Here is a 56,847-nt window from a genome sequence, read left to right as displayed (position 1 = left end):
CCGCCTCGGTAGTGCACCAGTACCAGGCGGGTGCTGGTGCGTTGCACCGCCGGCTGGCCAAAGCTCAAGGCGGCAAGGTCGATGACCGGAACCAACTGGCCACGATGGGCGAGGATGCCCGCGACCCAGGCAGGTGCCTGGGCGATCGGCTTGAGCGGCTGACGCGGCAACACTTCGATCACCTCGTGCACGCTCAGGGCAAAACGCTGCGCTCTGATGCGAAACTGCAGGTACAACGCCCCCCCGGTGTTCGCCGCCCGCGCGGTGCGCAGTTGCAAGTCGTTCATCGCGGTCAGACTTTGAAGCGCGACACGCCGCCACGCAGGCCCGCGGCCACCTGGCTCAGCTCATCGATGGCATAGCTGGCCTGACGCAGCGACTCGACAGTCTGGGTGCTGGCATCGCTGAGCTGGGCCAGTGCCTGGTTGATCTGCTCGGCACCGGTGGCCTGGGCCTGCATGCCTTCGTTGACCATCAATACGCGCGGCGCCAACGCCTGCACCTGGTGAATGATCTGGCTGAGTTGCTCGCCCACCTGTTGCACCTCGAACATGCCGCGGCGCACTTCTTCGGAGAACTTGTCCATCCCCATGACACCGGCCGACACTGCTGACTGGATCTCGCGCACCATTTGCTCGATGTCGTAGGTGGCCACGGCGGTCTGGTCGGCCAGGCGGCGCACTTCGGTCGCGACCACGGCAAAGCCGCGGCCATATTCACCGGCCTTTTCCGCTTCGATGGCGGCGTTGAGCGACAGCAGATTGGTCTGGTCGGCAACCTTGACGATGGTTACCACCATCTGGGTGATGTTGCTGGCTTTCTCGTTGAGGATACCAAGCTTGGCATTGACCAGGTCGGCAGCGCCCATCACCTGGTGCATGGTCTCTTCCATGCGTGCCAGGCCCTGTTGCCCGGAGCCCGCCAGACTGGATGCCTGATCAGCCGCCGTCGTCACTTCGGTCATGGTGCGCACCAGGTCCCGCGAAGTCGCGGCGATTTCCCGCGAGGTGGCGCCAATTTCGGTGGTGGTGGCGGCCGTCTCGGTGGCGGTGGCCTGCTGTTGCTTGGACGTGGCGGCAATTTCGGTGACCGAAGTGGTCACCTGCACCGACGAGCGTTGGGCCTGGGCCACCAGGTTGGCCAGTGCCTCGGCCATTTCGTTGAAGCCGCTTTCGATGGCACCGAATTCGTCCTTGCGATCCAGGCTCAGGCGCATGCTCAGGTCACCGGAACGCAGCTTGTCGAGGGCATGCACAATACGCTGCATGGGCGCCGAGATAGCGCGCATCAGCAGCAGGCCGCAGATGCCGGCAGCGATGATTGCCAGCAACAGGGAAACCACCATGCTGCCTTTGGCCGTGTTGACCGCGTTGACGATCTCGTTGGTGGCGGCGCCGGCAGAAACCCGATTGTTCTCAATGACTTCATTGAGGTGCTTGCGCCCCTCCACCCAGGCTGGGGTGAGGACATCAGTGATCAACTGCTGGGCTTCGCCGTAGTTGTGTTCGCGGTACGCATCGAGCACCTGACCGACGATCTTGAGGTAGTTCTCTTCCAGTTCCACAAATCTGTCGAAGCGGACCTGGTCATCTTTGTCGTGGATGGTGGCCTGGTAGCTGGTCATGTATTGCTTCAGCCGGTTATCGAAGCTTCTGAACAGTTCCAGGTCGGCCGAAGTGATTTCACGATGGTTGGACAGGCCCACCAGTTGCTGGCTGGTGACGTAGCTGTCGACCCAAGCGCTGCGGATCATCGAGCTGTAGTAGACGCCGGGAATGCTGTCGGTCCCCACCGCCTCTTCGGCGGTTTCGATAGTCACCAACCGCGAGTAGGCGGCCACGATCATCAGCAGCATGATGGCGATGATCACGGCGAAACTTGCCAGGATCCGTTGGCGCAAGGTCCAGTTCTTCACATTCAGCCCTCAGGAATTCACAACGAGCGGGAAAAATCGCCGAAGTATAGCCCAGAGGTCTTACGGTTTATTGGGCGAAATGCGCGGATTGGGTAAAAGCTGGCCAGGGCTTGCCGTGACATTTTCCGCGCTCGGTTCGACAAGCGCAGAAAATGTCATGACAAGCGCTGCTACTGCGCAACCGCATCCCTCACCTGAGCCTCCAGCGCCTGGCGCAAGCCCGGGTCCAGCCGCAGCTGGCGTGCCAGCTCGTCCAGGTAGGCACGCTCCATGAAGTTTTCCTGATCGACCATCATCACGCTGGCCAGGTACATCTCGGCAGCCATCTCCGGTGTTTGCGCAGCACGGGCCACTTCGGCCGGGTCCAGCGGCTTGTTCAGCTCGGCATGCAGCCAGTGCTGCAATTCGCGGTCGCTGTCCAGGCGCGTGAACTCGCCCTCGATCAACGCCCGCTCGCGCTCGTCGATATGCCCATCGGACTTGGCCGCCGCCACCAGGGCGCGCAGTACCGCCTGGCTGTGCTGCTCGGCCTGGGCCGGCGGCAGGCGGTCGAGGGTTTGAGGCTCGGCTGCGGCCCCCCGCTGGTTTGCCTGCCAATTGCCGTAAGCTTTATAGGCCAGCACCCCCAGCGCGGCGAGGCCGCCGTATGTCAGGGCTTTGCCACCGTACTTGCGGGCCTTCTTGCTACCCAGCAACAGGCCCAGAGCGCCCCCACCCAGCAGGCCGCCCCCTGCTCCGGACAACAACCCGCCCAACCCGCCTGAAGGGTTGCCAGGCTTGGTGGCGCCCCCCTGCTTCTCGAGCAGTTGCTGGCCGGATTTGAGGAGTTGATCAAGCAAGCCCCGGGTATTCATTCGCGTGTCTCCACGTAAGAAGATTCAAACGCCAGAGTAAGGCTTGGCCGAGCACACGCCATGCAGGGATTTGCTTCAGGATGTTGCGTTAGCTGGCAAAAAGCCAACTAGACTCGATATCGCCAATACCTCGCACTCACGCACTACGCTTATAACAATTGCTTCACTGCTTGCCTCATGACTGCCCGAACAAGATCGCCAAGAAGAGGGAACACCATGTCAGTGCACAAGACCGCATTGCTCGGCGCCACCACCTGCGCCATGCTGGCCAGCGCCAGCCTGCAGGCCGCCGAAGCGCCCAAGGCCCTGGGGGCCGGCGAGGGGCGCCTGGACATCGTCGCCTGGCCCGGCTACATCGAACGCGGTGAAAGCGACAAGGCCTACGACTGGGTGACCGGTTTCGAAAAGGAAACCGGCTGCAAGGTCAGCGTGAAAACGGCCGCCACCTCGGACGAGATGGTCAGCCTGATGACCAAGGGCGGCTATGACCTGGTCACCGCCTCGGGCGATGCATCGCTGCGGCTGATTGCAGGCAAGCGCGTACAGCCGATCAACACCGCCTTGATCCCCAACTGGAAAACCATCGACCCGCGCCTGCAGAACGGTGGCTGGTATGTGGTCGACAAGCAGGTGTACGGCACGCCGTACCAGTGGGGGCCAAACGTGCTGCTGTACAACACCAACACCTTCAAGCAGGCACCCACCAGCTGGAGCGTGGTGTTCGAGCCGCAGAACCTGCCCGACGGCAAGCCAAACAAGGGCCGCGTGCAAGCCTATGACGGGCCGATCTACATCGCCGATGCAGCGCTGTACCTGAAGTCGGCCAGGCCCGAACTGGGCATCAAGGACCCGTACGAACTGAACGAGGCACAATACAAGGCCGTGCTGGAATTGCTGCGCCAGCAACAACCGCTGATCCACCGCTATTGGCATGACGCCACGGTCCAGATGAGCGATGTGAAAAACGAAGGCGTGGTTGCCTCCAGCTCCTGGGGCTACATGGTCAATGGCCTCAAGGCCGAGAACCAGCCAGTGGCCTCGACCATTCCCAAGGAGGGCGCGACCGGCTGGGCCGACACCACCATGCTGCACGCCGAGGCCAAGCACCCCAATTGCGCCTACAAATGGATGGACTGGTCGTTGCAACCTAAGGTGCAAGGCGATGTGGCGGCCTGGTTCGGCTCGTTGCCGGCTGTGCCGGCGGCGTGCACCGGCAGCGAGCTGCTGGGGGCCGAGGGCTGCAAGACCAACGGCTTTGACAACTTCGACAAGATTGCCTTCTGGAAAACACCGCAGGCCCAAGGCGGCAAGTTCGTGCCTTACAGCCGCTGGACCCAGGACTACATTGCGATCATGGGTGGTCGCTGAGGTTGTCTGAATGCCTGTACCGGCCTTTTCGCGGGCAAGCCCGCGCCCACAGGTTCTTCACCGCCTGCAAGGGTGGCGCTCCACCTGTAGGAGCGGGCTTGCCCGCGAAGAGGCCGGCACAGGAGACATATTCATACCTGGAGTCCACGCATGCCCCTAGCCGTCCAGTTCACCCAGGTTTCCCGCACCTTCGGCGAGGTCAAGGCCGTCGACCAGGTCAGCATCGACATCATCGATGGCGAGTTCTTTTCCATGCTCGGCCCTTCCGGCTCGGGCAAGACCACCTGCCTGCGCCTGATCGCAGGCTTCGAGCAACCCTCCAGCGGTTCGATCCGCATCCAAGGGGTCGAGGCCGCTGGCCTGCCGCCCTACCAACGTGACGTCAACACAGTGTTCCAGGACTATGCGCTGTTCCCGCACATGAACGTGCTGGACAACATCGCCTATGGCCTGAAGGTAAAAGGCGTGGGCAAGGCCGAACGCTACAGCCGCGCCGAAGAAGCCCTGGCCATGGTGGCCTTGGCCGGCTATGGCGCGCGTAAGCCGGCACAGCTGTCTGGCGGCCAGCGTCAGCGCGTGGCCCTGGCCCGGGCGTTGGTCAACCGCCCGCGGGTGCTGCTGCTCGATGAGCCACTGGGCGCGCTGGACCTGAAATTGCGCGAGCAGATGCAAGGTGAGCTGAAAAAGCTGCAACGCCAACTGGGCATCACCTTCATCTTCGTCACCCACGACCAAACCGAAGCACTGTCGATGTCCGACCGGGTCGCGGTGTTCAACCGCGGCCGTATCGAACAGGTCGACACCCCGCGCAACCTGTACATGAAGCCCAGCACAACCTTCGTCGCTGAATTCGTCGGCACGTCCAACGTGGTGCGTGGCGAGCTGGCCATGCAGCTCAACGGCAGCCCTGCGCCCTTCTCCATCCGTCCCGAACACATTCGCCTGGGCGACCCGGTAGTGACCAGCCATGAGGTACAGGTCAGCGGCGTGCTGCGTGATGTCCAGTACCAAGGCAGCGCCACACGCTACGAACTGCAGCTGGAAAACGGTCAACTGCTGGCAGTAAGCCAGGCCAATGACCGCTGGCAAAAGCAGGTGCAGGCCTGGCAGCCCGGGCAACGCCTGCAGGCGCACTGGCCCCGCGAAGCCATGACGGTACTGCAGGAAACCGAGGGCCGCTGAGATGAGCACACTGCGCGCCCTGTCCAACCTGCTGTACCGGCGCCCCAACCTGTACCTGGCACTGCTGTTGATCCCGCCGCTGACCTGGTTCGGCGCGATTTACCTGGGTTCGCTGCTGAACCTGCTGTGGCAGGGCTTCTATACCTTCGACGACTTCACCATGGCGGTGACCCCGGACCTGACCCTGGGCAACTTCGCCGCACTGTTCAACCCGTCGAACTTCGACATCATCCTGCGCACCCTGGGGATGGCGGTGGCGGTGTCGCTGGCCAGCGCGGTACTGGCCTTCCCCATCGCCTATTACATGGCGCGTTACACCAGCGGCAAGACCAAGGCGTTTTTCTACATCGCGGTGATGATGCCGATGTGGGCCAGCTACATCGTCAAGACCTATGCCTGGACCTTGCTATTGGCCAAGGGCGGTGTGGCCCAATGGTTCGTCCAGCAGTTGCACCTGGACGGCCTGCTGCAGGCGGTGCTGGCCGTGCCGGGCGTGGGCGGCAGCACGCTGTCGACTTCGCACCTGGGGCGCTTCCTGGTGTTCGTGTACATCTGGCTGCCATTCATGATCCTGCCGATCCAGGCCTCGCTGGAGCGCTTGCCACCGTCGCTGCTGCAGGCTTCGGCCGACCTGGGCGCACGGCCGGGGCAAACCTTCGTGCAGGTGATCCTGCCGCTGTCGATCCCCGGCATCGCCGCCGGCTCGATCTTCACCTTCTCGCTCACCCTGGGCGACTTCATCGTGCCGCAGCTGGTCGGGCCGCCCGGCTACTTCATCGGCAGCATGGTCTATGCCCAGCAAGGGGCGATCGGCAACATGCCGATGGCCGCCGCGTTCACCTTGGTGCCCATTGTGCTGATCGCGGTATACCTGGCCATCGTCAAGCGTCTGGGGGCCTTCGATGCACTCTGAAAAAGCGTCGGCAGGGCTGCGCCTGGCGGCCTGGGGCGGGTTGTTGTTCCTGCACTTCCCGATCCTGATCATCTTCCTGTACGCCTTCAACACCGAAGACGCGGCATTCAGCTTTCCGCCCAAGGGCTTTACCCTGAAGTGGATCGACGTGGCCTTTGCCCGGCCCGATGTGCTCGAGGCAATCAAGCTGTCGCTGCAGGTGGCTTGCCTGGCCACTTTGATCGCACTGGTGCTCGGTACGCTGGCCTCGGCGGCGCTCTATCGGCGCAGCTTCTTCGGCAAGGAGAGCATTTCGCTGGTGCTGATCCTGCCCATTGCCCTGCCAGGCATCATCACCGGCATCGCCCTGCTCTCGGCGTTCAAGACGCTGGGGATAGAGCCCGGGGTGTTCACCATCGTAGTCGGCCACGCCACGTTCTGCGTGGTGATCGTCTACAACAACGTGATCGCCCGCCTGCGGCGTACCTCGCAAAGCCTGATCGAAGCCTCGATGGACCTTGGTGCCGACGGTTGGCAGACCTTCCGTTACATCGTCCTGCCCAACCTCGGCTCGGCGCTGCTGGCGGGCGGCATGCTGGCCTTTGCCTTGTCGTTCGATGAAATCATCGTCACCACGTTCACCGCCGGCCATGAGCGCACCCTGCCAATCTGGCTGCTCAACCAGCTCAGCCGCCCACGCGACGTGCCCGTGACCAACGTTGTCGCCATGCTGGTGATGCTGGTGACCATGCTGCCGATTCTTGGCGCCTATTACCTGACCCGTGGCGGAGACAGCGTCGCGGGCGGTGGAAAATGACCCTGGAGGAGTCCCCGATGCAAACGCAGATGCTGATCAATGGCCAGCTGATCGCTGGCCAAGGCCCGGCCTGGACCGTGCTCAACCCGGCGCTGGGCACTGCCCTGGCGCAGATCAACGAAGCCACCGAGGCACAGGTGGACAGCGCCGTGCGCGCTGCCGACCAAGCCTTCGACAGCTGGTCGCAAACCAGCCCTAAAGAACGTTCGCAGGCCTTGCTGGCGCTGGCCGACGCCATCGAAGCCCATGGCGATGAACTGGCCCGGCTGGAATCGCAGAACTGCGGCAAGCCCCTGAGCGCTGCACTGAATGACGAGATCCCGGCGATTGCCGACGTGTTCCGTTACTTTGCCGGTGCTGCGCGCTGCCTGGGCGGCTCGGCGGCAGGCGAGTACCTGCCGGGCCACACCTCGATGATCCGCCGCGACCCGTTGGGCGTGGTGGCGTCCATCGCGCCGTGGAACTACCCGCTGATGATGCTGGCCTGGAAGATCGCCCCGGCCCTGGCTGCCGGCAACACCGTGGTGATAAAGCCATCCGAACTGACGCCACTGACGGCCCTGCGCCTGGGCGAGCTGGCCCAGGACTTGCTACCGCCGGGGGTGCTGAACATTCTCTTCGGCCGCGGCCAGACGGTCGGCAACCCGTTGATAACCCATCCCAAGGTGCGCATGGTGTCGCTGACCGGCTCGATCCCCACCGGCGCGCACATCATCAGTGCCACCGCCGACAGCGTGAAACGCATGCACATGGAATTGGGCGGCAAAGCGCCGGTGCTGGTGTTCGATGACGCAGACATCGATGCCGCCATCGACGGCATCCGCACCTTCGGCTTCTACAACGCTGGCCAGGACTGCACCGCAGCCTGCCGCCTGTACGTCCAGGACGGGATTTACGAGCGCTTCGTCGAACGCCTGGGTAAAGCCGTAGCCAGCCTCAAGCCGGGCTTGCAGGAGTCTGAAGAAACCGAACTGGGGCCGCTGATCAGTGCCCAGCACCGCGACAAGGTCGCCGGGTTGGTGCAGCGGGCCATCGCCCAGCCGCACATTCGTCTGGTAACCGGTGGCAAGCCGATAGCGGGCGATGGCTTTTTCTTCGAGCCTACCGTGCTGGCCGACGCCCTGCAGGACGACGAGATCGTGCGCAACGAAGTGTTCGGCCCGGTGGTTTCGGTCACCCGCTTCACCGATGAAGCGCAGGCACTGGAATGGGCCAACGACTCCAACTACGGCCTGGCTTCGTCGGTATGGACCCGCGACACCGGCCGCGCCCACCGCCTGGCGGCGCGCTTGCAGTATGGCTGCACCTGGGTGAACACCCACTTCATGCTGGTCAGCGAAATGCCCCATGGCGGGCAGAAGCATTCGGGGTATGGCAAGGACATGTCGATGTATGGGCTGGAGGACTACACCTGTGTGCGGCATGTGATGATCAAGCACTAAGTGCTCGCGTTGACCGAGGGGCTTGAATGCCCCTCGGTCAACGTCTCAGAATTTTCCTTCACCCGTGATCTACTCCCTCCTACTGCACATTCATTGAGCTCTCATGGTTGGTATCATAATCTGATACCACGAATAATCATCAGCAAGCCACACTTGAAGCATTACTTAAAAGGCCGGTTCCCAGAACACTGGAGTGGGCGCGGGTGGAGTCTCTGCTGGTATCGCTGGGTGCCAGGTCGTAGAAGGAAGAGGATCACGGGTTCGCTTTGAACTCAATGGAGCAGTGGCAACCTTCCACCGCCCTCATCCGGACAGGCACGCCAAGCCCTATCAACTAAGAGACGCCCGCCAGTTCATTGAGCAGGCAGGAGTATTACCATGAATGTAATGACTTACCGCGGATACGCCGCTCGTATCGAATACAGCGATGAAGACCAGTTGCTGATCGGCCATGTCGCCGGTATTCGCGACGTGATAGGTTTTCATGGCGAATCGATCAGTGAATTGCGCCAGGCATTTGAAGAAGCCGTTGACGATTATCTTGAGACTTGCGAACGCCTTGGGCGGGAACCGCAGAAAACGTATTCCGGCAAACTCAGCCTACGCCTTGAGCCTACCCTTCACGCCAGTGTGGCGGCCAAGGCCGAGCTGGCTGAAAAAAGCATCAACCAATGGGTAAGCGATATTCTCAGCAAGGCTGCCTATAGCTGAACCCAGGGCCGCTTTGCGGCCCTTTCGCGAAACACGGCCGCTCCTGCAAGGGCCGCGCAAGGCATGGGTCAGTCGCGCAAATCCGACTCGTGAATCGGGTTGGCGCGGCTGGTCGCACGCTGGTATTGCGCAGGCCAGGTGGCCTTGTTGCCGCCCAGGTCGTCGTCGGCATGCAGAGGCCAGTACGGGTCGCGCAACAGTTCGCGGGCGAGGAAGATGATATCGGCCTGGCCGGTTCGCAGAATGTGCTCGGCCTGGGCCGGTTCGGTGATCATGCCCACGGTGCCGGTGGCGATTTCCGATTCCTTGCGCACGCGCTCGGCAAAGCGGGTCTGGTAGCCGGGGCCGGTGGGGATCTCGGCGTTGACCGAGGTGCCACCAGAAGAAACATCGATCAGATCCACGCCCAAACTCCGCAGGCGGCGTGCCAGTTCGACGGTTTCATCCGGGTTCCAACCATCTTCCACCCAGTCGGTTGCCGAAACCCGCACGAACAGTGGCAACTCCGGGGGCCAAACCTTGCGCACTGCCTCGACCACCTGCAAGGTCAGGCGGATGCGGTTTTCAAAGCTGCTACCGTACTCATCGCGGCGCTGGTTGCTCAGGGGTGATAGGAACTGGTGCAGCAGATAGCCGTGCGCGGCGTGGATCTCAACCACCTTGAAACCGGCCTTCAAGGCGCGCTCGGTCGAGGCGACGAAGGCGCCAATCACATCCTCAATCTCGTCCTGGCTCAACTCGCGCGGCGCGGTGTGTCGCGGGTCGAAGGCGATTTTCGAGGGCCCCACCGGCTGCCAGCCGCCCTCTTCCAGTTTGACGCTACCTGGTTTGCCCAGCCATGGGCGATAGGTGCTGGCCTTGCGCCCGGCGTGGGCCAGCTGGATGCCAGCCACGGCGCCCTGGGCGGTGATGAAGCGGGTGATGCGTTGTAACGGGGCGATCTGCGCGTCGTCCCACAGGCCAAGGTCTTCGGCGGTGATGCGGCCATCGGCGGTCACCGCCACGGCTTCAGTGATTACCAGGCCGGCGCCACCGACGGCGCGGCTGCCTAAATGGACGAGATGCCAGTCGTTGGCCAGGCCATCGACGGCTGAATACTGGCACATTGGTGACACGGCGATGCGGTTGGGCAAGGTCAGCTGACGCAGGGTGTAAGGCTCGAGCAGCAGGCTCATGAGGGCACCTCCCAAGGACTCCAATGGTGATCCGGCCCGGACACTCAAGTGCACATCCCTGGCCCGGTGCCGGTCATTAATGAGACTAGACCAGATTGGTGGGGGGGAAGGTTCTGTGGGATGGCGAGGGGTTCGCCGAAAGGTTTGCAGCGCCTGTGAGATCGAGCGCCGCCCGCGCGGCGCATCGCGGATAAATCCGCTCCTACATCTGTTTCGGGCCAATCACTCCTGTGCCGCCAACAGGGACCGCCTTGATGCATGGCTGAAGACCGATGAAAAGCAGTGGTGCCCACCTCGATATCGAAGGGAACAAACAAGGCGAACAGCGGTGGCCTCACAGGAGTGACTGGCCCGAAACAGATGTAGGAGCGGATTTATCCGCGATGCGCCGCGCGGGCGGCGCTCGACTTCCGCAACCCTGCAAGAATCAAGGCAGGCACTTAATGGCCTTAGTACGGCCCCGGGATTTCTGAATGGTCCGACGCATGTATCAGACGTTTCCTACACATATAAGCTGGCGATGCCTAGCTGAGGAAAATATCCTACAGACCCTGTCGACTCGCGTCTGATTGTTCCTGGAAACACCGCCCTTTAGGCTTTTCGTGTCGCTGAAAGCATCAGCGATGCGGGTGTGGAAACCCGGTCAATCTTCAAGTGCCTGTCGTAATGGCAGCTGTACACGGGAGGCCGTATGGCCTACCGGGGTTCCTTGAAGACCGGTTTTCCACCCCGTGTACAGTTGCCGCCCTTCGTGTGGAAACGGCGGTGGCAACTCCTTAAATCTTCAAGGAATTGCTATGAAAAAGATCCTCCCCGACCCACCCCATCATTTCGACCTTCCCTCCGACAAGACCCTCACCAACGCCGTCAGCGATGGCATCGTGCCCATCGATCATGTGGTGAAGATCACCCATTACCTGATGCTCGCCTATAACCATTGCCACCGAACCCTCGATGCCATCGAAGATGACCGCACCCGGGAATCGCTGGTGAATGGGCTGCGTGCCATGCAGATTGCCTGGGGTCAGGCGGATGCGCTGTCACTCGCCTTGGAGCGGAGTACCAGCCTTCATTGAGGTTAGATTTGCTGGCCTCTTCGCGGGCGAACCCGCTCCCACAGGGTCATCACAGGCTCCAAGGCTTACGCCTGACCTGTGGGAGCGGGTTCATCGAGGCGTCGAACCGCCGCGAAGAGGCCAGAACAGGCAATCAGGAAATTTCAGGAGAGGAATCGATGACCACAGACAACACCCAATTCACTGTCGGCAAAACCACCTTCTTCCAAGGCGAACACCAGACCCATCCCCTGTTCCGCATCGAGCCAGGCATTCCCTGCCGGGATGCCCGCGAGCAGGCATCGGAGTTGATGGGCTATGTAAGAGAGCTGACCATCATCGGTCTGATGGATGAAAAACCGATGATGATCTGGGCATCCCATTACCTGAGTGCCATGGCCAAGGCACTGATGGATGATGCCGAGCTGGGCATGACGCATAAACCGTTGGGTGACTGAAACTTCCTTCATTCCGCGGTCTGACTGTAATCAGCAAAAGTCGACCGCCCTTTAAGCGCTAGGGTAGTACCACCCACGACAACCCTTTCCACCCGGCCTACCGGGCATCTTAGAAAAATCATACAGCCTATTACTTAAAGTTCTACGTTCTCTTGGGAAATTCTTCTCAAGCAACATCTCCCTCCTCCTATCGCTGGTCTGCCTCTCAAATACTATTGTCCATCACGTCACGGCGACCAATGAAGCCAATCACGCAGTTCGCACAAACCCGACCTCCACGCGCGCGAGTTGAGTCAATGACGGATATCCCCTTTACAGAAAAACCGAAAGTATTAGATAAGTTCATTACCGAACACGAGCAAAATTTACTCACAAATTCATTTTCGGGTGCAATATGGAGATATGGCTGGCCCATTAATACAATTCCCCTCGCGCGTCCTTGCTGGCACATCTTCATAGCCGGTAGCAAACGTACCTCACTGGAGTGCTGCGAGCATGAACTGGCCAGCGACAGCCATTGGGGCTTTCTACTTGATATTTGGAGGCGCACGCAGCTTGCTCACATGCGTGACTGTTTGCTGCTGGGTGTTTACGCAAACGGCCAGACTTTCGGCCAAGACAGTCCTATTCATAGAGATAACAAATCAATTGAACCTGGAAAAACCGCAGTCCTCTTCTGCAATGCCCAGTGGGAAACCACATGGGGCGGCGAACTGATTCTATTCGATCAGCAGAAGAATGACACCATCGCTGCCATACAACCAAAGCCGGGACGCATAGCGATTTTCGACGGACACATACCGCACAGAGCCAGAGCGCCCACCGTTGACTGCGACAAATTGCGAATCACTATCGCTTTCAAGACCATGAATAAGGATATTAAACAATGAGCACACGCGCCGAACTGATAGTAGCAGTAATAGATAAAACGGCAAAACCCATCAATCAAACTGGGGGAGCAGCAGCAATCCACGACCAATTCAACACAGATAAAACCGGATTTTCACTAGTCATCCAAACAGCACAGACAACTACGGCGATAGCCTCAGTAGTCTCCGTCACTCACCTCCCGATAGGTGCTGTACCCTTCATTAACATTGTTACCAATACCCTTTCTGGCACCGTGACCTTCCTGAAAGTCGCGGCAGACCTCAAAGAGGGCGCGGAAATTAAGAGCGGAGATGTCATAAGTTTGGCATGCAACGTCGCAGGCATCGTGGCCTCGTTCGCCATTCTGGCCGGAGCACCTTTAATTGCTGGAGGGGCCACAGTCGTGGGCGTAACCGCCACACTCTATAGCATCTTCAATTCTGACCTGGCTAAAGCAGCTTACGACAAGATGGCTCCACTCTTTACCAGCCTGCTGAGTCAAGGTGACCTTACTGGTTTTACCGCGCCACGGATTGCGCCTGACTTCACACTCGCTTCACCTGACCAGATACTTTCCACCCACCAGGGAATGATCACAACCGTTAACTGGAACCCTGACTCTTCAGAAATATCCCTAGGCACCGAACCACTAAGTTTTCCAGATAGCAGCCAGGCTCACACCGCCCCAACAGGGAGCGAGACTTTCAATTCAACGCAACCGCCTCCCCTTAGCGGAAACTCCAGCAGCAACTCAGTAGCGGTGACATCTACCCCTGACACACCTGCCCCTGACGCAACACTGACTATAAGCATAGAAAGTATAGATGGTATAAAGTCACCCGACCAAGCACCATCAATTACCGTACCTATTGACGACAACCAGGACAATCAAGATAACTACATATGCTGTAGCAGTGCGCAGCAGGATCAGTACTTCTAGCCAACCTGTAAAACCCTCCACGCCGTAACGAGCCGATATGAATATCTGGCAGCAATCGCTAAAACTCATACGTGAACTCCCGCCTCACAAACAAGCCAAAGCGCTATTAATAGGCGGACTTATAAATCTCACCCTAGGCACCAGCTTCACATTCATGTGGCGCGAACACAAAAACACCAATGAAGAGTTATGGTCGCGAGTTCCAGCCTTTCTCACCTCCAAGCCTGAAACCTGGGATAGCGACAAATCTCTTTATACGTTCAGCATCAAGTTTAAAACTTCAAATGGAAAGCACCACAACGCTCATCTTTATGCAGAAAAAATATACTATGATGCAGCGAGCCTGGACCTAAATACGCCACTCTTTGTTGACATAGCAACCTCTAAAAGCGCTGCAACGGCTCAGCGCTTAATCGCTCCTAATGGAATGTTTCTTTATGATTCTGCAATGGCGGCACATGTCACCAATGTAAGAAACCGGGAGACCACACTAGCAGTTATCATTTTCTCATTTAGCGGCATCAGCATCTTGATTGCGGCAGCGGCGATCTACTACCGCCCCAGAAAGGAGTGCAACTGAACCTGAGCAGCACCTGGGAGATCGAGCGCCGCGCGGGCGGCGCTCGATTTGTGCCCCAGCGCAAGATCCAAGGCAGGCACCTGACGCTAAACTCAGCGCGGCTCCATATGCGCAATCATCAACTGCACACTCTCATTACCGCGAAACTCGTTCACATCCAGCTTGTACGCCAACTCCACCCAGCGCACCGTCGGGTTTGGCCACACTTCGCGGTCAATGCCGAAGGCAATGCCATCCAGCCGCACCGAGCCACATTCGCTCTTGAGCACCACTTTCAGGTGCCGTTCGCCAACCACACGCTGCTCCACCAACTGGAACACGCCATGGAACAGCGGCTCAGGGAAGTGCTGGCCCCATGGGCCGGCATGGCGCAGGGCCTTGGCCAGGTCGAGGTGGAACTCCTCTACCGCCAGGCTGCCGTCGGACAACAGCCGGCCGGTCAGGTCTTCTTCGCGCAGTTGACGCCGCACTTCTTCGTCGAAGGCCTCGGCGAATGCCGGGAAGTTGCCTTCTGGCAACGACAACCCGGCAGCCATGGCGTGGCCGCCGAACTTGCTGATCAGCTGCGGGTGGCGCGCGGCCACGGCATCCAGCGCATCGCGAATATGGAAGCCCGGCACCGAGCGCGCCGAACCTTTGAGCATGCCGTCGCCAGCATCAGCGAACGCAATGGTCGGCCGGTGGTAACGTTCCTTCAGACGCGAAGCCAGAATACCGATCACCCCTTGGTGCCAATCGGCATCGAACAGGCACAAGCCGTAGGGCATGGACTCGACCGGCAGGTCCTTGAGCTGGGCCAGGGCCTCGCGCTGCATGCCCTGCTCGATGGACTTGCGGTCCTGGTTCAGGTCGTCCAGCTGCTGGGCCATGTCCTGGGCCAGCGCCGCGTCTTCGCACAGCAGGCATTCGATACCCAGGCTCATGTCGTCCAGCCGCCCTGCGGCGTTTAACCGCGGGCCGAGGATGAAACCGAGGTCGGTCGAGGTGATGCGCCGGTGATCACGGCGGGCCACTTCGAGAATGGCCTTCAGCCCCGGTCGGGCTCGGCCGGCACGGATGCGCTCGAGGCCTTGGTGCACCAGGATGCGGTTATTGGCATCCAGCGGTACCACGTCAGCAACACTGCCCAGCGCCACCAGATCGAGCAGTTCGCCAATGTTCGGCTGTGGCTGCGCCTCGTACCGCCCAAGGCTGCGCAAGCGAGCGCGCAGGGCCATCAACACATAGAAGATCACCCCTACCCCGGCCAGGGACTTGCTCGGAAAGCTGCAGCCCGGCTGGTTGGGGTTGATGATGGCATCGGCGTCGGGCAGCTGCTCGCCCGGCAGGTGGTGGTCGGTGACCAGCACCTTGAGCCCGGCGGCCTTGGCGGCTGCCACCCCGTCAACACTGGAAATGCCGTTGTCCACGGTAATCAGTAACTGCGGCTGGCGCTGCAGCGCCACCTCGACGATTTCCGGGGTCAGGCCGTAGCCGTACTCGAAGCGGTTGGGCACCAGGTAATCGACATGGGCCGCACCCAGCAGGCGCAGGCCCAGCACCCCGACGGTGCTGGCGGTGGCACCGTCGGCATCGAAGTCGCCGACGATGAGGATGCGCTGGCGCTGGTCGATGGCTTCGACCAGCAGGTCCACACCGGCCTCGATGCCCTTGAGCTGCTGGTACGGCAGCAGGCGTGCCAGGCTTTTGTCCAGCTCGGCCTCGCTCTGCACGCCGCGCGCGGCGTAAAGGCGGGTCAGCAAGGGTGGCAAGTTACCCAGAAATGGCAGGGTCGGCGGCAGCGGACGAGGTTCGATACGCATGGGTTGCTTCAACCACGCTCACCGAGCAGCCACTGCAGTTGTACTTCATGCTGGCCACGGTCGTCAGTCACGAATACCGTACCTTCACTGATCATCACGTCCCACTTGATGCTACGCGGCATGTCGGTCGCCAGGGTTTCCAGCACCTCTTGCGGCACAGCGGCAATGCTCAGGTTTTTCAGGTTCTTGACCGCGCTCACCACTTTGCCTTCCCACACTCGCAGGCTGCCGTACGCCAGCAAGCTGGTGCGTTCGGTACGACGCGAGCACCAGGTCAGACGATCGGCATCAGGCTGGCCAACTTCAATCCAGTGCAGCACGCGATCGTCCAGGCTCTTTTCCCACAGCGCTGGCTCATCGACATCCGACAGGCCGCGGCCAAACGACAAGTTCTCGTTGTACCAGAGCGCGTACGCCAACAAACGAACTGCCATGCGCTCTTCGGTTTCCGAAGGGTGCCGAGCGATCGTCTGTTTGACGCTTTCGTAGACGTTGCGATCAAGGTCAGTGAGATTCAATTCGAACTTGTAGGTGGTGGACGGCTGGGCCATGGTCGACGGGCTTCGTGCAAAAGAAAGTGGCACAGTCTACCCCATCCGCACCTTCCATGCCCCGCAGCAGTACCCGGCGTAACCGACGTGTGATAAAACCACGGCTCTGCCCAACTGCCACGGACACCCCATGTCGACGCCCAGCAAACCCCTCGCCGGCCTTAAAGTTGTCGAACTCGGTACCTTGATCGCCGGGCCGTTCGCCTCGCGTATCTGTGCCGAATTCGGCGCCGAAGTGGTCAAGGTCGAATCGCCCGATGGCGGCGACCCGCTGCGCAAGTGGCGCAAGCTGTACGAGGGCACCTCGCTGTGGTGGTTCGTGCAGGCCCGCAACAAGCAGTCGCTCACCCTCAACCTCAAGCACCCCGAGGGCCGCGATATCCTCAAGCGCCTGCTGGCCGAGGCCGACATCCTGATCGAAAACTTTCGCCCGGGCGTGCTGGAAAAACTTGGTTTGGGGTGGGATGTGCTGCATGCGCTGAACCCGCGCCTGGTGATGGTGCGCCTGTCGGGCTTTGGCCAGACCGGGCCGATGAAAGACCAGCCAGGCTTCGGTGCCGTAGGCGAGTCAATGGGCGGCCTGCGCTACATCACGGGTTTCGATGACCGCCCGCCGGTGCGAACCGGGATTTCCATCGGGGACTCGATTGCCGCCCTGTGGGGGGTGATCGGCGCGCTGATGGCGCTGCGCCACCGGGAAGTCAATGGCGGCCAGGGCCAGGTGGTGGACGTGGCCCTGTACGAGGCGATCTTTGCCATGATGGAGAGCATGGTCCCGGAATTCGATGTGTTCGGTTTCATCCGCGAACGCACCGGCAACATCATGCCAGGCATCACGCCCTCCTCCATCCACACAAGCGCCGACGGCAAACATGTGCAGATCGGCGCCAACGGTGATGCGATCTTCAAGCGCTTCATGCAGGCCATCGGTCGCGATGACCTCGCCGACGACCCGACCCTGGCCAGCAACGACGGCCGCGACCTGCGTCGTGACGAGCTGTATGGGGTAATCGACCGCTGGGCCAACAGCCTCCCACTGGAGCAACTGATGCAGGTGCTGACCACTGCCGAAGTGCCGGCCAGCCGTATCTATTCGGCCGAAGACATGTTCAACGACCCCCAGTACCTGGCACGCGAGATGTTCCTGCAGGCCAAGCTGCCGGATGGCAAGCCATTCCACATGCCCGGCATCGTGCCCAAGCTGTCGGAGACTCCCGGCTCTAGCGAATGGGTCGGCCCGGCCTTGGGCGAACATACCGAGGCGCTGCTCGGCAGCCTGGGCTACGACGCAGCGGCCATCGCCAGCCTGCGCGCAGCGGGCACGGTCTGATCCTGGCGCTGACCGGTTCCATGTGCGCGCCCCGCTGCCTACGCCACCTGGTCCTGCTCTGCGGGCTGCTACCTGCATTGCTGTTGCAGCCCGCACATGCCAAGGAGCACCTCTTCTGGCTGGTACGCGACCTGCCACCGTTCACCATTTTTGATGGCCCGGAAGAAGGCCGGGGGGTCATCGACCAGTTGTTACCGCTGCTGATAAGGCAGATGCCCGAGTACGAACACAGCATCGTGCGGGTCAACCGCGCCCGCAGCCTGCAGATGCTGCAAGACCGTGGCACCTTCACCTGCGACCCAACCCTGCTGTGGACACCGGAACGGGCCAAATATGTGCATTTTTCTGTTCCATCACTGGGCGTGCTCAGCGGCGGCCTGGTGTTGCGCAAGGAAAACCAGGCGCTGGTGGCACCCTACCTCGACGGCCAGCAGGTGGACCTGCATGGCCTGCTGAGCAAGGCCCCGCTGAAGCTGGGGATTGTCGCGGAACGCAGCTACGGCACGCAGATTGACAGCATCTTGCGCCAGTTACCCGACAGCGCGCTCAGCCGCCACTACGGCAACGAGGCCACCGCCAACCTGCTGCAGATGCAGCAGTTGGGGCGCCTGCGCCTGGTGCTCGGCTACTGGCCTGAAGTTCGCTACCTGATCCAACAACAAGGCGGGTCACTGGCTGACTACCAGTTTCATACTGTGCAGGGCGTGGATCGCTACCAGTTTCTGCATGTGGGCTGTTCAGACAGCGAATTGGGGCGTGCGGCAGTTGCCCACATCGACCAGTTGCTGCCCACCCTGCGCCGGGATGTGTTGCCAGGGTTGTATGCCCGCTGGCTGGACCTGGCATTGCGGGAGGACTATCTGGAGGAAAGCCGGCGTTTCTTTGAGGACAAATAAGCCCAACCGGTCTGCACCGTCGTTGCAGGAGCAGCCGAGGGATACGTGCCTGCCCAGAAAAAGAAACCCCAGGCGCTGGGGAAGACGCCCGGGGCCAAGCGAAAGCCCTTGAGGACTTCCCGTGGCAGCCTTGCCAGCGCCGGAGCAAAGCACTGGCTGGCTGCCCCTACACTGTCTGATGGACGACTCAGGCAAAGGTTCCCTGCGGTTGTTGGCGATGCTGCAATGCCGCGATCACACAAGGCTGCAACCGCCCCTCAGCTATCTGCAAGTCTCGGTGCAAGCCGTCCACGAGGTCGATCAGCAGGCGTTGCTCCTGCAATTGGCGCTCGCTGACCGTGCGCCGCAAGGTAATACCTGAGAGAGGGTCGTGAACGGTCAGTTGGCGATTACCACTGGGATCGGCGATGCCGAGGTGGGTCTGATAGGGCGTCAGGGCTTCGTTGAGCAGGCTGCAGATTCTTTCCATCCGGATCACTCGCTGCGTGGTGGGACCTAAAGTAACTGACCAGCAGGCGCCGCAGAAAGTTCGTCAAACCGCGCCCGCTTCAGTGAGCATGCGGGGCTGGCATGACAGTTTGAATACGCGACCCTGGGCGCACCTGCAGTGTTTGCAAGGCGTGCTGCAGGCGTGGCATCGACAGCGGCCAGGGCAACTCGTCGAGCACCCACATGCCACATTTTCTGGCCTCCTGTGCAAGGTTTTGACGCGTTGGGGCAGGCTGGCCGACGAACAGCAATGCGCGCACTCGTCGCTGCTGGGCGAGCAAAGCAAGGCCGGCCCGGGCTGGCATGGCGTGGTCAAGGATCAGCAAGTCAGGGCGACGCTCAGCGCAGAGGCAGGCGTCGAGGTCAGCGACGCTTTCGCTGATGCGCACGTTGAAGACGCCTTGGCCATTGAGGGCCTGGTGCAAGAGGATCTGGTGGGATGGGCGAGCCTGGTGAATCAACACATAGGGCTGGTGCATGAGCCGCTCCTGATGGGAGGACCGGCTAATTTATGCTTGGCGCCCGGCAGGCTGAATAGGATGTTTCTGATAGATCGGAGGGAAAGGGCTGAGACGTTGGGGCTGCGCTGCAGCCCCAAACGCCATGCAATTACAGCGGCTTGCCGCGGTTGCCGTGCTGGCTGACAAAGCCCTGTACAGCCTTCAGGTCATTGGCCAGGACCGTGCAACGCTCTTCACGGCTGAACAGGTCGCTGAGGTGCGCGGGTAGCTCCAGCGCCTTGCCCACACCGGCCTTCTCCACCGCGTCCGGGAACTTGACCGGGTGCGCGGTACCCAGCACCACCATTGGCGTGTCCAGGCTGCGGCGGCACTCGCGGGCAGCCTTCACGCCGATTGCGGTATGCGGGTCGAGCACTTCACCGGTGGCGGCGAACACTTCTGCGATGGTCTCGCAGGTTTGCTCGTCGCTGACAGCCAGCGAGTCGAACAGTTTGCGGGCTTCGGTCCAGCGGTCTTGCTCGACGCTGAAGCCGCCACCTTGCTTGAAGTTGGCCATCAGCTCGGCAATCGCACCACCGTTGCGGCCATGCAGGTCGAACAGCAGGCGCTCGAAGTTGGACGAGACCATGATGTCCATCGACGGCGACAGGGTCGCGTGCAGGGTTTCCTTGACGTACTGGTTGCCGCTCATGAAGCGGTGCAGGATGTCGTTACGGTTGGTGGCGACGATCAATTGGCTGACCGGCAGGCCCATGTTGCGCGCCAGATAGCCGGCGAAGATGTCGCCGAAGTTGCCGGTCGGTACCGAGAACGCCACCGAGCGCGCCGGGCCACCCAGCTGCAAGGCTGCATGGAAGTAGTAGACGATCTGGGCCATGATCCGCGCCCAGTTGATCGAGTTGACGGCGACCAGGCGGGTGCCCTTGAGGAACGACTGGTCGGCGAAACTGGCCTTGACCATTTCCTGGCAGTCATCGAAGTTGCCTTCGATGGCGATGTTGTGGATGTTGTCGCCAAAGATGGTAGTCATCTGACGGCGCTGCACTTCCGACACACGCTGGTGCGGGTGCAGGATGAAGATGTCGACGTTGTCGCAACGGCGGCAGCCTTCGATCGCGGCAGAACCGGTATCACCGCTGGTGGCACCGATGATGACCACGCGCTCGTTGCGCTTGGCCAGCACATGGTCAAGCAGGCGGCCGAGCAACTGCAGGGCAAAGTCCTTGAACGCCAGGGTCGGGCCGTGGAACAGCTCCAGCACCCACTCGTTGCTGTTCAGCTGACGCAACGGGGCGACCGCAGCGTGGGCGAACTCGCCGTAGGTTTCTTCGAGGATCTTCTTGAAGTCGGCGTCGGCGATACTGCCTTCGACGAACGGGCGCATCACGCGGAAGGCCAGCTCGTGGTAGGGCAAGCCGGCCCACGAGGCGATTTCTTCCTGGGTGAAGCGTGGCAGGTTTTCCGGCACGTAGAGGCCGCCGTCGCTGGCCAGGCCAGCCAGCAGCACGTCTTCGAAATTCAGGGCCGGTGCCTGGCCGCGGGTACTGATATAGCGCATGGGTGCAAACCTTCGATGCTGGGGCCGGGGCCGCGCGGGCGGCCCATCGGCAATATTTGTTAGTTGAGCTGCTCGACGCGAATGCGCACAACCTTGCCGACCACGTCCTGCAGGGCTTCCAGGGCGACGATGGCATCATTGATACGCTGCTCGACCACGCCATGGGTCACCAGGATCATTGGCACCAGGCCGTCCTGCTCCTCGGCTTCCTTCTGCATGATCGACTCGATGTTGATACCGCGCTCCGAGAGGATGCTGGCGACCTGGGCCAGAACGCCCGGGTGATCCTTGGCCTGGATACGCAGGTAGTAGGCGCTTTCGCAGGCTTCGATCGGCAGGATCGGGTGGGCCGACAGCGAGTCTGGCTGGAAGGCCAGGTGCGGCACACGGTTTTCCGGGTCGGAGGTCATGGCACGGACCACGTCGACCAGGTCGCCGACCACTGACGAAGCGGTAGGCTCCATACCCGCGCCGGCACCGTAGTACAGGGTGGAGCCGGCAGCATCACCGTTGACCATGACAGCGTTCATCACGCCGTTGACGTTGGCGATCAGACGGTCGGCCGGGATCAGCGTCGGGTGCACGCGCAGCTCGATACCTTCGGCGGTGCGGCGCGCCACGCCCAGGTGCTTGATGCGGTAGCCCAACGCCTCGGCGTAGTTCACGTCTGCCGTTGTCAGCTGGGTGATACCTTCGGTGTAGGCCTTGTCGAACTGCAGCGGGATACCGAACGCGATGGACGCCAGGATCGTCAGCTTGTGTGCAGCGTCGATGCCTTCTACGTCAAAGGTCGGGTCGGCTTCGGCGTAGCCCAGCGCCTGAGCTTCGGCCAGCACGTCCGGGAAGGCACGGCCCTTCTCACGCATTTCGGTGAGGATGAAGTTACCGGTGCCGTTGATGATGCCAGCCAGCCAGTTGATGCGGTTGGCCGACAGGCCTTCGCGGATGGCCTTGATCACCGGGATGCCACCGGCTACGGCCGCCTCGAAAGCGACAATCACGCCCTTCTCGCGAGCTTTGGCGAAGATTTCGTTGCCGTGCACGGCAATCAGCGCCTTGTTGGCAGTGACCACGTGCTTGCCGTTTTCGATGGCCTTCAGCACCAGGTCGCGGGCGATGGTATAGCCACCGATCAGCTCGATGACAATGTCGATCTCCGGGTTGCTTGCAACTTCGAACACGTCAGCGGTAATGGGGGTACCGGTAATCTGGCAGTTCGGGTTCTGCGAGCGCATGGCGATCTGTGCCACTTCAATACCGCGCCCGGCACGGCGGGCAATCTCCTCGGCGTTGCGCTGAAGTACATTGAAGGTTCCGCCACCGACGGTCCCCAACCCACAGATGCCTACTTTGACCGGTTTCACTGTGAACTCCCCATTGAACGGCCGACACGTTTGCCGACCGTGAAACTTGCCGTCACCCCATGACGACGGCGTACTGAACTGGATTACTTGGCAAGTGCCAGCTTGGCGACCTGCGGTGCCGGCTGGTAGCCCGGAATGACCTGGCCGCTTTCAAGAACAATGGCCGGCGTGCCGTTGACACCGATCGACTGACCCAGCTGGAACTGCTTGCTGACCGGGTTGGTGCACTTGGCGGCCTTGATTTCTTCACCTTCGACCATTTTGTCCATCGCCCCACGGCGGTCGCTGGAGCACCACACCGCCTGCAACTGCTGGTCACCCGCCGAACCGAGGCCCTGACGCGGGAAGGCGACATAGCGCACTTCGATACCGCGACGGTTCAACTCAGGCACTTCGGCGTGCAGTTTGTGGCAGTACGGGCAGGTAGTGTCGGTGAACACGGTGATGTGCGACTTGGTCTCGCCTTTGGCAGGATAAACCACCATCTCGGCGGCTGGAATGCCGTTGATGAGCTTGGCGATACCTTGGCGTTCGGTTTTTTCGGTGAGGTTGACCGGCTTGCCGTCCTGGATCTGGAACAGGTAGCCCTGCATCACGAACTGGCCGTCAGCGCTGGCGTACAGCACGCGGCCGCCCTGCAGCTTGACTTCATACAGGCCGTTGAGCGGGCTGCTGGCCACGCTTTCCACAGGCACTTCCAACTCGAGGTTCTGCAACGATTTACGGATGGCCTGCTCGGCACCGGCGTTGCTATCGGTTGCCGCGGCAACGGCAAAGGTACTGGCCAGCGCCAACGCGGCGGCGGCGAAAAACTGGGTCACGCGCATGGGAACTCCTGAAGGCGGACAGGGGCCGGAGGGCGCCACCTGCGGAAAATACGCGGTGACCGTGCGGCCCTTGGTGCAAACCGCTCAAGCCTACCACATCACGCTGCCCGTGAAGGGGGTCGCAAGGACCGGTCGGCGGAACATGAAAAACATTCATCCACGCGGGTGGTGCTGGGCGTGCAACTGCTGCAGGCGGGCCTTGGCGACGTGGGTATAGATCTGCGTGGTCGACAGGTCACTGTGGCCCAGCAGCATCTGCACCACCCGCAAGTCGGCACCGTGGTTGAGCAGGTGGGTGGCAAAGGCATGCCGCAGGGTGTGCGGCGACAGCGGCTTGTCGATGCCGGCAACCCGTGCGTGGTGTTTGATACGGTGCCAGAAGGTCTGGCGCGTCATCTGCTCGCCGCGCTGACTGGGGAACAGCACGTCGCTGGGACGGCCATTGAGCAGTTCGGCGCGACCATCGCGCTGGTAGCGCTCCAACCACACCACCGCCTCTTCACCCATGGGCACCAGGCGTTCCTTGCTGCCCTTGCCCATCACCCGCAGCACACCCTGGCGCAGGTTGACCTGGTCGAGGGTCAGGCTGACCAGTTCGGTAACCCGAAGGCCGCACGCGTAGAGCACTTCGAGCATGGCACGGTCGCGTTGGCCAATGGCTTCGCCCAGGTCCGGAGCCTGCAACAGGGCTTCGACGTCGGCTTCGGACAGCGACTTGGGTAGCGGCTTGCCCAATTGCGGCATGTCGACCTGCAGGGTCGGGTCGATGGCCACCAGCTTTTCCCGCAGCAGGTAACGGAAAAAGCCGCGCAGACCGGAGAGGAAACGCGCCGTGGAACGTGGCTTGTAGCCCTGATCCAGGCGCCAGGCCAGGTGATCGAGGATCAGGTCGCGGCCGGCGTCTGGCAGCGATACCGAATGCTCCTGCAGCCAGCCATTGAACAGGGCCAGGTCGCTGCGGTAGGACACGCGGGTGTTGTCGGACAGGCCTTTTTCCAGCCATAGGGCGTCAAGGAACTGGTCGATCAGGGGGTGGTCGAGGGCGGGCATGAAATCTCGGTGGCAAACGACGAAATGGCGCTTAGTCTTTCATAACAACGTCGGCATAGGGAGCCCGCATGAGCGAACAGCAGATCCTTCTGAGTGTGGGCGGCATCGGCGCTGCAGCGCTCGCCTGCCAGTGGCTGGCCTGGCGCCTGAAGCTGCCGGCGATTCTGTTTCTGTTGTTGGCCGGGATCCTTGCCGGCCCAGCGCTGGGATGGCTCGACCCCGAGGCGCTGTTCGGCCCATTGCTGATGCCGCTGGTGTCGCTGGCGGTGGCGCTGATCCTGTTCGAAGGCAGCCTGACCCTGCACCTGTCGCAGTGGCGCGAGATCGGCAGCGTGGTGCATCGCCTGGTCACGGTGGGTGCGCTGGTCACCTGGCTGGTGATTGCACTGGCAACCCACTGGCTGCTCGGGTTCGACTGGCCGCTGGCGATTCTTTTCGGCACCCTGACGCTGGTGACCGGCCCCACGGTGATCGTGCCGATGCTGCGCGTGGTGCGGCCAAAGTCTGCGATCGCGAACATCCTGCGCTGGGAAGGGATCATGATCGACCCCATCGGCGCGCTGCTCGCCGTGGTGGTATACAGCTTCATCATCGCCAGCGCCGAGGGTAACGGCCTGAGCCAGAGCCTTATCACTTTTGCCGGTGTGATCTTCTGCGGTACCGCCCTGGGCGCGGCAGGGGGCTGGGTACTGGGGCAAATCATGCGCGAACAGTGGCTACCAGAATATCTGCACAACCTCGCGTCACTGGCGGCGGTACTGGGCATTTTCATCGCCGCCAACCAGATCGTGCACGAGTCCGGGCTGCTGGCGGTGACCGTGATGGGCATGTGGCTGGCCAACATGCGCGGGGTTGATGTGCGGCAAATCCTGCACTTCAAGGAAAACCTCAGTGTGCTGCTGATTTCCGGCCTGTTCATTCTGCTGGCTGCACGCCTTGACCTGCATGCCCTGCTGGGCCTTGGCCCTGCTGTGCTGGCATTGTTGCTGGTGATCCAGCTGCTGGCACGTCCGCTCAACGTTTGGCTGGCCACACTGGGCTCGACACTCAACTGGCGGGAGCGCGCGCTGCTGGCCTGGATTGCGCCGCGCGGCATCGTTGCCGCGGCCGTTTCCGCTATTTTTGCCATCCGCCTGCACCAGGCCGGCCACCAGGATGCCTTGCTGCTGGTACCGTTGACCTTCGCGGTAATCATTGGCACGGTGGTACTGCAAAGCGCCACGGCCAGGCCGCTGGCACGCTTGCTCAAGGTCGCCGAACCGGCACCCAGCGGGTTTCTCATCGTCGGTGCCAACGAACCGGCCCGGGCCATCGCCAAAGCCCTTCAACAATTGGGCTGCCGGGTTTTGCTGACGGACTCCAGCTGGGAAAACATCCGCGCCGCACGCATGGACGGGCTCACGACCTACTTTGGTAACCCGGCCTCGCAGCATGCCGACGCCCATCTGGACCTGGTCGGCCTCGGGCACTTGCTGGGCCTCTCTCCCGCCGGCGAAATCAATGCCCTGGCCTGCGCCAGGTTCCGTCATGATTTCGGCCACAGCCGGCTGTTCGTGCTAGCCAGTGGCCTGGAGAAACAACGTAGCGACAAGCACCGGGCGGCCGAAGAGCACCGCGGGCATCTATTGGGGGCCAAGCCGATGACCTATCTGCAACTGGCCAACCGTCTGCATCAAGGCGCCGAGCTGTATAGCACCAACCTGACCGAAGGCTTTGGCTGGGATGCCTACCAGGCACTGCATGGCGAACGGGCAAACTTGCTGTTCGCGCGCGATGGCCATGGCTGGGTCCATGTAACCAGCCCTGATAACCCGCTGCAGCCACAACCGGGCTGGACCTTGGTGGCATTGATCGAGCCAGCAGCGCAACCGTAATGCTCAGGTGCCTGGCAGCACGGGCACCGGGCGCTTGTCCTCGTCGATGGCGACGAAGCTGAACACCCCATGGATCGCCCGTTCACGGCCATCCAGGTACATGTTCTCGACAAACACATCCACCTGCACCTGCAAGCTGGTATTGCCGACCTTGATCACCGTCCCCACCAGCTCGACGATCGAGCCCGCAGGAATCGGGTGCTTGAAATCGATGCGGTCTGTAGACACGGTAACCAATGGCAGGCGGCAGAAACGCGTGGCAGCGATGAACGACACTTCGTCCATCCAGGCCAGGGCGGTGCCGCCGAACAGGGTGTTGTGGTGGTTGGTGGTATTGGGGAACACCGCCTTGGTCACGCGGGTCACCGACAGTTCGGTGCGGCGCTGGATTTCCTGGTCTCGGGTCGTCATGGCAATCACATTTTCGGGGTTTCAAAACGCAAAAAAGCAGCCCGAAGGCTGCTTTTTTCTCGCTAGGCGGCCTCGGCCACCGGGCAAACTGCACTCAGGACAGTTTTTCCTTGATGCGAGCGGCTTTGCCGGACAGGTCGCGCAGGTAGTACAGCTTGGCTTTACGCACGTCACCACGACGTTTCACGGCCAGGCTGTCGATTTGCGGGCTGTAGGTCTGGAAGGTACGCTCTACGCCAACGCCGCTGGAGATCTTGCGCACGGTGAAGGCGCTGTTCAGACCGCGGTTACGCTTGGCGATAACGACGCCTTCGAACGCCTGCAGACGGGAACGCTCACCTTCCTTCACTTTAACCTGAACGACAACGGTGTCGCCTGGTGCGAAGGTTGGGATTTCCTTGCTCATCTGCTCGGCTTCGAGCTGCTGGATGATCTTGTTGGTCATGCTGTGCTCCTAAGATGGATACGCGATCCACCATCGATACGTTTAACTATCGTCCCGCTCGCGGAGATATTCCTCGAGCAGCTTCTTCTCTTCTCCAGAAAGCGAGCGACTTTCCAGAAGATCGGCGCGTCGTTCGAAGGTCCTACCAAGGGACTGCTTCATCCTCCAACGCCGGATATGTGCATGGTTGCCACTTAGCAACACGTCGGGAACACGCTGATCCGCATACACCTCAGGCCGGGTGTAGTGCGGGCAATCGAGCAGACCGTCGGTGAAGGAATCTTCTTCCGCCGAGTCCACATGCCCTAAAGCTCCGGGCAGCAGTCGCGTAACCGCATCGATCAGTACCATGGCCGGCAGCTCGCCACCGGAAAGCACATAGTCGCCAATCGACCACTCCTCATCGACATGAGCCTCGATAAAGCGCTCGTCGATGCCTTCATAACGACCGGCGATCAGGATCAACGATTCCTGTTCGGCCAGGCCTTTGACCGCCTGCTGAGTCAGCTTGCGGCCTTGTGGCGAAAGGTAGATCACCTTCGCCGCTGCTCCGGTCGCCTGCCTGGCGCTAACCAAGGCGTCTTCCAGAGGCTTGATTTTCATCACCATGCCCGGACCACCGCCAAACGGCCGATCATCTACCGTGTGGTGACGATCTGTGGTGTAGTCCCGCGGGTTCCAGCAAGTCACCTGAAGCAACCCTTGTTTCACCGCGCGGCTGGTAATGCCGTACTCCGTGATGGCCGAGAACATCTCGGGGAACAACGTGATGACGTCTACGCGAAGGTTACCCATCGTTTAGAAGTCCGCGTCCCATTCGACCCGCATCACGCCTGCTTCGAGGTCGATTGCCAGCACACATTGCTCCGTATAGGGCAACAGACGCTCGCGATCATCCAGGCTGCCTGCGCAGGGCTTGACCACCATTACATCGTTCGCACCGGTCTCCAACAGGTGATCGACCTTGCCGAACAGTTGTTCGTCCTGGTTGATGACCTTCAGACCTACCAACTGGTACCAGTAGTACTCGTCGGCAGCCAGGTTGGGCAAAAGGCTCCGCGGGATGCAGATTTCGTAACCGCTCAGAAGACGGGCTTCATCGCGATCGTCGAGACCTTTCAGCTTCACGACCAGGCCCTTTTGGGAGCCACGACCGCTGACCAGCTCGACCTGCTTTACCTTGCCTTCGTGCCGAAGCGTCCAGCGTGGATAATCCAACAGGTTTTCAATCGGATCGGTAAAGGAATACACCTTCACCTCGCCGCGAACGCCGTGAACCGAAAAAATCTTGCCAACGACGATGAGGTCGTCAGCCTTTTCTGGCGTCGCGTTCATACTATTCAGGCAGCGGCCTTGGCAGCTTCCTTCAGCAGCTGAGCAACACGCTCAGACGGCTGTGCACCCTGGCTCAGCCAGTAGGTGACGCGCTCTTGGTTGACCGACAGCTTAACTTCGGCGCCAGCAGCGATTGGGTTGAAGAAACCTACGCGCTCAACGAAACGGCCGTCACGGGCGTTACGCGAGTTGGTCACGGTCAGGTGGTAGAATGGGCGCTTTTTCGAGCCGCCACGGGCCAGACGAATGGTTACCATGTGAACATCGTTCCTATAGTCGGTGCTGCAGTTGATACAGCAGCTGGTACTGCAAATCTGAATGCCAAATAGGCACACGGGTGCCCAAAAGGCCGCATATTCTCGGGGAATACACGGACATTTGCAAATGACTTTTTCGGCAAGGCCTCGCCCTGCCGTCCAGATTTGCCGGTTGCGCCGCGAAATTCGCGGCTGTTGCCCCGCTACAGCGGGGGTTCTGGGCGCCTGCCCGACAAAAGGCAGGCACCCGAATCAGGGGTTACAGCTTTGGCATGCCGCCACCTGGCAGCATCCCACCGAGGCCGCGCATCATCTTGGCCATGCCGCCTTTGGCAGAAAACTTCTTCATCATCTTCTGCATCTGCTTGTGCTGCTTGATCAGCCGGCCGATGTCCTGCACCTGGGTACCGGACCCCAACGCAATACGGCGCTTGCGCGAACCGCTGATCAGGTCAGGGTCGCGGCGCTCGGCCGGGGTCATGGAGTTGATGATCGCTTCCATTTGCTTGAACTGCTTTTCGGCCGCGCCCTGGGCGTTGCCCATCTGTGACAGGTTGACCCCGCCGATGCTTGGCAGCTTGTCCATCAGGCCGCCGAGGCCGCCCATGTTCTTCATTTGCTGCAGCTGGTCACGGAAGTCTTCGAGGTCGAAGCCCTTGCCCTTCTTCAGCTTCTTGGCCAGCTTGTCGGCCTTGGCCTTGTCGATGGTCTGCTCAGCCTGCTCGATCAGGCTGAGCACGTCGCCCATGCCGAGGATGCGCGAAGCGACGCGGTCGGGGTGGAACGGCTCGAGCGCCTCGGTCTTCTCACCCATACCGATGAACTTGATCGGTTTGCCGGTGATTGCGCGTACCGACAGCGCAGCACCGCCACGGGCGTCACCGTCAACCTTGGTCAGCACCACACCGGTCAGCGGCAGCGCCTCGCCAAAGGCCTTGGCGGTGTTGGCAGCGTCCTGGCCGGTCATGGCGTCGACCACGAACAGCGTCTCGATCGGTTTGACGGCAGCGTGCAGCGCCTTGATCTCGTCCATCATGTCGGCGTCGATGTGCAGACGGCCGGCGGTGTCGACGATGACCACGTCGATGAACTTCAGCTTGGCTTCACGGATGGCGGCTTCGGCGATGGCCACCGGCTTCTGGCTGATATCGGACGGGAAGAAGGTGACGCCGATATCGTTGGCCAGTGTTTCCAACTGCTTGATCGCCGCCGGACGATAGACGTCGGCAGACACCACCATCACGCTCTTTTTCTTGCGCTCTTTAAGAAAGCGCGCCAGCTTGCCGGCGGTGGTGGTCTTACCCGCGCCCTGCAGGCCCGCCATCAGCACGACAGCAGGCGGGGCGGCGTTCAGTGCGAGGTCTTCGTTGGCCGCGCCCATCAGGCTTTCCAGCTCGGCCTGGACGATCTTCACGAAGGCCTGGCCCGGGGTCAGGCTGCGCGACACCTCGGTACCGACCGCACGATCCTTGACGCTGTTGACGAAATCCTTGACGACCGGCAGGGCAACGTCGGCCTCGAGCAGCGCCATGCGCACTTCGCGCAGCGTGTCCTTGATGTTGTCTTCGGTCAGCTTGGCCTTGCCGGTGACATGGCGCAGCGTCTGTGACAGGCGGTCGGTCAGGTTTTCGAACATGGTGATCCTTTCAGGCCCAGTAAAGCCGAGGTTTGTCAGGTGCCAGGGGGGAAATACACACCCGCCGGGCACAGCAAGGCGGCGATTATAGCGAAGTGCAGCGGCGACGCACACCTTGGTAGATATTCGGTGGCTGTGCTGGCCTCTTCGCGGGCGCGCTCGCTCCCGCAGGATCTTCACGGCTTGCAGGCCTGGGCCGTACCTGTGGGAGCGGGCGTGCCCGCGAATGCCCTGACACAACCCTTCAGTCTTCCTAGAGCGGCAGAATCTATGCCAAACTCCGTCTCTTTAAAGGCTCGCCAACCAGGACTTATGGTCTCCTCTCCCAGCCTCATTCCCAACCTGATCGCCGCCGGCCTATATATAGCAGCGGCCATCTACCAGGGCTCTCACCTGGCCCAGGGCCGCAAGGCCGACAAGCGCCTGCTTGGCCTGCTGGGTGCCTTCGCGGTGCTGGCCCAGGCCGGCGCACTGTTCTTCCAGCTGATCACCCCGCTGGGGCTGAGCCTGGACTTCTTCAGCGCCGCCAGCCTAATCGCCGTGGCAGTCATTACCCTGACATTGCTGGCCTGCCTGCGCATACCGGTAGAAAACCTGCTGGTGCTGCTGTTCCCGCTGGGCGCGGTAACGGCACTGCTGGCGCAGTTCGCGCCCCCCGGTACGGTGCCGCTGATCAATGAAGAACCGGGCATCCTTGCGCATATCCTGTTGTCGATCCTGGCCTACGGGCTGTTCACCATCGCGGTGTTCCAGTCGCTGCTGTTGCTGCTGCAGGACCGCCAGCTGAAGAACAAGCACCCGTCCGGGCTGATTCGCAACTTCCCGCCACTGCAAACCATGGAAAGCCTACTGTTCGGCTTCCTCTGGGCCGGTTGGTGCCTGTTGTCGCTGTCGCTGATCTCCGGCTGGCTGTTCCTCGACAACCTGTTTGCCCAGCACCTGGCGCACAAGACCTTGCTGGCCTGTGTCGCCTGGGTGGTGTTCAGCGTGCTGCTGTGGGGCCGCACCCGCCTGGGTTGGCGGGGCCACATGGCCATCCGCTGGACGCTGGCCGGTTTCTGCCTGCTGATGCTGGCCTATTTCGGCAGCAAGCTGGTTCGCGAATTCATCTTGCATATCTGACGGCCGCCCATGGACACCCTGCCGTACGCACCGCTATTCGGCACTCTGGCACTGGCCCTTTTGTGGTCAGCACTGTTCACCGCCGTGGATGCAGCCCGCCTGCAGCTCAATGGCGCACTGCGCGCCGGCGAAGACGGCCATCCCGTGCTGCCGGCCCAGGCCTTGGTGCTGTGCGCCAGCCTGGGCAAGCTACTGGTGCTGGGGCTGGCCTGCCTGATGGGCCAGCGCCAGAGCGGCGAGCACGGCTTCTGGCTGGCGGGCCTGGCCGCGACCCTCGCCTTGCTGGTGTTTGCCGAATACCTGCCGCGGCGCCTGGCCCGACGTAACCCGCAGGCGTTCGTGAGCCTTGGCGCCAGCCTGCTGAAAGTGCCTCTCGCACTGCTGCAGCCACTGGCCTGCCTGCTGGACGGCGCCGCCAAGCTCATGCTGCGCCCGTTCCGTGCACAGCCCACCGCTGTGGCCCTGCATACGCAGGATGCCGACGACTTTGATGAGGATGAACAGCACGAAGCACCTCGCCATGGCCTGCTCGACGGCCTGCAGTCGTTGGACAAGATCACCGTCAACGACATCCTGGTGCCGCGCAACGAAGTGGATGGCATCAACCTCGACGAGCCGATCGAACGCATCATCGAGCAGTTGATCGTCAGCCGCCACACCCGCCTGCCGGTCTACCACAACGACATCAACCAGGTTGAAGCGATCCTCAACACCAAGCTGATCAGCCACCTGCTGCCCAAGGCCGAGCTGACCCTGGAAGCGCTGCACAGCGCCTGCTACGAACCCTATTTCGTACCGGAAAGCACGCCCCTGCAAATGCAGTTGTTGAACTTCCACAAGCAGCAACGCCGCTTGGGCGTGGTGGTGGACGAGTACGGCGAAGTACTGGGTATCGTCACCCTGGAAGACATTCTCGAAGAGATCGTCGGCGAGTTCGAGGACGAGCAAAGCCTGGAAAACCCGCATGTGCACCCGCAACCCGATGGCACCTTCGTCATCGATGGCACCGCTTCGTTACGCGAAATCAACCGCACCCTGAGCTGGCACCTGCCCTGCGACGGCGGGCCGAAAACCCTCAACGGGCTGGTCACCGAAGCGCTGGAAAGCATCCCGGAAAGCGCTGTTTGCCTGAAGATAGGCCGCTATCGCCTGGAAATCCTTGAAACAGAGGACAATTGCGCCAGCAAGGTACTGGTGTGGACCGTGACCCGATAGCTATACTCGGGTCACGCTTACCCAGCCCCGCCGTCACGCCTGCTACCCGCACCCGGCGCTCCACGGCCAGTCCGCTCCACTGATACGCCCTGCGGTCCTGCGTCAACACCCCGAACAGTACCCGCCCCCGCCCCTACCCCCCTTGGGCCATCGTCAGTCGGGCGCACACAACAAAACGCTCCGGCGTCCGCGTCACCGTGCCTTTTACAGGGCACGCCACTGCGGGCCAAGCCCATGGAGCCGGACCAGACTGTCAGGGACCTATTCAATGACAAGCAGCACTTACGCCCAAGCGCCTGCCACACCCGTCAACTCGCCTGCGCGGGTCGCCACTGCCAGCTTCATCGGCACCGCCATCGAGTTCTATGATTTCTACGTCTACGCCACCGCCGCAGCCTTGGTGATCGGCCCGGTGTTCTTCCCGTCCGGGTCGGGCACCGCGCAAATGCTGGCCGCCTTCCTCACCTTCGGTATCGCCTTCCTCGCCCGGCCACTGGGCTCGGCGTTGTTCGGCCACTTCGGCGACCGCATTGGCCGCAAGTCGACGCTGGTCGCCTCGCTGCTGCTGATGGGCGTATCCACCACCGCCATTGGCGTGCTGCCGGGCTATGACAGCATTGGCGTGTGGGCGCCGATCATTCTCTGCCTGCTGCGTTTTGGCCAAGGCCTGGGCCTGGGCGGCGAATGGGGTGGCGCGGCCCTGCTGGCTACCGAAAACGCGCCGGAAGGCAAACGGGCCTGGTTCGGCATGTTCCCGCAGTTGGGGCCGTCAATCGGCTTCCTGGCGGCCAACGGCCTGTTCCTGACCCTGGCCCTGGTGCTCAGCGACGAGCAGTTCCGTGAGTGGGGCTGGCGCATTCCGTTCCTGCTCAGCGCCGCACTGGTACTGGTAGGCCTGTACGTGCGCCTGAAGCTCGAGGAGAGCCCGGTGTTCGCCAAGGCCGTTGCCCGCCACGAGCGGGTGAAAATGCCGGTGGTCGACCTGTTCTCGAAATACTGGCTGCCAACCCTGCTGGGCGCTGCGGCCATGGTGGTGTGCTATGCACTGTTCTACATTTCCACGGTGTTCTCGCTGAGCTACGGCGTGACCACACTGGGCTACAGCCGCGAAACGTTCCTTGGCCTGCTGTGCTTCGCGGTGGTGTTCATGGCACTGGCCACACCGTTGTCGGCCTGGCTCAGTGACCGTTACGGGCGCAAGCCGGTACTGATCGTCGGCGGTCTGCTGGCGATAGCTTCGGGCTTTACCATGGAACCGCTGCTGACCTCGGGATCGACTGCGGGGGTGGCGCTGTTCCTGGCCATCGAGCTGTTCCTGATGGGCGTCACCTTTGCGCCGATGGGGGCACTGTTGCCAGAGCTGTTCCCGACCCACGTGCGTTATACCGGTGCCTCGGCGGCGTATAACCTGGGCGGCATCGTTGGCGCCTCGGCGGCACCGTTCTTTGCCCAGAAGCTGGTGAGCATGGGGGGGTTGAGCTGGGTGGGCGGTTATGTGTCGGCGGCAGCGGTGATCAGCCTGATTGCCGTGCTGTGCCTGAAAGAGACGCGGGATACCGCGCTGTAAGCCAGTGGGGCCGCTTTGCGGCCCTATCGCGACACAAGGCCGCTCCCACAGGGATCGCGTAAGCCTGGAAGCTGCGCGATCCCTGTGGGAGCGGCCTTGTGTCGCGACAGGGCTGCAAAGCAGCCCCAGCACTCTCGGATCAGAACTCGACCTTGACCGCCTGCGAAGCACGGGTCGCCTTGGCCCGCGCCAGTTCGACCGACTCGTCACGCGCCAGGCACACGCCCATGCGGCGGGTACCGTTGATTTCCGGCTTGCCGAACAGGCGAATGGCGGTATCCGGCTCGCTCAGCGCTGCGCCCAGGTTGGCGAAGCTGGTCTGTTGGGACTGGCCTTCGGGCAAGATCACTGCCGAGGCCGACGGGCCGAACTGACGCACCACCGGAATCGGCAGGCCGAGAATGGCGCGGGCATGCAGGGCGAATTGCGACAGGTCCTGGGAAATCAGGGTGACCAGACCGGTGTCATGCGGGCGCGGCGACACTTCGCTGAACCACACCTGGTCGCCCTTCACGAACAGCTCCACACCAAACAGGCCGCGACCGCCGAGGGCATCGGTGACCGCCTTGGCCACGCGCTGCGATTCGGCCAGCGCCTTCGGGCTCATGGCCTGTGGCTGCCAGGACTCTTGGTAATCGCCCTTCTCCTGACGGTGCCCGACAGGTTCAAGGAAGGTGGTACCGCCCACGTGGCGCACGGTCAGCAGGGTGATTTCATATTCGAAGTCGATGAAACCTTCGACAATCACCCGGCCCTTGCCAGCGCGGCCGCCTTCCTGGGCATAGTCCCACGACGCCTGCAGGTCAGCATCGCTGCGCAGCAAGCTCTGGCCCTTGCCCGACGAGCTCATCACCGGTTTGACCACGCACGGGTAACCCAGGTCGGCTACGGCCTTGGCGTAGTCTTCATAGGTGTCGGCGAAGTGGTACGGCGAGGTTGGCAGGTCCAGCTCTTCGGCAGCCAGGCGGCGGATGCCTTCGCGGTTCATGGTCAACTGGGTGGCGCGGGCGGTGGGCACCACGGTGAAGCCTTCGTTTTCCAGCTCGACCAGGGTGGCGGTGGCGATGGCTTCGATTTCCGGAACGATGTAGTGCGGCTTCTCGGCTTCGATCACCGCGCGCAGGGCAACGCCATCGAGCATGTTGACCACATGGCTGCGGTGCGCCACCTGCATAGCCGGAGCATTGGCGTAACGGTCGACGGCGATTACTTCGACGCCCAGGCGCTGCAGCTCGATTACCACTTCCTTGCCCAGCTCGCCACAGCCGCAGAGCAGTACACGGGTCGCGGTGGGCGACAATGGGGTTCCGATACGGGTCATTTCAGGTCCTCGAAGGCATCCGGGGCCGCGCCAGGCTAGGCGCCACCCGCTGAAAAAGGACCGCTATTCTACACCATCAACCGGCCACGGCGGCCCGCCGGGCGCGAAATGCCATGGCCAGCCACACCGCCGTTACACCGGCGAACTTCGAGGCCATCGCGGTGCCGATGACTGCCGGGGTCAAAGCGCCGATCATGCCGAAGAAAATGAAGGTATCCACCGGGATGCTCAGCGCCGAACTGAGCCACAGGCGGTCGCGCAGCGGCCGACGGGTGATGCTGAACACCAGCCAGTCGATCAGCTCGGAAATGAAGAACGCAGTGGCGCTGGCCAAGGCGATGGCCGGCTCCGAGGTGACATAGGACAACACCAGCGCCGCCAGCATGGCCACCAGCGCGCCGTGACCGAAGCGGGTTTGCACCATGTCGCGCAGGATGAACACCAGGCCGCCCCAGGCGGACCAGATGATGTCCAGATGCGGGGCACTGGAGAAGGCGTAGTTGATCAGCACTACGCTGCTGATATAGGCAATCAGATAGAACATGGCGGGCTGTCTGTGGGCAAGCCGTACAGATTACCGCTGGGCCGTTCGCGGGTAAACCCGCTCCGACAGGGTTCGCGTCAGGCCTGCAAGATGAGGCCGGCTTCTACTGCCCGTTCATGGCAACGCTTGAGCACCGCCCGGCGCTCGTGGTTGTCCATCCGCCCCCAGCGGCCAATCTCGGCCACGGTACGCTGGCAGCCGGTGCAGATATCCTGCTCGTCCAGCGCGCAAATGCTCACGCACGGCGATGCCACCGGCCGCTCTGCTACATCACTCATCATCAACCACCAACGCTTGCGCATAACGCTGGGCATTATGCACGTAATGTGCGGCACTCGCTTCCAGCATGCGTTTCTGCTGCTCGGTCAGCTCGCGTACCACCTTGCCCGGCGAGCCCATCACCAGCGAACCGTCCGGGATTTCCTTGCCCTCGGCAATCAGTGCGTTGGCGCCGATGATGCAGTGCTTGCCGATGCGTGCGCCATTGAGGATCACTGCGTTGATACCGACCAGGCTGAAGTCGCCCACCGTGCAGCCATGCAACATGGCATTGTGGCCCACGGTCACGCCCTTGCCCAACGTCAGTGGCGAGCCCATGTCCGTGTGCATCACCGTGCCATCCTGCACGTTGCTGCCTTCGCCGATGTCGATCAGCTCGTTATCACCGCGCAACACCGCGCCAAACCACACACTGGCATTGGCTTGCAGGCGCACGTTGCCAATGAGCGTGGCGTTGGGGGCGGCCCAACTGGTGGGGTGGCTCTCGACCCGCAGGTCGCCCAGGCGATATTTCATGCTTGTTCCTCAGGCTGCGACGCAGACGGCGGGGTAGGCCCCGCTCAATTTTCGATGTAACGCTCCGGGGGTTGATGCAGGCTGATACCGGCATCGAACAGCAGGTTGACCAGCTCGACGATCATGATCGCCGACAACCCCCAGATCTTGTATTCACCATAGCGGTAACTTGGCACATACCAGCTACGCCCCTGGTAATCGATACGGTGGGTATGGTCACGCGGGTCCTGGCGGAAGAATTCCAGCGGCACGGTGAATACTGCCGCGATCTCGGCATCATTGGCGCGATACTCGACGAAGTCCGGGATAAGCCCGACGAATGGCGTCACTTTCAGGCCATGTAGCGAAATCAGCGGGCTGAGCGGGCCAATCACCTCCACCAGGCCAGGGGGCAGGCCGATTTCTTCTTCAGCCTCGCGCAGGGCAGTAAAGACCAGGTCCGGGTCTTCCGGGTCGCGGCGGCCACCGGGAAAGGCGACTTCACCACCGTGGGTAGACAGGCCCTTGGCGCGCAGGGTCAAAACCAGTTCGGGCGCTTCGCTGCGGGTAATGGGCAAGAGGACCGCCGCTTCGGGGAACCGCCTGTCGGTTTCCAATGACGCGGGTTGGTGGTTGCTCATTCGGCGAAGTAGCTCGTCCAGCATTGCGCACGCTCGTATCCAGGTCCTGTGTTGCATCATGCACCAAAGCCGCGAAGCACCCAAGCCCCAGCGCTTGCGGCGGCACGGTGGCCGCGCCAAGATAGCCTTGAACATAAGGAACCACACATGAAATTCTGCAGCGCGTGCGGCCAACCGGTCACTCAGCAGATCCCCGAGGGCGACAGCCGCCTGCGGTACGTCTGCGGCTCTTGCCAGACCATCCACTACCAGAACCCCAACATCGTGGCCGGCGTGCTACCGACCTGGGGCAGCCAGGTGTTGCTGTGTCGCCGCGCCATCGAACCGCGCCGGGGTTTCTGGACCCTGCCCGCCGGCTTCATGGAAAACGGCGAAACCCTCGACCAGGCCGCGCGTCGCGAAACCGTAGAGGAAGCCTGCGCCCGGGTCGGGCCAACGTCCCTGTACCAGCTGTTCGATCTGCCGCACATCAACCAGGTGCATGTGTTCTTCCGCGCCGAGTTGGCGGACCTGGACTTTGCCGTGGGTGCCGAAAGCCTGGAGGTGCGCCTGTTCGAAGAACATGAGATACCGTGGAACGCGCTGGCTTTCCGCACCGTCACTCGCACACTAGAATGCTACTATCGCGACCGCATCGGCCAGCACTACCCCATAGGCCATGAATACCTGCCGCCGATGAACGTTTCGCCACACACCTAAACGCCTTCAGGGATACTGTTACATGCGCTGGTTGCTTGCCCTCTTCTGCCTTTGCGTTACCTCGGTGTCCCAGGCGGCCTTCACCGAAACCATCATCCGCAAGCCTGCACCGGCAGCGCAAACCCCATCGCCTTCGCAGCAAGCCATGCAACCGTTGATCGACAAGGTACTGGTGATCAAGTCCGAGCGCCGCCTGCAGTTGATCAGCCGTGGCGAGCCGCTGAAAACCTACCGCATCTCGCTGGGCAAGCAGCCCAAGGGCGCCAAGGAACGCGAAGGCGACAAGAAAACCCCTGAGGGCTTGTACTGGCTGGACTGGCGCAAGCAGAGCGACCGCTTCAACCTGGCCATGCACATCAACTACCCGAACATCAGCGATGCCGCCCGCGCGACCCGGGCAGGGGTGAGTGCCGGCAGCATGATCATGATTCACGGCACGCCGATCAACGATGAATACCCGGAATGGTACTTCCATACCCTGGACTGGACGGATGGTTGCATTGCCATGCGCAACCGCGACATGCAGGAAGTGTGGGACTTGGTACGGGATGGAACGCTGATCGAGATCAGGCCTTGATATAGGGCCTTTCAGTACAGGTTGTAGGAACCTTCTCACCACTTTGCGAGAACTTGCCTGACAGTTGCTTAGGCAGGGTACTGCATCCAGGCGAGTGACTTAATTTTTAGCATCCACGCAGACGAGTACGAAAACCGTACATCATTTGCGGGGTGCTTCAATGCCGTGCCTGATTCACCGCATCGCCCATTGGCTGTCGGCCAGTTGCCTGTCAGGCGTGCTGTCCATTCCCCACGTGCTGGCCGACGACCCTGCCAGCCAGCAGTTGCGCGATCAACAGCATGGGCTGCGGCAACTGGAGCAACAGCAGCGGCTGGAGCGCTGGCGGCGCATCCCCGCCCCGACTGAACCGACCAACAGCACTTCCCAGCGACCGCACGATGATCGCTGCTGGGCAGTCGATGGCGTGCGCGTGGCGGGCATGCACCGGCTTTCGAGCTCGGCACTGGCGCCCACCCTCCGTGCGCTCACGCCTGCCTGCATGGGCATCGCCGACATCAATCGGCTGCTCAAAGCCATCACCCAACGTTATGTACAAGCCGGCTACCCAACCAGCCGCCCCTACCTGCGACAGCCCCCAGAACAGGGCATGCCGTTGGACATCGTCATTGTCGAAGGCTTTGTCGAAACCATCGAGCTGGCAGGGCCCGACCTGCCCCTGTCCCTCTCCAGTGCCTTCCCAGGCCTGCTCGGGCAGCCACTGTACCTGCCCGACCTTGAGCAAGGCCTGGACCAGCTCAACCGCCTACGCGCCTATGAACTGGGCGCCACCTTGCTGCCCGGCGAACTGCAAGGCGGCACCCGCGTGGTCGTGCAGCCGGGCAAGGTTGCTTCACGCTGGCACCTGGACAGCCGCTTCGACAACCGGGGCAGCGAGCTGACCGGCCGCCACCGCGTCAACCTCGGCATTGGCCTGGACAGCCCGCTTGGCCTCAATGATGAGCTGCGCCTGTCGTGGACCCGCACGGTGCTCGATACGCCCGGCCAAAGCCGAGGGATATCGTTGTACTACAGCATCCCCTACGGCGCCTGGACCTTTGCCCTCAGCGCCAGCCAGCTAAGCTATCAAGCCCCACTCCCCTACAGCGACAAGGCTGCCGACGGCAGCAGCAGCTATCAGGGCCTGAGTGTCGAGCGGGTGTTGTGGCGCAACCAGCAAGGCATGCTCAGCGCCAGCGCCCGGCTGGACCGCAAGCAGCTGATCAACCGCAGCGCTGGCGCAGTTATCGTCCAGCAGAGCCCGACGCTGGCCACGGTAGAGGCCGGCCTCAACCTGCTGTGGCTCGAAAATGGCTTGTGGAACGGCTACTTCGGCGTTGCCCAAGGCATTGACGCATTGGGTGCCGACCGCGCGCCCCTGGGTGCTCAACGCCTGCGCCCGGACTTTCGCAAATACCGCGCCAACCTGCTGCACCTGCGTCAGGGCCCGGCACCCAACCCTTGGCGCTGGCAGAGCGAGCTGGCCCTGCAGTACAGCCGCGACCTGTTGCCTGCCGTCGAACAACTGCTGGTCAGCGACGATTCGGCTGTCCGCGGCTTTCGTCTGCACACTTACTCCGGTGCCAGCAGCGCCGTCTGGCGCAATACGTTCAGCCAAGCGCTGCCACTGACCTGGGCCCACCCCTTCGAGATACGCCCCTACATCGGCCTGGACCAGGGCTGGGTTCGCACCGCCGAAGGCAAACCGTCACAGCGCCTGGCCGGGGCCGCCGCAGGGTTGGAGCTGAGCCTGCCCGGCAGCCGCCTGCGCCTGGACTACCAACGCGCCTTGTACACCAGTGACCTGCCCCGCCCGCTGCTGGAGCCCGGCTTCTGGGTGCTGGACTGGACCCTGAACATCTGATTCACCCACAACAAAGAGAACGAGAAAATGCAAACACTCTCGCAGTTACCGCCTGTTCGCCCGGATACCTTGCGCTGGGCAATCTTCCTCGCCGTGCTCGGGCCCAGCGCCGCACTGGCTCAGACAGGACTGGAAGCAGCCAGCGGCCCCGGGGGGACCCCGGTCATCCACAATGGCCACGGGGTGCCGGTGATCGACATCGTGCCGCCCAACGCCAAGGGGCTGTCACACAACCAGTTCATCGACTACAACGTTGCCACCCCTGGCCTGGTGCTGAACAACGCCACCGCAGCCGGGCAGTCGCAACTGGCCGGTGCCCTGGCGGCCAACCCGCAATTTCAAGGCCAGGCCGCCTCGACCATTCTTAACGAAGTGGTCAGCCGCAACGCCTCGCTGATCGAGGGGCCGCAGGAAATCTTCGGGCGCCCGGCCGACTACATACTGGCCAACCCCAATGGCATCACCCTCAATGGCGGCAGTTTCATCAACACCACCCGCGCAGGCTTCGTGGTGGGCACCCCGCAATTCGAGGAGCAACAGCTCAGGTATCTCGATACGCTCACGGCCAGTGGCACCCTGCAGGTACTGGAGCATGGCCAGGGCAATGCCGGTGGCGCACTCGAACTGATCGCACCACGCGTGGACAGCAAAGGCCTGCTCATGGCCAGCGAAACGCTCGACATCACCGTCGGTCGCAACCGTATCGACAGCCGCAGCGGCGAGGTGGTCGAACACCTGCCCAGCCCCTCGTCGAGCATTGATGCCAGCCTGTTCGGCGCCATGCGCGCCGGGCGTATCCGTGTGGTAAGTACCGCCGAAGGCGCGGGTGTGCGTGTGGGGGCCTCGCAGATTCTGGGCGCCGAGGGGGTCGACATCAGCTCGGCCGGGGGCCTGCATGTCAGTGGCAGTGGCGACCGCCCGACCGAGCTGCGCAGCGAGCGCGGCGTGCTGAAACTCACCGCTGCCGATGACCTGATGCTTGAAACGGTCGACGGCCAGGCCCCGCGAATCGAAGCAAGGGCGGGCAAGAAACTCACACTGGACGCCAAGACAATCGAGCACATCAAGCACGACAGTGACAGCTGGAACAAGAAGTTCTGGTTCGTCACCCGCGAAACCTACAACAGCAAAACCACCACCACCCACCAGCAGCAACAGGGCAGTCAATTGCTGGGCACTGACAGCGTGCTGTTGCAGTCCGGCGACGACATGCGCATGACCGCAGCGAAGGTGGACGCCGGTAGCGAGCTGATGGTCGACAGCGGTGCCGGCCTGGACATCCTCGCCGGCATCGACAGCAAACGCACCGAACAGCAGGTGCGTCATCGCAAGGATTTATGGCGCGGTGACAGCGATAGCGACCAGCTCAAGGAAACCGCAAAGGGCAGTACCCTGAGCGCCGGGCACATGTCGATAAAGGCAAGCGACAACCTCAACGTGCAGGGCAGCAGCCTGCACAGCCGCGGCGATCTGGCTATCCAGGCAAAACAGGCCGACATCGGTACCACCACCTTGCAGGAACACGGTACCCAACGCGATTACCGAGGCGACCTGGTATCCGGTACATTCTTTGGCGATCGAAAAGGTAACGACACCGAGGGCCAGGTCGTCGCGGGCAGCACCATAACCAGCGATGGCGAGCTCACAGTCAGAGCCGACCAGGTCGCCATCAAAGGCAGTACCGTGTTCGGTAAAAAGGACGCGGTGCTCTACAGCGAGAACGGTTCGCTGGCCATCGCGGCGGACCATGGCAGCACGACCTCCACCCAGCGCACCAGTGACAGTAAGCTGTTCGGCCTGATCGGCAGCACGCACGAAAGCACGGACCGCAAACAGCAGGTACTGGTCAGCGACGTCAGCTCGACCAGCAACCTGCGCCTGGCCAGCGCCGAAGAGATGCGCATCCAGGGCGCCAAGGTCGAAGCGGGCAAGCACCTGCAAGTCGAAGCCAAAGGCGACCTGCTGATTGGCAGTGCGCAATCGGTCGATGAACGCGAAACCCGCGACCAACAACGCAGTTTCACGGCCAGCGCCAGACAGACCCAGGAAGCCGAGGATGGCAAGCCCGAGTCTCGCCAATACGCGGCTGGCGTGGCGTATGAGGTCGTGACCACCACCAGCAAGCAGCGCGCGACCAGCCAGGTTGCCAGTGAGCTCAAGGGTGCCTCGGTGGGCATGAGCAGCAGCGCGCACCTGCAGGTCAACGGCAGCAAGGTCCAGGCCACTGCCGGCGACCTCGATGTGCAGGCGCGGGAAGTGACACTGGGGGCGACCCGCAACGACCGTGACGTAGTCACCAGCACCACCGAAAGTGGTGGCGGGCTGACGGTAACCGGTGGCATCGACCGCCTGGGCAGTTTGTTCGAAGGCCATCACAACCGCGAGGTGCAAGCCGAACGCGAAAGCAAGGTGCAGCGCAGCGAGTTGCAGGCCAGCGGCGATCTGAAATTGCGCAGTGATGCACTGCTCACCGAGGCCGTGCACGTTGAGGCCGGCAACACCCTGCAGGTGACCGCCGAACGCATCGACAACCGTGCAGTGCAGGATACCCATGAACATGAACAAAGCCGTGACGACTGGTCGGGTAGCCTGGGCGCCAGTATCGAATACCGCGACCTGACCCGCCCTATCGAACGCCTGGTGCTGGGTGAGGAAGCCGCGCGCTTCCAGCAAGCCTCGCCCGAAGACGCCATGGCACCGCCCAGCGTGGGTGCCGACATGACGGTTGAACACCTCAAGCGCCTGGAAAACCAGCGCCGTGGCATTGCTCAGGTCAGCGAGTTGTCCGCAGCAAAGGTCGAGGTCAAGGCTGACACACTGGCCGACCAGGGCACAGCCTGGCGGGCCAATGCCGGCTCGCTGAAAATCGAGGCGCAGCAGCACCAGGTGAGCGCCGCCGAAAATACCCAGGAAACCACCGTTCAACGCCTGGCCTATGGTGGCGACGCGCGCCTGGACACCAGCACCGGCGAGGACTTGAATGTACGCGCCGCCGGCAAAGGAGGGTCGCTGGATAAAAAGGATATCGCCAGCACCGCCGTGCCCGGCAGCCTTTACGGGCAACAGGGTATCCAGGTACAGCTGGGCAGCGATGGCCGCTACGAAGGGGCCCGCATCGATGGCGGTGAAGGCAGCGTGGTCATGCACAGTGCAGGGTCGTTGGCCCTACCCCAGGCGACCGACCAGGCCGAACAGCAGTCACGCCAGCTCGATGGCAATGCCTGGGCCAAAGTCGGCAACCGCCCGGGCAGCACCGGCGTCGATGGTCGGGGCTATCTGGACCATGGCCAGAAGCTGAGCACGCAGAGCAAGGCACAAGTGGCACAAATCGACGCCAAGGGCGAAGTTCAACTGACCAGCGCCGGCGACCTGTTGCTCGAAGGCACCCGCATTGGCAACCGCGAGGCCAAGGCCGGCGACATACGGGTACAAAGCGGCGGCCAGTTGCAGGTCAAGGCGGCCAGCAACACCCAGCAGGCCACAGGCGCCAACCTGGGTGGCGGCATGGAGCTGGCGGCCAAGGCTGGCCAGACCCAGGGGGGAGCCATAGGCGGCCACTTCAGCCACGGCAAGCAGGACGAACATGCACGTCAGGCGGTCGATGCCCAGTTTGCCAGCAACGGCACACTGACCCTGACCAGCAGCGCCCGCGATGACATCGCCCTGCACCTGCAAGGCCTGCAGGCCTCGGCCGAACAGATCACCCTCGACGCCTCGAATGGCGGCATGCTGGTTGAAGCCTCTTCCAGCCAGGAGCGACGCGACAACCTCGACATCTCGGCCGGCGCCGGTTTCAACATGGCCAAGGGCGCGTTGGACACCCGCGGCCTGCATGGCCGGCTCAAGGTAGAGCTCGACAAGCGCGACAGCCTCACCTGGAATACCAGTGACCTGCGCGCCGAGCGCATCGACCTGCAAAGCCGCGGCGATACCCGCATCGAGAGTGCCACCCTGGATGCAAAGCATATTGGCGGCACAATCGACGGTGACCTGCGCATCGCCAGCCTCAAGGACAACGTCAACACCCTGAGCGTGAAGGGCGATGTCAGGCTGAGCCAAGAGAAAAACCCGCAGGGCTATGTCAACGCGGCCAAATCGGTGGCAGGGCCGCTGGGAGGCAAGGTCGAGAAAACGGCCGGTTCTGCCCTGAGCAAGGCAGACCCAGGGTTCTCGCCGACCGTCAGCCTCGACGTGTCGCATGCACAGCGCGACAACGTGACGCGTCAGACCACGCTTAAAAGCAGCGACGGCATCGACCTGCAGGTCGGTGGCAACGCTCATCTGGTAGGGGCACGCTTGCAGTCGGCCAAAGGCGACGTGAGGCTCGACGCCAACTCGGTCACCCAGGAAACGCTAAGCGGCAATGACTATCGCCGAGACCTGTCGCTCGATGCGTCCAACTCACCGGTGGATCTGGGCACGGCAATCGCCGAGATAGCCAAAAGCAAAATGGCGGCGGATGGGGAAAATGCGCTGGACCTGGGTGTGTTGAGAACCAGTGGGCATAGTCGCAGCGAGCAATGGGCTTCGAGCATGCAAGGGAAGAAGCACTAAGACGCAATCGCGGCCCTGGCAATTTGGGGGCATCAGAAATCTTGTGCCCTGCTGCTGATACCCAGGCACCGCGTGTCCCCCGCTTCCACAGCGAATACCACAGCCCCCTGGGCGTGTGATTGCTCTGTGGGAGCGGGCTTGCCCGCGAAGTGGCCGGTACAGGTCAAGCCAACCTGTGCAGCCCCCGCCACCGATCCAGCCCAAGCAACACCAGCCCTATCCCCCAGAAACCCGCCAGCACCCCAAGGGCGTTGAGCATCACCTGCCCATACCCCAGACTGGCCACATCAATGAACGGATAGGCATACACGCCAATCTCGCTCCCCCGCCACAACGCATAACCAAAGTAGACCGCCGGGTACACCGCCCACACCAGCAAATGCCATAGCCGCAACCTGCCCTTGGGCACCTCGCACCACCAGTACAGGGCATACAGCACCGGCATCACGTCGTGCAGCAACTCGTCCGCCAGCCATTGCCAACCCTGTGGTTGCCACAAATGACGCAGCAGCACGCTGTAGGCCAGCGCCACCAGCACGATACTGGCGGCCACTGCAGAGCTTACCGAGGGCGACAGGAAAAAGCGTTTGCCACGGCCTTCCCGGCCGAATGCGGCATAGCTCAGCACCGTCGCCACCAGGGTATTGGTCAGCACGGTGAAATAGCCAAACACATTGATCAGGCCGCCAATCAGGCTGGCCTGTTCCTGCCAACGCGCCAGCAGTACCAGGTTCACCTGCACGGCCAGGCCGAACCAGCCAAGCACAGCCATGCCGGTCAGCCAAGGGCGACACGACATGTCAGGCCTGACGCTGCAGCTTCACGTACAGCTGCTCGACCTTTTCCCGCGCCCATGGCGTTTTGCGCAGAAAAGTCAGGCTCGACTTGATGGTCGGGTTGCTCTTGAAACAGCGCACGTCTATGCGCTCGGCCAGGCCCTGCCATTGGTAGTGCGCCACCAGCTCGGTGAGGATCTGTTCAAGGGTCTTGCCGTGCAGCGCGTTGTGTTGGGCCGTGCTCATGCTGTGCTCCGTAGGAAAGATGCGCACCTTACACGAGTGTAGTGGCGGGTGGGATCAGTCATGGCGACAGAAAAATCGCTGGCCATGGGCAAAACCTATGTGCTGAAATAGTTATGTTATGTTGTAACACTATAAAAGCCTCTGCCAAGGAACGCCCCATCCCCATGCTGTACTCACCGCTTCGCCTCTCTCCTCTCGCCGTTGCGCTCTGGCTGGCCTCATCGCCCAGCCAGGCCGTAGAGCTCGAACCCCAGGTCATCACCGCCAACCCGCTGGGCAACCGCCAACTGGCGGCTCCCAGCACCGTGCTCGAAGGCGACAACCTGCTGCAACAGCAGCACGGCAGCCTCGGTGAAACCCTGAACAAGCAGCCCGGTGTCGCCTCTACCTGGTTCGGCCCTGGCGCCAGCCGACCGGTCATTCGCGGCCTGGACGGCGACCGCATCCGCATTCTGCGCAACGGCGTCGGCGCCCTGGATGCCTCGTCGCTGTCCTACGACCACGCCGTGCCCCTGGACCCGGTGACGGTCGACCGTGTCGAAATCGTCCGTGGCCCGGCCGCCTTGATGTATGGCGGTAACGCCATCGGCGGCGTGGTCAACACCTTCGACAACCGCATCCCGGACTCGCCGATCGAGGGCATCCACGGTGCCGGTGAACTGCGTTACGGCGGCGCGGACACCACCCGCAGCAGCGCCGGCAAGCTGGAGGCCGGCGACGGCGCCTTCGCCCTGCACCTGGACGCCAACAGCCGCCAGTTCAACGACCTGCGCATCCCGGGCTACGCACGCAGCGCCAAGGTGCGCGATGCCGACGAGCCCGGCAGCAAACACCGCCTGGAAAACAGCGACGGTCGCCAGGACGGCGGCGCAATCGGTGGTGCCTACCACTGGGACCACGGCTACGCCGGCCTGTCGTACAGCCGCTACGACAGCAACTACGGCTCGGTGGCCGAGTCCGGCGTGCGCCTGGACATGAAACAGGATCACTACGCCTTCGCCTCCGAACTGCGCGACCTCGACGGCCCTTTCAGCTCGGTCAAGGTAGATGCCGGCTACACCGACTACGAACACAGCGAAATCGAGGAAGGCGAGGTCCATACCACCTTCAAGAACAAGGGCTACGAAGCCCGCATCGAAGCCCGTCACCAGCCGCTCGGGCCGATTGAAGGGGTGATCGGTGCCCAGGTCAGCCGCAACGAATTCTCCGCCCTGGGCGAGGAAGCCTTCGTCCCGCACACCGATACCGACAGCCTGGCGCTGTTCATGCTGGAGCAGTGGCAAGCCACCGAACGCCTGAACCTGAGCCTGGGCGCGCGCATGGAACACACCCGCGTAGACCCGGACGCCAAAGGCAACGAGAACTTCGTCGACGCCGACAGCGCCAGCAGCTTCAACGCCTTCAGCCTGTCGTCGGGGGCCGTGTACCAACTCGACCCGGTCTGGTCGCTGGCCGCCAACCTCGGCTACACCGAGCGCGCCCCTACCTTTTACGAGCTGTACGCCAATGGCGCGCACGTAGCCACCGGCGCGTTTGAAGTCGGTGACGCCAGCCTGAACAAGGAAAAGGCGATTTCCGCCGACCTGGCGCTGCGCTTCGACAACGGCACCCACAAGGGCAGTGTTGGGGTGTTCTACAGCCACTTTCGCAACTACATCGGCCTGATCGGCACCGGCAACCTGCGTGAAGGCGGGCATGATCACGACCATGACGAGGATGACCACGACCACGATCATGACGACGGCTACCCGGAATATCAGTACCAAGGTGTGCGGGCGCGCTTCTACGGCATCGAGGCCCAGGACCGCTGGCAGTTGGCCGAGAACCGTTACGGCAGCTTTGCGCTGGAGTTGTCCGGTGACTACACCCGGGCCAAGAACCTGGACAGCGGCGAGCCACTGCCCCGCATCGCCCCGCTGCGCCTGAACAGCGGTCTGGTCTGGGAACTGGACCGCTGGCAGGCGCGAGTAGACGTGCAGCACGCTGCGTCGCAGCACCGCAAACCCGCCAACGAAACCGGCACCGATGGCTACACCACCTTGGGGGCGAGCGTTGGCTACCGCTTCGACATTGGCCAGAGCCAGTGGCTGGCGTTTGTACGCGGCGAAAACCTCACCGACCAGACCGTGCGCTACGCCAGTTCGATCCTGCGCGATATCGCACCGGCGCCGGGGCGCAGTGTGGAAGTCGGGTTGCGTACCACCTTCTGAACCATAAGCGACGAAGATCGGTGTAGGAACGGGTTCACCCGCGAAGACGATGGTAGGTCAACCGGCGCATTCGCGGGTGAACCCGCTCCTACACCGGCCTCGATTAATGACGACTGTTGCCCGTTCAACAACAATCCTCTGCGACAATTTGTCTTTTTTTCTTACAACTTCCCCTATATCCTCCCCGCCGCAAGCTGAAACGCTTCATCGAACAACCTTGTCGCCATATCCATTGAGGGGCTCGCCCTTCGATGCGCTTGCCGTTTTTTCAATAATCAAAAGATAGCGCTATCTCATGTTCCAACTGCCTAAAACCTGTTACATCGGCCTCGCCCTCAGTGCCTTGGCAACCCCCGCCAGCGCCAGCGAAATGTTCGCCAGCGACTCCCCGTGGATGCTCGGCGACTGGGGTGGAACCCGCAGCGAACTGCTGGAAAAGGGCTACGATTTTACCCTTGGCTACACCGGCGAGATGGGCAGCAACCTGCACGGCGGCTACGACCACGACCGCACCGCGCGCTACAGCGACCAGTTCACCTTTGGCAGCCACCTGGACCTGGACAAGATCCTCGGCTGGCACGACACCGAACTCCAACTGACCGTCACCGAGCGTCACGGCGACAACATCAGCAACGACCGCATCAACGACCCGCGTGTCGGCGGCTTCACCTCCGCCCAGGAAGTCTGGGGCCGCGGCGAAACCTGGCGGCTGACGCAAATGTGGATCAAGCAGAAGTACTTCGACGGTGCGCTGGACGTGAAATTCGGCCGCTTCGGTGAAGGCGAGGACTTCAACAGCTTCCCTTGCGACTTCCAGAACCTGGCCTTCTGCGGCTCGCAGGTGGGCAACTGGGTGGGTGGCATCTGGTACAACTGGCCAGTCAGCCAGTGGGCCCTGCGCGTGCGCTACAACCTTACCTCTGAGCTGTACGTACAGGTCGGCGTCTTCGAGCAGAACCCTTCCAACCTTGAATCTGGCAATGGTTTCAAGCTCAGCGGCAGCGGCACCCAAGGTGCGGTAATGCCGTTCGAACTGGTATGGACCCCACGTATCCAAGGCCTGAAAGGGGAATATCGTGCCGGCTACTACTACAGTAATGCCAAGGCACAAGATGTTCTCAAGGACAGCAACGGTCAGCCGGCCGCCATCAGCGGCGCCGCCTACCGCAGCAGCTCGAGCAAGCACGGCTTGTGGATTGGCGCCCAGCAGCAGGTCACCTCGCTGGCGTCCGACCAGTCACGCGGCTTGAGCGTGTTCACCAACGCCACCGTGCATGACAAGAAGACCAATGCCATCGACAACTATGTGCAGGCAGGACTGGTATTCAAAGGGCCCTTCGATGCCCGCGCCAAGGACGACATCGGTTTCGCCCTGGCCCGCGTGCACGTCAACCCTGCCTATCGCAAGAACGCCCGCCTGGCCAACCAGGCCGCCGGCCTCTACGACTACGACAACCCAGGCTTCCTGCCCGTGCAGGACACCGAGTACAGCGCCGAGCTGTACTACGGCATCCATTTGGCCGACTGGCTCACGGTACGCCCCAACCTGCAGTACATCCGCCACCCGGGCGGAGTGTCGCAGGTGGATGGCGCCCTGATCGGCGGCCTGAAGATCCAGAGCAGTTTCTAACCCCTTTTTTGACCTGACGGAGAACCTACGATGAGCACTGAAGGTGCGAACCAAGGAAGCCGCTGGCTACCGCGCCTGATTGGCGCGCTGCTGTTGCTGATGGGCCTGGCCCTGCTGGCCGGCGGTATCAAGCTGAGCCAGCTGGGCGGATCGCTGTACTACCTGATCGCCGGTATCGGCTTTGCCCTTTCGGGCATCCTGCTGCTGGCCCAACGCCAGATCGCCCTGGGCCTGTATGGCCTGGTGCTGCTGGGCAGCACCGTTTGGGCTCTGCTCGAAGTGGGCCTGGACTGGTGGCAACTGGTGCCCCGTCTGGCCATCTGGTTCGCCATCGGCGTGGTGCTGCTGCTTCCGTGGGCACGTCGCCCGCTGATCGGCCCGGCCAGCAAAGCCAATACTGCACTGCTCGGCCTGGCAGTGGTCGCTTCGGGCGCTTGCGCGCTGGGCAGCCAGTTCACCCATCCCGGTGAAGTGTTCGGCGAACTGGGCCGCGACAGCAGCGAAATGGCCAGTGCCGCACCGGCCATGCCCGACGGCGAATGGCAGGCTTACGGCCGTACCGAGCATGGCGACCGCTACTCGCCGCTGCACCAGATCACCCCGCAGAACGCCTACCGCCTGGAAGAGGCCTGGCGCATTCGCACCGGTGATCTGCCGACCGAAAACGACCCGGTGGAGCTGACCAACCAGAACACCCCGCTGAAGGTCAACGGCATGCTCTACGCCTGCACCGCGCACAGCCGCCTGCTGGCGCTGGACCCGGACACTGGCGCGGAAATCTGGCGCTACGACCCGCAGGTCAAGAGCCCGACCGGCACCTTCAAGGGCTTTGCCCACATGACGTGCCGTGGCGTCTCGTACTATGACGAAAACCGCTACGTCAGCCGCGACGGCAGCCCGGCGCCGAAAATTACCGACGCAGGCCAGGCCGTGGCCCAAGCCTGCCCACGTCGCCTCTACCTGCCGACTGCAGATGCCCGCCTGATCGCCATCAACGCCGACAACGGCAAGGTCTGCGAAGGCTTCGCCAACCAGGGCGTGATCGACCTCACCACCGGCATTGGCCCGTTCACCGCCGGCGGCTATTACTCCACCTCGCCTGCTGCCATTACCCGTGACCTGGTGATCATCGGTGGCCACGTCACCGACAACGAGTCGACCAATGAGCCGTCCGGGGTGATCCGCGCCTACGACGTGCACGACGGCCACCTGGTGTGGAACTGGGACAGCAACAACCCGGACGACACCAAGCCATTGGCTGCCGGCAAAATGTATAGCCGCAACTCGGCCAACATGTGGTCAATCGCCAGCGTCGACGAAGACCTTGGCATGATCTACCTGCCGCTGGGCAACCAGACCCCGGACCAGTGGGGCGCCGACCGCACCCCAGGCGCCGAGAAGTACAGTGCCGGCGTGGTCGCCCTTGACCTGGCCACCGGCAAGGCACGCTGGAACTATCAGTTCACCCATCACGACCTGTGGGACATGGACGTCGGCAGCCAGCCGACCCTGGTACACCTGAAAACCGACGATGGCGTGAAACCGGCAATCATCGTACCGACCAAGCAAGGCAGCCTGTACGTGCTCGACCGCCGCGACGGTACGCCAATCGTGCCGATCCGCGAGATCCCCACCCCACAAGGCGCAGTGGAAGGCGACCACACCTCGCCAACCCAGGCTCGTTCCGACCTCAACCTGCTCGGCCCAGAGCTGACCGAACAGGCCATGTGGGGCGCCACGCCTTTCGACCAGATGCTGTGCCGCATCCAGTTCCGCGAACTGCGCTACGAAGGCCAGTACACCCCGCCATCCGAACAAGGTTCGTTGGTCTACCCCGGCAACGTAGGTGTATTCAACTGGGGCAGCGTGTCGGTCGACCCGGTGCGCCAGTTGCTGTTCACTTCGCCCAACTACATGGCGTTCGTGTCGAAGATGGTCCCGCGTGAGCAGGTTGCCGAAGGCAGCAAGCGAGAAAGCGAGACCAGCGGCGTGCAGCCGAACACCGGTGCACCGTATGCAGTGACCATGCACCCGTTCATGTCGCCGCTCGGCGTACCGTGCCAGGCACCCGCCTGGGGCTACGTCGCCGCCATCGACCTGTTCACCAACAAGGTGGTGTGGAAACACAAGAACGGCACCACCCGGGACAGCACTCCGGTGCCGATCGGCCTGCCGGTTGGCGTGCCAAGCATGGGTGGCTCGATCGTCACCGCCGGTGGCGTCGGTTTCCTCAGCGGCACGCTCGACCAGTACCTGCGCGCCTATGACGTGAACAACGGCAAGGAGTTGTGGAAAGCACGCCTGCCAGCGGGTGGCCAGGCTACGCCGATGAGCTACACCGGCAAGGACGGCAAGCAATATGTGCTGGTGACTGCCGGCGGCCATGGCTCGCTGGGCACCAAGATGGGCGATTACATCATCGCTTACAAATTAGCTGAGTAAGCGACACCGCTCCCGCAGGCTCAACCCTGTGGGAGCAACTGTCTTGCTCAATTTCTAAAAGCTGGCGCCTTCCCTGTGGGAGCGGGCTTGCCCGCGAACACGGGCGAAGCCCGTGCCATCCACCACGGTGTTGGCTTCGCGGGCAAGCCCGCTTCCACGCGGCTCACGCTGCGTTCTGGATTTACGTTGTACTTTCAGGCTGCGGTAGCACTAGATCGAGCCATGATGTACCCGTTCTGAGCATGGCATTTAACCGCACGATGAACGTTCTCATGCAGGCCACGATAGCGACTTTGGGAAGTTTTCCGCGCTCCCGCAGTGACTGATAACGAGCCTTGAGTGCTGGGTTGTATCTCATCGCCACAAGGCATGCCATGTACAGCGATCGCCTGACCGCAAATCGTCCGCCAGAGATAGAGCGCTTGCCCATGAATTTCCCACTGTCGTGGTTGAAGGGCGCCACTCCGACCAGGGAGGCAATTTCTCTGGATTCAACCCGACCCAGCTCCGGCAGCAGCGCTACTAGCTTGCCCGCTGTCACCATCCCAATGCCTTTCACTTTAATCAGTTGGGTAACCCGTTCGTCGTTCAGCATCGCGGTTTGCTGTTCGATCTCACGCTCAACCAGTTTGATCTGCGCTTTGAAGTGTTTCAGGTTGGCATTCAGGTAGTTAGCAACTGCAGTCGATTGCACCTGCTTCAGGCGCCGCAGGTCGTCATCTCGCTGTTGAACCAACCGATCACGTTGCTGAAGCAACTCTCGCAGAAGCGCTCGTTCGGGGCTGATTCGCAGGGAGGGTTGATCTGGAATGACTTCGGCATAGTGCGCCAGAACCTCGGCGTCGATGGCGTCAGTCTTGGCCTTGATGCCTAAAGAGTCAGCGAATGACCTGGCTCGCCTGGGATTAACGCGTATGACCTTGTAGCCAGCGTCCTGTAGAAAACGCATGACATCTCGCTCGTAGCCACCCGTTGCCTCTAACAGGACGCGCTTGATACTGAGCTTGCGAAGGCTCTCCAGTAGCGCCTCAAAGCCTGTGGGATCATTGCTTAAATGCATTTTGATGCCCTGTGGCCGCACCGCAGCATCAAGGGAGAGACTGGAAACATCGATACCCAAGAAGGAAGCCATCACCAAAACCTCCTAAACTCAACACAGTGAGAGGACTTTGGCTTGGCCCACGCTTGTGATTCGAGATCAGAGCCGCATCCAACTGTTCGGGCTCTCGCCAAAGTGGAACGGTGAATGGCAGCTTATGCTCCCACACGTGCTCAAGGCACCTACGGCATTCAGCTTGCCATTCACCGCTCTCACTCCAGATTCTAATCCCCCATCAAGACACAAGCGGCCTTGTGTCGCGATTGGCTCGCGCAGCGGCCCCAACACTCTAGAATGCTGGATGGATGCTGGGGCTGCTGCGCAGCCCAATCGCGACACAAGGCCACTCCCATACCATTGAAACCCATCCCCTCCCGCCCCATCTAAGCACCATAGTCATTCACGCAGGTGCCCCATGAGCGACCAGCAGGATTTCCCGGAACACCCGGACGAACACAGCGAAGTCGAACACACCCTCCAGGCCGAAACCGGCCACGCCCTCGCCCTGCCCGGCCAGCAGCTGCCGGACAAGGTCTACGTCATCCCGATCCACAACCGCCCGTTCTTCCCGGCACAGGTACTGCCGGTCATCGTCAATGAAGAACCCTGGGCCGAAACGCTCGACCTGGTGGCCAAGTCACCGGACCACTGCCTGGCGCTGTTCTTCATGGACACCCCGCCAGAAGACCACCGCCACTTCGACACCTCGGCACTGCCGCAGTACGGCACGCTGGTCAAGGTGCACCATGCCAGCCGCGAAAACGGCAAATTGCAGTTTGTCGCCCAGGGCCTGTCCCGGGTGCGTATCCGCAACTGGCTCAAGCACCACCGCCCGCCCTACCTGGTCGAAGTCGAATACCCGCGCCAGCCCGCCGAGCCGACCGACGAGGTCAAAGCCTACGGTATGGCACTGATCAACGCGATCAAGGAGCTGCTGCCGCTCAACCCGCTGTACAGCGAAGAGCTGAAGAACTACCTCAACCGCTTCAGCCCCAACGACCCCTCGCCGCTCACCGACTTCGCCGCCGCGCTCACCTCGGCCACCGGCAACCAGTTGCAGGAAGTGCTCGACTGCGTGCCCATGCTCAAACGCATGGAAAAGGTACTGCCAATGCTGCGCAAAGAGGTGGAAGTCGCACGCTTGCAGAACGAGATTTCGGCCGAGGTCAACCGGCAGATCGGCGAGCACCAGCGCGAGTTTTTCCTCAAGGAACAACTCAAGGTCATCCAGCAGGAGCTGGGGCTGACCAAGGACGACCGCAGCGCCGACCTCGAACAGTTCGAACAGCGCCTGGAAGGCAAGACCCTGCCGCCCCAGGCACGCAAGCGCATCGATGAAGAGATGGGCAAACTGGCCATCCTGGAAACCGGCTCGCCCGAATACGCCGTCACCCGCAACTATCTGGAATGGGCCACCGCCCTGCCGTGGGGCGTGTACGGCAAAGACAAGCTCGACCTCAAACATGCGCGCAAAGTCCTCGACCAGTACCACGCTGGCCTCGACGACATCAAGGAGCGCATCCTCGAGTTCCTCGCCGTGGGCGCCTGGAAAGGCGAGATCAGCGGCTCGATCGTGCTGTTGGTGGGCCCGCCCGGTGTGGGCAAGACCAGCATCGGCAAGTCCATCGCCGAATCGCTCGGCCGGCCATTCTATCGCTTCAGCGTCGGCGGCATGCGTGACGAAGCCGAGATCAAGGGCCATCGCCGCACCTACATCGGTGCCCAGCCCGGCAAGCTGGTGCAGGCCCTGAAAGACGTCGAAGTGATGAACCCGGTGATCATGCTCGACGAAATCGACAAGATGGGCCAGAGCTACCAAGGTGACCCGGCATCAGCGTTGCTGGAAACCCTCGACCCCGAGCAGAACGTCGACTTCCTCGACCACTACCTCGACTTGCGCCTGGACTTGTCCAAGGTGCTGTTCGTGTGCACTGCCAACACCCTCGATTCGATACCCGGGCCGTTGCTCGACCGCATGGAAGTGATCCGCCTGTCCGGCTATATCACCGAAGAAAAAATGACCATCGCCAAGCGCCACCTGTGGCCCAAGCAGCTGGAAAAGGCCGGCGTTTCCAAGACCAGCCTCAGCATCAGCGACAGCGCACTGCGCCTGGTGATCGACGGTTATGCCCGCGAGGCCGGTGTGCGCCAGCTGGAGAAGCAACTGGGCAAACTGGTGCGCAAGGCCGTGGTCAAGCTGCTGGAAAACCCCGACGCCAAACTTAAGATCGGCACCAAAGACCTGGAGACCGCACTCGGCATACCGGTGTTCCGCAGCGAGCAGGTACTGGCTGGCAAAGGCGTTATCACCGGCCTGGCCTGGACCAGCATGGGCGGCGCCACGCTGCCGATCGAGGCGACCCGCATCCACACCCACAACCGCGGCTTCAAGCTGACGGGCAAACTGGGTGACGTGATGAAGGAGTCTGCCGAAATTGCCTACAGCTACATCAGCTCCAACCTCAAGCAATTTGGCGGGGATCCTGGTTTCTTCAACGAAGCGTTCATCCACCTGCACGTACCCGAAGGCGCCACGCCCAAAGACGGCCCCAGTGCCGGCATCACAATGGCCAGCGCGTTGCTTTCACTGGCCCGCGACCAGCCTGCCAAAAAGGGTGTCGCCATGACGGGCGAGCTGACCCTCACCGGTCAGGTACTGCCGATTGGCGGCGTGCGCGAGAAGGTGATTGCGGCGCGGCGGCAGAAGATTTTCGAACTGATCCTGCCGGAGCCCAACCGCGGCGACTTCGAAGAACTGCCGGACTACCTGCGCGAAGGCCTGACAGTGCATTTCGCCAAGCGCTTTGCCGACGTGGCGAAAGTGCTGTTCTAGCCTGTACCGGCCTCTTCGCGGGCAAGCCCGCGCCTGCACGGGTACGCTATCCCTGCAGGCGCGGGCTTACTCGCGAAAGGGCCGGCACAGGCAACACAAATGTCCTCGATCATCGGTTATCCTCAGGCCATCGCCAGCCTTCGGAGCCACCATGACCTCTCCTCGTCTGCTCGTTCCCCTGAGCTTCGCCCTGCTTTCTGCCTGCGCTC

52 protein-coding genes and 1 pseudogene (2 of these 53 only partly in view) are annotated in these 56,847 nt (G+C 62.0%); 27 read left to right on the top strand and 26 right to left on the bottom strand.

Features of this window, described 5'->3' with window-relative positions:
* The 3 genes from AA098_RS06045 to AA098_RS06035 form a co-directional block, all read right to left on the bottom strand.
* Positions 1 to 287, bottom strand: partial view of a chemotaxis protein CheW gene (locus AA098_RS06045; RefSeq protein WP_004575463.1) — the 5' portion only. The gene continues 220 nt to the left of window position 1, outside the view; 287 of the gene's 507 nt are visible here — the first part of the coding sequence; it begins with the start codon at positions 285 to 287; its stop codon lies beyond the left edge, outside the window.
* A gap of 5 nt (positions 288 to 292) precedes the next feature.
* A complete protein-coding gene (locus AA098_RS06040) occupies positions 293 to 1,915 on the bottom strand; it encodes a methyl-accepting chemotaxis protein (protein ID WP_003252189.1) in 1,623 nt (540 codons plus the stop codon).
* A gap of 170 nt (positions 1,916 to 2,085) precedes the next feature.
* Positions 2,086 to 2,769 (bottom strand): tellurite resistance TerB family protein, encoded by a 684-nt coding sequence (locus AA098_RS06035; protein WP_014860536.1) that lies wholly within the window; start codon positions 2,767 to 2,769, stop codon positions 2,086 to 2,088.
* Between the two features lie 216 nt (positions 2,770 to 2,985).
* On the opposite strand from AA098_RS06035, the gene ydcS reads away from it, so the two are divergent.
* From ydcS to AA098_RS06005, 7 genes and pseudogenes are all read left to right on the top strand, one after another.
* Positions 2,986 to 4,137 carry a putative ABC transporter substrate-binding protein YdcS gene (ydcS, locus tag AA098_RS06030; RefSeq protein WP_003252185.1) on the top strand — a complete coding sequence of 384 codons (1,152 nt, stop codon included), beginning with the start codon at positions 2,986 to 2,988 and terminating at the stop codon, positions 4,135 to 4,137.
* A gap of 150 nt (positions 4,138 to 4,287) precedes the next feature.
* Complete coding sequence (locus tag AA098_RS06025; RefSeq protein ID WP_014860534.1) at positions 4,288 to 5,319, top strand: ABC transporter ATP-binding protein; 1,032 nt, start codon at positions 4,288 to 4,290, stop codon at positions 5,317 to 5,319.
* Position 5,320: 1 nt separating this feature from the next.
* Entirely contained in the window at positions 5,321 to 6,232 is a 912-nt protein-coding gene (locus AA098_RS06020) for an ABC transporter permease (protein ID WP_003252181.1), read from the top strand.
* Complete coding sequence (locus AA098_RS06015) at positions 6,222 to 7,028, top strand: ABC transporter permease (RefSeq protein WP_003252179.1); 807 nt, start codon at positions 6,222 to 6,224, stop codon at positions 7,026 to 7,028. The genes AA098_RS06020 and AA098_RS06015 overlap by 11 nt, the downstream gene beginning before the upstream one ends.
* 17 nt (positions 7,029 to 7,045) lie before the next feature.
* The gene (locus AA098_RS06010; protein WP_004575458.1) at positions 7,046 to 8,470 is read left to right on the top strand and encodes a gamma-aminobutyraldehyde dehydrogenase; all 1,425 of its coding nucleotides are present in this window, start codon (positions 7,046 to 7,048) and stop codon (positions 8,468 to 8,470) included.
* Between the two features lie 188 nt (positions 8,471 to 8,658).
* Positions 8,659 to 8,852: pseudogene (locus tag AA098_RS28040) on the top strand (type II toxin-antitoxin system HicA family toxin).
* A complete protein-coding gene (locus tag AA098_RS06005) occupies positions 8,849 to 9,181 on the top strand; it encodes a type II toxin-antitoxin system HicB family antitoxin (RefSeq protein WP_003252175.1) in 333 nt (110 codons plus the stop codon). The pseudogene AA098_RS28040 and the gene AA098_RS06005 overlap by 4 nt, the downstream one beginning before the upstream one ends.
* A 68-nt stretch (positions 9,182 to 9,249) precedes the next feature.
* Here the strand turns inward: AA098_RS06005 and AA098_RS06000 are convergent, their stop codons facing one another.
* Positions 9,250 to 10,356, bottom strand: coding sequence for an NADH:flavin oxidoreductase/NADH oxidase (locus AA098_RS06000; protein ID WP_064613933.1), 1,107 nt, complete (start codon positions 10,354 to 10,356; stop codon positions 9,250 to 9,252).
* Between the two features lie 797 nt (positions 10,357 to 11,153).
* Here AA098_RS06000 and AA098_RS05995 point away from each other — a divergent pair.
* The 5 genes from AA098_RS05995 (at position 11,154) to AA098_RS05975 (ending at position 14,259) form a co-directional block, all read left to right on the top strand.
* Entirely contained in the window at positions 11,154 to 11,432 is a 279-nt protein-coding gene (locus AA098_RS05995) for a hypothetical protein (RefSeq protein WP_047604477.1), read from the top strand.
* A 158-nt stretch (positions 11,433 to 11,590) separates the two neighbouring features.
* Complete coding sequence (locus tag AA098_RS05990; RefSeq protein ID WP_064613932.1) at positions 11,591 to 11,869, top strand: DUF3077 domain-containing protein; 279 nt, start codon at positions 11,591 to 11,593, stop codon at positions 11,867 to 11,869.
* 296 nt (positions 11,870 to 12,165) lie between these two features.
* A complete protein-coding gene (locus AA098_RS29430) occupies positions 12,166 to 12,759 on the top strand; it encodes a 2OG-Fe(II) oxygenase (protein WP_172402836.1) in 594 nt (197 codons plus the stop codon).
* Entirely contained in the window at positions 12,756 to 13,679 is a 924-nt protein-coding gene (locus AA098_RS05980) for a hypothetical protein (protein WP_064613931.1), read from the top strand. Before AA098_RS29430 ends, AA098_RS05980 begins: the two co-directional genes overlap by 4 nt.
* Positions 13,680 to 13,716: 37 nt before the next feature.
* Positions 13,717 to 14,259, top strand: coding sequence for a hypothetical protein (locus AA098_RS05975; RefSeq protein WP_054888649.1), 543 nt, complete (start codon positions 13,717 to 13,719; stop codon positions 14,257 to 14,259).
* A gap of 92 nt (positions 14,260 to 14,351) precedes the next feature.
* On the opposite strand, the gene recJ is transcribed toward AA098_RS05975, so the two are convergent.
* On the bottom strand, positions 14,352 to 16,061 hold the full coding sequence (gene recJ, locus AA098_RS05970; RefSeq protein WP_004575452.1) for a single-stranded-DNA-specific exonuclease RecJ: 1,710 nt from the start codon (positions 16,059 to 16,061) through the stop codon (positions 14,352 to 14,354).
* Between the two features lie 8 nt (positions 16,062 to 16,069).
* Positions 16,070 to 16,612, bottom strand: coding sequence for a YaeQ family protein (locus AA098_RS05965; RefSeq protein WP_003252169.1), 543 nt, complete (start codon positions 16,610 to 16,612; stop codon positions 16,070 to 16,072).
* A 130-nt stretch (positions 16,613 to 16,742) separates the two neighbouring features.
* Here AA098_RS05965 and AA098_RS05960 point away from each other — a divergent pair, with 130 nt between their 5' ends.
* Positions 16,743 to 17,942: a CaiB/BaiF CoA-transferase family protein gene (locus AA098_RS05960; RefSeq protein WP_003252168.1), complete on the top strand. Its 1,200-nt coding sequence runs from the start codon at positions 16,743 to 16,745 to the stop codon at positions 17,940 to 17,942.
* A gap of 20 nt (positions 17,943 to 17,962) precedes the next feature.
* Entirely contained in the window at positions 17,963 to 18,838 is an 876-nt protein-coding gene (locus AA098_RS05955) for a TIGR02285 family protein (RefSeq protein WP_054888648.1), read from the top strand.
* A 187-nt stretch (positions 18,839 to 19,025) separates the two neighbouring features.
* Here AA098_RS05955 and AA098_RS05950 read toward each other — a convergent pair whose 3' ends face one another.
* The 6 genes from AA098_RS05950 to xerD all read right to left on the bottom strand — a co-directional run bounded on the left by AA098_RS05950 (position 19,026) and on the right by xerD (position 24,587).
* Positions 19,026 to 19,307 (bottom strand): DUF3509 domain-containing protein, encoded by a 282-nt coding sequence (locus tag AA098_RS05950; protein ID WP_003252163.1) that lies wholly within the window; start codon positions 19,305 to 19,307, stop codon positions 19,026 to 19,028.
* A 79-nt stretch (positions 19,308 to 19,386) separates the two neighbouring features.
* On the bottom strand, positions 19,387 to 19,806 hold the full coding sequence (locus AA098_RS05945) for a response regulator (protein ID WP_004575449.1): 420 nt from the start codon (positions 19,804 to 19,806) through the stop codon (positions 19,387 to 19,389).
* 130 nt (positions 19,807 to 19,936) lie between these two features.
* Positions 19,937 to 21,346, bottom strand: a complete 1,410-nt coding sequence (gene thrC / locus AA098_RS05940; protein ID WP_003252159.1) for a threonine synthase — start codon at positions 21,344 to 21,346, stop codon at positions 19,937 to 19,939.
* Positions 21,347 to 21,405: 59 nt separating this feature from the next.
* Positions 21,406 to 22,710 (bottom strand): homoserine dehydrogenase, encoded by a 1,305-nt coding sequence (locus tag AA098_RS05935; protein WP_003252157.1) that lies wholly within the window; start codon positions 22,708 to 22,710, stop codon positions 21,406 to 21,408.
* An 83-nt stretch (positions 22,711 to 22,793) separates the two neighbouring features.
* Entirely contained in the window at positions 22,794 to 23,537 is a 744-nt protein-coding gene (locus AA098_RS05930; RefSeq protein ID WP_003252155.1) for a thioredoxin fold domain-containing protein, read from the bottom strand.
* Between the two features lie 153 nt (positions 23,538 to 23,690).
* Complete coding sequence (gene xerD, locus AA098_RS05925; protein ID WP_003252154.1) at positions 23,691 to 24,587, bottom strand: site-specific tyrosine recombinase XerD; 897 nt, start codon at positions 24,585 to 24,587, stop codon at positions 23,691 to 23,693.
* Between the two features lie 68 nt (positions 24,588 to 24,655).
* Between xerD and AA098_RS05920 the strand changes: the two genes are divergently transcribed.
* Entirely contained in the window at positions 24,656 to 26,461 is a 1,806-nt protein-coding gene (locus AA098_RS05920; protein ID WP_054888645.1) for a sodium:proton antiporter, read from the top strand.
* Between the two features lie 3 nt (positions 26,462 to 26,464).
* Here the strand turns inward: AA098_RS05920 and AA098_RS05915 are convergent, their stop codons facing one another.
* From AA098_RS05915 to ffh, 6 genes are all read right to left on the bottom strand, one after another.
* On the bottom strand, positions 26,465 to 26,872 hold the full coding sequence (locus AA098_RS05915) for an acyl-CoA thioesterase (protein ID WP_004575447.1): 408 nt from the start codon (positions 26,870 to 26,872) through the stop codon (positions 26,465 to 26,467).
* 94 nt (positions 26,873 to 26,966) lie between these two features.
* Entirely contained in the window at positions 26,967 to 27,317 is a 351-nt protein-coding gene (gene rplS, locus AA098_RS05910; protein ID WP_003252148.1) for a 50S ribosomal protein L19, read from the bottom strand.
* 42 nt (positions 27,318 to 27,359) lie between these two features.
* Positions 27,360 to 28,112 (bottom strand): tRNA (guanosine(37)-N1)-methyltransferase TrmD, encoded by a 753-nt coding sequence (gene trmD, locus AA098_RS05905; RefSeq protein WP_003252146.1) that lies wholly within the window; start codon positions 28,110 to 28,112, stop codon positions 27,360 to 27,362.
* 3 nt (positions 28,113 to 28,115) lie between these two features.
* Complete coding sequence (gene rimM / locus AA098_RS05900; protein ID WP_003252144.1) at positions 28,116 to 28,652, bottom strand: ribosome maturation factor RimM; 537 nt, start codon at positions 28,650 to 28,652, stop codon at positions 28,116 to 28,118.
* 5 nt (positions 28,653 to 28,657) lie between these two features.
* The gene (rpsP, locus tag AA098_RS05895; RefSeq protein WP_003252142.1) at positions 28,658 to 28,909 is read right to left on the bottom strand and encodes a 30S ribosomal protein S16; all 252 of its coding nucleotides are present in this window, start codon (positions 28,907 to 28,909) and stop codon (positions 28,658 to 28,660) included.
* Between the two features lie 259 nt (positions 28,910 to 29,168).
* Positions 29,169 to 30,545: a signal recognition particle protein gene (ffh, locus tag AA098_RS05890; protein WP_003252139.1), complete on the bottom strand. Its 1,377-nt coding sequence runs from the start codon at positions 30,543 to 30,545 to the stop codon at positions 29,169 to 29,171.
* A 312-nt stretch (positions 30,546 to 30,857) separates the two neighbouring features.
* On the opposite strand from ffh, the gene AA098_RS05885 reads away from it, so the two are divergent.
* The 3 genes from AA098_RS05885 (at position 30,858) to AA098_RS05875 (ending at position 34,449) form a co-directional block, all read left to right on the top strand.
* A complete protein-coding gene (locus tag AA098_RS05885) occupies positions 30,858 to 31,667 on the top strand; it encodes an inner membrane protein YpjD (protein WP_003252138.1) in 810 nt (269 codons plus the stop codon).
* A 9-nt stretch (positions 31,668 to 31,676) separates the two neighbouring features.
* Positions 31,677 to 32,882 (top strand): transporter associated domain-containing protein, encoded by a 1,206-nt coding sequence (locus tag AA098_RS05880; RefSeq protein ID WP_047604467.1) that lies wholly within the window; start codon positions 31,677 to 31,679, stop codon positions 32,880 to 32,882.
* A gap of 268 nt (positions 32,883 to 33,150) precedes the next feature.
* Entirely contained in the window at positions 33,151 to 34,449 is a 1,299-nt protein-coding gene (locus AA098_RS05875) for an MFS transporter (RefSeq protein WP_003252134.1), read from the top strand.
* Between the two features lie 139 nt (positions 34,450 to 34,588).
* Here AA098_RS05875 and purT read toward each other — a convergent pair whose 3' ends face one another.
* From purT to AA098_RS05850, 5 genes are all read right to left on the bottom strand, one after another.
* Complete coding sequence (purT, locus tag AA098_RS05870; RefSeq protein WP_012053590.1) at positions 34,589 to 35,770, bottom strand: formate-dependent phosphoribosylglycinamide formyltransferase; 1,182 nt, start codon at positions 35,768 to 35,770, stop codon at positions 34,589 to 34,591.
* Between the two features lie 76 nt (positions 35,771 to 35,846).
* On the bottom strand, positions 35,847 to 36,314 hold the full coding sequence (locus AA098_RS05865; protein ID WP_003252131.1) for a VUT family protein: 468 nt from the start codon (positions 36,312 to 36,314) through the stop codon (positions 35,847 to 35,849).
* A 77-nt stretch (positions 36,315 to 36,391) separates the two neighbouring features.
* Entirely contained in the window at positions 36,392 to 36,595 is a 204-nt protein-coding gene (locus AA098_RS05860; RefSeq protein WP_033726433.1) for a DUF1289 domain-containing protein, read from the bottom strand.
* The gene (locus AA098_RS05855; RefSeq protein WP_003252127.1) at positions 36,585 to 37,109 is read right to left on the bottom strand and encodes a gamma carbonic anhydrase family protein; all 525 of its coding nucleotides are present in this window, start codon (positions 37,107 to 37,109) and stop codon (positions 36,585 to 36,587) included. Before AA098_RS05855 ends, AA098_RS05860 begins: the two co-directional genes overlap by 11 nt.
* 44 nt (positions 37,110 to 37,153) lie before the next feature.
* Complete coding sequence (locus AA098_RS05850) at positions 37,154 to 37,753, bottom strand: CoA pyrophosphatase (RefSeq protein ID WP_003252125.1); 600 nt, start codon at positions 37,751 to 37,753, stop codon at positions 37,154 to 37,156.
* A 123-nt stretch (positions 37,754 to 37,876) separates the two neighbouring features.
* Between AA098_RS05850 and AA098_RS05845 the strand changes: the two genes are divergently transcribed.
* The 4 genes from AA098_RS05845 to AA098_RS05830 all read left to right on the top strand — a co-directional run bounded on the left by AA098_RS05845 (position 37,877) and on the right by AA098_RS05830 (position 45,402).
* Positions 37,877 to 38,428: an NUDIX hydrolase gene (locus tag AA098_RS05845; protein ID WP_003252122.1), complete on the top strand. Its 552-nt coding sequence runs from the start codon at positions 37,877 to 37,879 to the stop codon at positions 38,426 to 38,428.
* Positions 38,429 to 38,450: 22 nt separating this feature from the next.
* Entirely contained in the window at positions 38,451 to 39,005 is a 555-nt protein-coding gene (locus tag AA098_RS05840; protein ID WP_003252119.1) for a murein L,D-transpeptidase family protein, read from the top strand.
* A gap of 160 nt (positions 39,006 to 39,165) precedes the next feature.
* Complete coding sequence (locus tag AA098_RS05835) at positions 39,166 to 40,848, top strand: ShlB/FhaC/HecB family hemolysin secretion/activation protein (RefSeq protein WP_060545971.1); 1,683 nt, start codon at positions 39,166 to 39,168, stop codon at positions 40,846 to 40,848.
* A gap of 27 nt (positions 40,849 to 40,875) precedes the next feature.
* Positions 40,876 to 45,402 (top strand): hemagglutinin repeat-containing protein, encoded by a 4,527-nt coding sequence (locus AA098_RS05830; protein WP_064613930.1) that lies wholly within the window; start codon positions 40,876 to 40,878, stop codon positions 45,400 to 45,402.
* 163 nt (positions 45,403 to 45,565) lie between these two features.
* On the opposite strand, the gene AA098_RS05825 is transcribed toward AA098_RS05830, so the two are convergent.
* Positions 45,566 to 46,201 carry a Pr6Pr family membrane protein gene (locus AA098_RS05825; RefSeq protein ID WP_064613929.1) on the bottom strand — a complete coding sequence of 212 codons (636 nt, stop codon included), beginning with the start codon at positions 46,199 to 46,201 and terminating at the stop codon, positions 45,566 to 45,568.
* Position 46,202: 1 nt separating this feature from the next.
* Positions 46,203 to 46,424, bottom strand: a complete 222-nt coding sequence (locus AA098_RS05820) for a VF530 family DNA-binding protein (protein WP_003252112.1) — start codon at positions 46,422 to 46,424, stop codon at positions 46,203 to 46,205.
* 164 nt (positions 46,425 to 46,588) lie between these two features.
* On the opposite strand from AA098_RS05820, the gene AA098_RS05815 reads away from it, so the two are divergent.
* The 3 genes from AA098_RS05815 (at position 46,589) to AA098_RS05805 (ending at position 52,706) form a co-directional block, all read left to right on the top strand.
* Complete coding sequence (locus AA098_RS05815; protein ID WP_060537736.1) at positions 46,589 to 48,634, top strand: TonB-dependent receptor; 2,046 nt, start codon at positions 46,589 to 46,591, stop codon at positions 48,632 to 48,634.
* 295 nt (positions 48,635 to 48,929) lie between these two features.
* A complete protein-coding gene (locus AA098_RS05810; RefSeq protein ID WP_064613928.1) occupies positions 48,930 to 50,264 on the top strand; it encodes a carbohydrate porin in 1,335 nt (444 codons plus the stop codon).
* Between the two features lie 30 nt (positions 50,265 to 50,294).
* Positions 50,295 to 52,706, top strand: a complete 2,412-nt coding sequence (locus AA098_RS05805) for a glucose/quinate/shikimate family membrane-bound PQQ-dependent dehydrogenase (RefSeq protein ID WP_019752450.1) — start codon at positions 50,295 to 50,297, stop codon at positions 52,704 to 52,706.
* Positions 52,707 to 52,887: 181 nt separating this feature from the next.
* Here the strand turns inward: AA098_RS05805 and AA098_RS05800 are convergent, their stop codons facing one another.
* Positions 52,888 to 53,838 carry an IS110 family transposase gene (locus tag AA098_RS05800; RefSeq protein ID WP_004577666.1) on the bottom strand — a complete coding sequence of 317 codons (951 nt, stop codon included), beginning with the start codon at positions 53,836 to 53,838 and terminating at the stop codon, positions 52,888 to 52,890.
* 382 nt (positions 53,839 to 54,220) lie between these two features.
* Between AA098_RS05800 and lon the strand changes: the two genes are divergently transcribed.
* Together lon and AA098_RS05790 are read left to right on the top strand one after the other, a co-directional pair.
* On the top strand, positions 54,221 to 56,638 hold the full coding sequence (gene lon / locus AA098_RS05795) for an endopeptidase La (protein WP_012053599.1): 2,418 nt from the start codon (positions 54,221 to 54,223) through the stop codon (positions 56,636 to 56,638).
* 151 nt (positions 56,639 to 56,789) lie between these two features.
* Positions 56,790 to 56,847, top strand: partial view of a protease inhibitor I42 family protein gene (locus AA098_RS05790; RefSeq protein ID WP_003252079.1) — the beginning only. 335 nt of this gene lie beyond the right edge of the window; the window shows 58 of its 393 coding nt (coding positions 1-58); it begins with the start codon at positions 56,790 to 56,792; the stop codon falls past the right edge of the window.

It is taken from the genome of Pseudomonas sp. JY-Q, assembly GCF_001655295.1.
Taxonomy (GTDB): Bacteria; Pseudomonadota; Gammaproteobacteria; order Pseudomonadales; family Pseudomonadaceae; genus Aquipseudomonas; species Aquipseudomonas alloputida.
The sequence above is the reverse complement of the archived record's forward strand: the minus strand, read 5'-3'. Positions and strand labels throughout refer to the sequence as shown.

What these genes read in the sequence shown, in the direction of transcription:
- AA098_RS06035 (WP_014860536.1), bottom strand. Translation starts at nt 2,769, where the DNA reads ATGAATACCCGGGGCTTGCTTGATCAACTCCTCAAATCCGGCCAGCAA.
- ydcS (WP_003252185.1), top strand. Translation starts at nt 2,986, where the DNA reads ATGTCAGTGCACAAGACCGCATTGCTCGGCGCCACCACCTGCGCCATG.
- AA098_RS06025 (WP_014860534.1), top strand. Translation starts at nt 4,288, where the DNA reads ATGCCCCTAGCCGTCCAGTTCACCCAGGTTTCCCGCACCTTCGGCGAG.
- AA098_RS06020 (WP_003252181.1), top strand. Translation starts at nt 5,321, where the DNA reads ATGAGCACACTGCGCGCCCTGTCCAACCTGCTGTACCGGCGCCCCAAC.
- AA098_RS06015 (WP_003252179.1), top strand. Translation starts at nt 6,222, where the DNA reads ATGCACTCTGAAAAAGCGTCGGCAGGGCTGCGCCTGGCGGCCTGGGGC.
- AA098_RS06010 (WP_004575458.1), top strand. Translation starts at nt 7,046, where the DNA reads ATGCAAACGCAGATGCTGATCAATGGCCAGCTGATCGCTGGCCAAGGC.
- AA098_RS06005 (WP_003252175.1), top strand. Translation starts at nt 8,849, where the DNA reads ATGAATGTAATGACTTACCGCGGATACGCCGCTCGTATCGAATACAGC.
- AA098_RS06000 (WP_064613933.1), bottom strand. Translation starts at nt 10,356, where the DNA reads ATGAGCCTGCTGCTCGAGCCTTACACCCTGCGTCAGCTGACCTTGCCC.
- AA098_RS05995 (WP_047604477.1), top strand. Translation starts at nt 11,154, where the DNA reads ATGAAAAAGATCCTCCCCGACCCACCCCATCATTTCGACCTTCCCTCC.
- AA098_RS05990 (WP_064613932.1), top strand. Translation starts at nt 11,591, where the DNA reads ATGACCACAGACAACACCCAATTCACTGTCGGCAAAACCACCTTCTTC.
- AA098_RS29430 (WP_172402836.1), top strand. Translation starts at nt 12,166, where the DNA reads ATGACGGATATCCCCTTTACAGAAAAACCGAAAGTATTAGATAAGTTC.
- AA098_RS05980 (WP_064613931.1), top strand. Translation starts at nt 12,756, where the DNA reads ATGAGCACACGCGCCGAACTGATAGTAGCAGTAATAGATAAAACGGCA.
- AA098_RS05975 (WP_054888649.1), top strand. Translation starts at nt 13,717, where the DNA reads ATGAATATCTGGCAGCAATCGCTAAAACTCATACGTGAACTCCCGCCT.
- recJ (WP_004575452.1), bottom strand. Translation starts at nt 16,061, where the DNA reads ATGCGTATCGAACCTCGTCCGCTGCCGCCGACCCTGCCATTTCTGGGT.
- AA098_RS05965 (WP_003252169.1), bottom strand. Translation starts at nt 16,612, where the DNA reads ATGGCCCAGCCGTCCACCACCTACAAGTTCGAATTGAATCTCACTGAC.
- AA098_RS05960 (WP_003252168.1), top strand. Translation starts at nt 16,743, where the DNA reads ATGTCGACGCCCAGCAAACCCCTCGCCGGCCTTAAAGTTGTCGAACTC.
- AA098_RS05955 (WP_054888648.1), top strand. Translation starts at nt 17,963, where the DNA reads ATGTGCGCGCCCCGCTGCCTACGCCACCTGGTCCTGCTCTGCGGGCTG.
- AA098_RS05950 (WP_003252163.1), bottom strand. Translation starts at nt 19,307, where the DNA reads ATGGAAAGAATCTGCAGCCTGCTCAACGAAGCCCTGACGCCCTATCAG.
- AA098_RS05945 (WP_004575449.1), bottom strand. Translation starts at nt 19,806, where the DNA reads ATGCACCAGCCCTATGTGTTGATTCACCAGGCTCGCCCATCCCACCAG.
- thrC (WP_003252159.1), bottom strand. Translation starts at nt 21,346, where the DNA reads ATGCGCTATATCAGTACCCGCGGCCAGGCACCGGCCCTGAATTTCGAA.
- AA098_RS05930 (WP_003252155.1), bottom strand. Translation starts at nt 23,537, where the DNA reads ATGCGCGTGACCCAGTTTTTCGCCGCCGCCGCGTTGGCGCTGGCCAGT.
- xerD (WP_003252154.1), bottom strand. Translation starts at nt 24,587, where the DNA reads ATGCCCGCCCTCGACCACCCCCTGATCGACCAGTTCCTTGACGCCCTA.
- AA098_RS05920 (WP_054888645.1), top strand. Translation starts at nt 24,656, where the DNA reads ATGAGCGAACAGCAGATCCTTCTGAGTGTGGGCGGCATCGGCGCTGCA.
- AA098_RS05915 (WP_004575447.1), bottom strand. Translation starts at nt 26,872, where the DNA reads ATGACGACCCGAGACCAGGAAATCCAGCGCCGCACCGAACTGTCGGTG.
- rplS (WP_003252148.1), bottom strand. Translation starts at nt 27,317, where the DNA reads ATGACCAACAAGATCATCCAGCAGCTCGAAGCCGAGCAGATGAGCAAG.
- trmD (WP_003252146.1), bottom strand. Translation starts at nt 28,112, where the DNA reads ATGGGTAACCTTCGCGTAGACGTCATCACGTTGTTCCCCGAGATGTTC.
- rimM (WP_003252144.1), bottom strand. Translation starts at nt 28,652, where the DNA reads ATGAACGCGACGCCAGAAAAGGCTGACGACCTCATCGTCGTTGGCAAG.
- rpsP (WP_003252142.1), bottom strand. Translation starts at nt 28,909, where the DNA reads ATGGTAACCATTCGTCTGGCCCGTGGCGGCTCGAAAAAGCGCCCATTC.
- ffh (WP_003252139.1), bottom strand. Translation starts at nt 30,545, where the DNA reads ATGTTCGAAAACCTGACCGACCGCCTGTCACAGACGCTGCGCCATGTC.
- AA098_RS05885 (WP_003252138.1), top strand. Translation starts at nt 30,858, where the DNA reads ATGGTCTCCTCTCCCAGCCTCATTCCCAACCTGATCGCCGCCGGCCTA.
- AA098_RS05880 (WP_047604467.1), top strand. Translation starts at nt 31,677, where the DNA reads ATGGACACCCTGCCGTACGCACCGCTATTCGGCACTCTGGCACTGGCC.
- AA098_RS05875 (WP_003252134.1), top strand. Translation starts at nt 33,151, where the DNA reads ATGACAAGCAGCACTTACGCCCAAGCGCCTGCCACACCCGTCAACTCG.
- purT (WP_012053590.1), bottom strand. Translation starts at nt 35,770, where the DNA reads ATGACCCGTATCGGAACCCCATTGTCGCCCACCGCGACCCGTGTACTG.
- AA098_RS05865 (WP_003252131.1), bottom strand. Translation starts at nt 36,314, where the DNA reads ATGTTCTATCTGATTGCCTATATCAGCAGCGTAGTGCTGATCAACTAC.
- AA098_RS05860 (WP_033726433.1), bottom strand. Translation starts at nt 36,595, where the DNA reads ATGATGAGTGATGTAGCAGAGCGGCCGGTGGCATCGCCGTGCGTGAGC.
- AA098_RS05855 (WP_003252127.1), bottom strand. Translation starts at nt 37,109, where the DNA reads ATGAAATATCGCCTGGGCGACCTGCGGGTCGAGAGCCACCCCACCAGT.
- AA098_RS05850 (WP_003252125.1), bottom strand. Translation starts at nt 37,753, where the DNA reads ATGCTGGACGAGCTACTTCGCCGAATGAGCAACCACCAACCCGCGTCA.
- AA098_RS05845 (WP_003252122.1), top strand. Translation starts at nt 37,877, where the DNA reads ATGAAATTCTGCAGCGCGTGCGGCCAACCGGTCACTCAGCAGATCCCC.
- AA098_RS05840 (WP_003252119.1), top strand. Translation starts at nt 38,451, where the DNA reads ATGCGCTGGTTGCTTGCCCTCTTCTGCCTTTGCGTTACCTCGGTGTCC.
- AA098_RS05835 (WP_060545971.1), top strand. Translation starts at nt 39,166, where the DNA reads ATGCCGTGCCTGATTCACCGCATCGCCCATTGGCTGTCGGCCAGTTGC.
- AA098_RS05830 (WP_064613930.1), top strand. Translation starts at nt 40,876, where the DNA reads ATGCAAACACTCTCGCAGTTACCGCCTGTTCGCCCGGATACCTTGCGC.
- AA098_RS05825 (WP_064613929.1), bottom strand. Translation starts at nt 46,201, where the DNA reads ATGTCGTGTCGCCCTTGGCTGACCGGCATGGCTGTGCTTGGCTGGTTC.
- AA098_RS05820 (WP_003252112.1), bottom strand. Translation starts at nt 46,424, where the DNA reads ATGAGCACGGCCCAACACAACGCGCTGCACGGCAAGACCCTTGAACAG.
- AA098_RS05815 (WP_060537736.1), top strand. Translation starts at nt 46,589, where the DNA reads ATGCTGTACTCACCGCTTCGCCTCTCTCCTCTCGCCGTTGCGCTCTGG.
- AA098_RS05810 (WP_064613928.1), top strand. Translation starts at nt 48,930, where the DNA reads ATGTTCCAACTGCCTAAAACCTGTTACATCGGCCTCGCCCTCAGTGCC.
- AA098_RS05805 (WP_019752450.1), top strand. Translation starts at nt 50,295, where the DNA reads ATGAGCACTGAAGGTGCGAACCAAGGAAGCCGCTGGCTACCGCGCCTG.
- AA098_RS05800 (WP_004577666.1), bottom strand. Translation starts at nt 53,838, where the DNA reads ATGGCTTCCTTCTTGGGTATCGATGTTTCCAGTCTCTCCCTTGATGCT.
- lon (WP_012053599.1), top strand. Translation starts at nt 54,221, where the DNA reads ATGAGCGACCAGCAGGATTTCCCGGAACACCCGGACGAACACAGCGAA.